The sequence below is a fragment of the Clostridium sp. MSTE9 genome (assembly GCF_000277625.1).
In the GTDB taxonomy this organism is placed as follows: Bacteria; Bacillota; Clostridia; order Oscillospirales; family Acutalibacteraceae; genus Faecalispora; species Faecalispora jeddahensis.
In genome coordinates, this window is record NZ_AKFU01000039.1 from 1 (window position 1) to 57671 (window position 57671).

General features: G+C 52.5%; 53 protein-coding genes and 1 pseudogene. 13 read left to right on the forward strand and 41 right to left on the reverse strand.

Features of this window, described 5'->3' with window-relative positions; genetic code table 11:
• Positions 1–84 precede the first annotated feature (84 nt).
• From HMPREF1141_RS11850 to HMPREF1141_RS16900, 22 genes and pseudogenes are all read right to left on the reverse strand, one after another.
• Positions 85–1458 carry an IS1182 family transposase gene (locus HMPREF1141_RS11850; RefSeq protein ID WP_009059751.1) on the reverse strand — a complete coding sequence of 458 codons (1374 nt, stop codon included), beginning with the start codon at positions 1456–1458 and terminating at the stop codon, positions 85–87.
• Between the two features lie 36 nt (positions 1459–1494).
• Positions 1495–1731 carry a hypothetical protein gene (locus tag HMPREF1141_RS17725; protein ID WP_009064684.1) on the reverse strand — a complete coding sequence of 79 codons (237 nt, stop codon included), beginning with the start codon at positions 1729–1731 and terminating at the stop codon, positions 1495–1497.
• Positions 1728–2405: a DUF4366 domain-containing protein gene (locus HMPREF1141_RS11860; protein ID WP_009064735.1), complete on the reverse strand. Its 678-nt coding sequence runs from the start codon at positions 2403–2405 to the stop codon at positions 1728–1730. Before HMPREF1141_RS11860 ends, HMPREF1141_RS17725 begins: the two co-directional genes overlap by 4 nt.
• Entirely contained in the window at positions 2402–2671 is a 270-nt protein-coding gene (locus HMPREF1141_RS11865) for a DUF4315 family protein (RefSeq protein ID WP_009064758.1), read from the reverse strand. Before HMPREF1141_RS11865 ends, HMPREF1141_RS11860 begins: the two co-directional genes overlap by 4 nt.
• A 24-nt stretch (positions 2672–2695) precedes the next feature.
• Positions 2696–4675, reverse strand: a complete 1980-nt coding sequence (locus tag HMPREF1141_RS11870; RefSeq protein WP_035317060.1) for a C40 family peptidase — start codon at positions 4673–4675, stop codon at positions 2696–2698.
• Positions 4668–6932 (reverse strand): VirB4-like conjugal transfer ATPase, CD1110 family, encoded by a 2265-nt coding sequence (locus HMPREF1141_RS11875; RefSeq protein ID WP_009064664.1) that lies wholly within the window; start codon positions 6930–6932, stop codon positions 4668–4670. The genes HMPREF1141_RS11870 and HMPREF1141_RS11875 overlap by 8 nt, the downstream gene beginning before the upstream one ends.
• Positions 6933–6978: 46 nt before the next feature.
• The gene (locus HMPREF1141_RS11880) at positions 6979–7374 is read right to left on the reverse strand and encodes a PrgI family protein (protein WP_009064709.1); all 396 of its coding nucleotides are present in this window, start codon (positions 7372–7374) and stop codon (positions 6979–6981) included.
• A 47-nt stretch (positions 7375–7421) separates the two neighbouring features.
• Positions 7422–7817 carry a hypothetical protein gene (locus tag HMPREF1141_RS11885; RefSeq protein WP_009064699.1) on the reverse strand — a complete coding sequence of 132 codons (396 nt, stop codon included), beginning with the start codon at positions 7815–7817 and terminating at the stop codon, positions 7422–7424.
• Positions 7818–7855: 38 nt separating this feature from the next.
• Positions 7856–8317: a SpoVG family protein gene (locus HMPREF1141_RS11890; RefSeq protein WP_009064773.1), complete on the reverse strand. Its 462-nt coding sequence runs from the start codon at positions 8315–8317 to the stop codon at positions 7856–7858.
• Positions 8318–8405: 88 nt separating this feature from the next.
• Positions 8406–9272: a VirB6/TrbL-like conjugal transfer protein, CD1112 family gene (locus tag HMPREF1141_RS11895; RefSeq protein WP_009064771.1), complete on the reverse strand. Its 867-nt coding sequence runs from the start codon at positions 9270–9272 to the stop codon at positions 8406–8408.
• Positions 9273–9283: 11 nt separating this feature from the next.
• Positions 9284–9496, reverse strand: coding sequence for a Maff2 family mobile element protein (locus HMPREF1141_RS11900; RefSeq protein ID WP_011988858.1), 213 nt, complete (start codon positions 9494–9496; stop codon positions 9284–9286).
• Positions 9497–9588: 92 nt separating this feature from the next.
• Entirely contained in the window at positions 9589–11421 is a 1833-nt protein-coding gene (locus tag HMPREF1141_RS11905; RefSeq protein ID WP_009064741.1) for a VirD4-like conjugal transfer protein, CD1115 family, read from the reverse strand.
• Positions 11411–11884: a PcfB family protein gene (locus HMPREF1141_RS11910; RefSeq protein WP_009064718.1), complete on the reverse strand. Its 474-nt coding sequence runs from the start codon at positions 11882–11884 to the stop codon at positions 11411–11413. The genes HMPREF1141_RS11905 and HMPREF1141_RS11910 overlap by 11 nt, the downstream gene beginning before the upstream one ends.
• A gap of 145 nt (positions 11885–12029) precedes the next feature.
• Positions 12030–12755, reverse strand: a complete 726-nt coding sequence (locus tag HMPREF1141_RS11915) for a DUF6674 family protein (RefSeq protein WP_009064691.1) — start codon at positions 12753–12755, stop codon at positions 12030–12032.
• 48 nt (positions 12756–12803) lie between these two features.
• Positions 12804–13508 carry an antirestriction protein ArdA gene (locus tag HMPREF1141_RS11920; RefSeq protein WP_009064680.1) on the reverse strand — a complete coding sequence of 235 codons (705 nt, stop codon included), beginning with the start codon at positions 13506–13508 and terminating at the stop codon, positions 12804–12806.
• Positions 13501–13854, reverse strand: coding sequence for a hypothetical protein (locus HMPREF1141_RS11925; protein ID WP_009064726.1), 354 nt, complete (start codon positions 13852–13854; stop codon positions 13501–13503). Before HMPREF1141_RS11925 ends, HMPREF1141_RS11920 begins: the two co-directional genes overlap by 8 nt.
• Positions 13855–14156: 302 nt before the next feature.
• Positions 14157–15674, reverse strand: a complete 1518-nt coding sequence (locus tag HMPREF1141_RS11930) for a ParB/RepB/Spo0J family partition protein (RefSeq protein ID WP_009064745.1) — start codon at positions 15672–15674, stop codon at positions 14157–14159.
• Between the two features lie 258 nt (positions 15675–15932).
• A pseudogene (tnpA, locus tag HMPREF1141_RS11935) lies at positions 15933–16208 on the reverse strand (IS200/IS605 family transposase); the annotation flags it as partial.
• A gap of 267 nt (positions 16209–16475) precedes the next feature.
• Positions 16476–17366 carry an acetamidase/formamidase family protein gene (locus HMPREF1141_RS11940; RefSeq protein ID WP_009064660.1) on the reverse strand — a complete coding sequence of 297 codons (891 nt, stop codon included), beginning with the start codon at positions 17364–17366 and terminating at the stop codon, positions 16476–16478.
• Positions 17367–17385: 19 nt separating this feature from the next.
• Positions 17386–18627: an aromatic amino acid transport family protein gene (locus HMPREF1141_RS11945; RefSeq protein WP_009064704.1), complete on the reverse strand. Its 1242-nt coding sequence runs from the start codon at positions 18625–18627 to the stop codon at positions 17386–17388.
• 207 nt (positions 18628–18834) lie between these two features.
• The gene (locus tag HMPREF1141_RS11950; RefSeq protein ID WP_009064677.1) at positions 18835–19644 is read right to left on the reverse strand and encodes a response regulator; all 810 of its coding nucleotides are present in this window, start codon (positions 19642–19644) and stop codon (positions 18835–18837) included.
• Positions 19620–21023, reverse strand: coding sequence for a histidine kinase (locus HMPREF1141_RS16900; protein ID WP_051044308.1), 1404 nt, complete (start codon positions 21021–21023; stop codon positions 19620–19622). Before HMPREF1141_RS16900 ends, HMPREF1141_RS11950 begins: the two co-directional genes overlap by 25 nt.
• A gap of 423 nt (positions 21024–21446) precedes the next feature.
• Between HMPREF1141_RS16900 and HMPREF1141_RS11960 the strand changes: the two genes are divergently transcribed.
• The 5 genes from HMPREF1141_RS11960 to HMPREF1141_RS11980 all read left to right on the forward strand — a co-directional run bounded on the left by HMPREF1141_RS11960 (position 21447) and on the right by HMPREF1141_RS11980 (position 29411).
• Positions 21447–21710 (forward strand): hypothetical protein, encoded by a 264-nt coding sequence (locus HMPREF1141_RS11960; protein WP_009064658.1) that lies wholly within the window; start codon positions 21447–21449, stop codon positions 21708–21710.
• A 370-nt stretch (positions 21711–22080) separates the two neighbouring features.
• Positions 22081–22851 (forward strand): 23S rRNA (guanosine(2251)-2'-O)-methyltransferase RlmB, encoded by a 771-nt coding sequence (gene rlmB / locus HMPREF1141_RS11965; RefSeq protein WP_009064687.1) that lies wholly within the window; start codon positions 22081–22083, stop codon positions 22849–22851.
• Positions 22852–22879: 28 nt separating this feature from the next.
• Complete coding sequence (locus HMPREF1141_RS11970; RefSeq protein ID WP_009064786.1) at positions 22880–26230, forward strand: hypothetical protein; 3351 nt, start codon at positions 22880–22882, stop codon at positions 26228–26230.
• Positions 26231–26565: 335 nt separating this feature from the next.
• Positions 26566–28641 carry an elongation factor G gene (locus HMPREF1141_RS11975; RefSeq protein WP_009064775.1) on the forward strand — a complete coding sequence of 692 codons (2076 nt, stop codon included), beginning with the start codon at positions 26566–26568 and terminating at the stop codon, positions 28639–28641.
• A gap of 299 nt (positions 28642–28940) precedes the next feature.
• Positions 28941–29411 carry a hypothetical protein gene (locus HMPREF1141_RS11980; protein ID WP_009064769.1) on the forward strand — a complete coding sequence of 157 codons (471 nt, stop codon included), beginning with the start codon at positions 28941–28943 and terminating at the stop codon, positions 29409–29411.
• A 214-nt stretch (positions 29412–29625) separates the two neighbouring features.
• Here HMPREF1141_RS11980 and leuD read toward each other — a convergent pair whose 3' ends face one another.
• Entirely contained in the window at positions 29626–30111 is a 486-nt protein-coding gene (gene leuD / locus HMPREF1141_RS11985; protein WP_009064762.1) for a 3-isopropylmalate dehydratase small subunit, read from the reverse strand.
• Positions 30108–31391 carry a 3-isopropylmalate dehydratase large subunit gene (gene leuC / locus HMPREF1141_RS11990; protein ID WP_009064779.1) on the reverse strand — a complete coding sequence of 428 codons (1284 nt, stop codon included), beginning with the start codon at positions 31389–31391 and terminating at the stop codon, positions 30108–30110. Before leuC ends, leuD begins: the two co-directional genes overlap by 4 nt.
• A 235-nt stretch (positions 31392–31626) precedes the next feature.
• Between leuC and HMPREF1141_RS11995 the strand changes: the two genes are divergently transcribed.
• The 3 genes from HMPREF1141_RS11995 (at position 31627) to HMPREF1141_RS12005 (ending at position 34453) form a co-directional block, all read left to right on the forward strand.
• On the forward strand, positions 31627–32262 hold the full coding sequence (locus HMPREF1141_RS11995; RefSeq protein ID WP_009064678.1) for a Crp/Fnr family transcriptional regulator: 636 nt from the start codon (positions 31627–31629) through the stop codon (positions 32260–32262).
• A gap of 315 nt (positions 32263–32577) precedes the next feature.
• Positions 32578–33012, forward strand: coding sequence for a PH domain-containing protein (locus tag HMPREF1141_RS12000; RefSeq protein WP_009064716.1), 435 nt, complete (start codon positions 32578–32580; stop codon positions 33010–33012).
• Positions 33005–34453, forward strand: coding sequence for a PH domain protein (locus HMPREF1141_RS12005; protein WP_009064682.1), 1449 nt, complete (start codon positions 33005–33007; stop codon positions 34451–34453). The genes HMPREF1141_RS12000 and HMPREF1141_RS12005 overlap by 8 nt, the downstream gene beginning before the upstream one ends.
• Before the next feature lie 586 nt (positions 34454–35039).
• Here HMPREF1141_RS12005 and HMPREF1141_RS12010 read toward each other — a convergent pair.
• From HMPREF1141_RS12010 to HMPREF1141_RS12020, 3 genes are all read right to left on the reverse strand, one after another.
• Positions 35040–36458, reverse strand: a complete 1419-nt coding sequence (locus HMPREF1141_RS12010; protein ID WP_009064788.1) for a sodium/glutamate symporter — start codon at positions 36456–36458, stop codon at positions 35040–35042.
• A gap of 27 nt (positions 36459–36485) precedes the next feature.
• A complete protein-coding gene (locus HMPREF1141_RS12015) occupies positions 36486–37559 on the reverse strand; it encodes an NAD(P)-dependent oxidoreductase (protein WP_155863620.1) in 1074 nt (357 codons plus the stop codon).
• Between the two features lie 427 nt (positions 37560–37986).
• Entirely contained in the window at positions 37987–38205 is a 219-nt protein-coding gene (locus HMPREF1141_RS12020; RefSeq protein ID WP_009064733.1) for a hypothetical protein, read from the reverse strand.
• Positions 38206–38429: 224 nt separating this feature from the next.
• Between HMPREF1141_RS12020 and HMPREF1141_RS12025 the strand changes: the two genes are divergently transcribed.
• The gene (locus tag HMPREF1141_RS12025; protein WP_009064710.1) at positions 38430–38876 is read left to right on the forward strand and encodes a helix-turn-helix domain-containing protein; all 447 of its coding nucleotides are present in this window, start codon (positions 38430–38432) and stop codon (positions 38874–38876) included.
• Between the two features lie 221 nt (positions 38877–39097).
• On the opposite strand, the gene secA is transcribed toward HMPREF1141_RS12025, so the two are convergent.
• Complete coding sequence (gene secA / locus HMPREF1141_RS12030; protein WP_009064747.1) at positions 39098–41842, reverse strand: preprotein translocase subunit SecA; 2745 nt, start codon at positions 41840–41842, stop codon at positions 39098–39100.
• A gap of 361 nt (positions 41843–42203) precedes the next feature.
• Here secA and HMPREF1141_RS17370 point away from each other — a divergent pair, with 361 nt between their 5' ends.
• Entirely contained in the window at positions 42204–42341 is a 138-nt protein-coding gene (locus HMPREF1141_RS17370; RefSeq protein ID WP_155863622.1) for a hypothetical protein, read from the forward strand.
• A 70-nt stretch (positions 42342–42411) separates the two neighbouring features.
• Here HMPREF1141_RS17370 and HMPREF1141_RS12035 read toward each other — a convergent pair whose 3' ends face one another.
• The 8 genes from HMPREF1141_RS12035 to HMPREF1141_RS17375 all read right to left on the reverse strand — a co-directional run bounded on the left by HMPREF1141_RS12035 (position 42412) and on the right by HMPREF1141_RS17375 (position 49352).
• A complete protein-coding gene (locus HMPREF1141_RS12035; protein ID WP_009064729.1) occupies positions 42412–42705 on the reverse strand; it encodes a hypothetical protein in 294 nt (97 codons plus the stop codon).
• Positions 42706–42788: 83 nt separating this feature from the next.
• Positions 42789–43028 carry a hypothetical protein gene (locus HMPREF1141_RS12040; RefSeq protein WP_009064756.1) on the reverse strand — a complete coding sequence of 80 codons (240 nt, stop codon included), beginning with the start codon at positions 43026–43028 and terminating at the stop codon, positions 42789–42791.
• 80 nt (positions 43029–43108) lie between these two features.
• On the reverse strand, positions 43109–43390 hold the full coding sequence (locus HMPREF1141_RS12045; protein ID WP_035317062.1) for a hypothetical protein: 282 nt from the start codon (positions 43388–43390) through the stop codon (positions 43109–43111).
• 474 nt (positions 43391–43864) lie between these two features.
• Positions 43865–45016 (reverse strand): molecular chaperone DnaJ, encoded by a 1152-nt coding sequence (dnaJ, locus tag HMPREF1141_RS12050; RefSeq protein ID WP_009064669.1) that lies wholly within the window; start codon positions 45014–45016, stop codon positions 43865–43867.
• Positions 45017–45248: 232 nt separating this feature from the next.
• Positions 45249–47105, reverse strand: coding sequence for a molecular chaperone DnaK (gene dnaK / locus HMPREF1141_RS12055; RefSeq protein ID WP_009064751.1), 1857 nt, complete (start codon positions 47103–47105; stop codon positions 45249–45251).
• Positions 47106–47206: 101 nt separating this feature from the next.
• Entirely contained in the window at positions 47207–47785 is a 579-nt protein-coding gene (gene grpE / locus HMPREF1141_RS12060; protein ID WP_009064784.1) for a nucleotide exchange factor GrpE, read from the reverse strand.
• A 71-nt stretch (positions 47786–47856) separates the two neighbouring features.
• A complete protein-coding gene (hrcA, locus tag HMPREF1141_RS12065; protein WP_009064721.1) occupies positions 47857–48882 on the reverse strand; it encodes a heat-inducible transcriptional repressor HrcA in 1026 nt (341 codons plus the stop codon).
• Positions 48883–48995: 113 nt separating this feature from the next.
• Positions 48996–49352: a hypothetical protein gene (locus tag HMPREF1141_RS17375; RefSeq protein WP_155863624.1), complete on the reverse strand. Its 357-nt coding sequence runs from the start codon at positions 49350–49352 to the stop codon at positions 48996–48998.
• Between the two features lie 37 nt (positions 49353–49389).
• Here HMPREF1141_RS17375 and HMPREF1141_RS12075 point away from each other — a divergent pair, with 37 nt between their 5' ends.
• The 3 genes from HMPREF1141_RS12075 to HMPREF1141_RS12085 all read left to right on the forward strand — a co-directional run bounded on the left by HMPREF1141_RS12075 (position 49390) and on the right by HMPREF1141_RS12085 (position 50400).
• Complete coding sequence (locus HMPREF1141_RS12075; protein ID WP_009064739.1) at positions 49390–49569, forward strand: CopG family transcriptional regulator; 180 nt, start codon at positions 49390–49392, stop codon at positions 49567–49569.
• A gap of 209 nt (positions 49570–49778) precedes the next feature.
• Complete coding sequence (locus tag HMPREF1141_RS12080) at positions 49779–49958, forward strand: hypothetical protein (protein ID WP_009064712.1); 180 nt, start codon at positions 49779–49781, stop codon at positions 49956–49958.
• A gap of 142 nt (positions 49959–50100) precedes the next feature.
• The gene (locus tag HMPREF1141_RS12085) at positions 50101–50400 is read left to right on the forward strand and encodes a DUF6809 family protein (RefSeq protein WP_035317065.1); all 300 of its coding nucleotides are present in this window, start codon (positions 50101–50103) and stop codon (positions 50398–50400) included.
• 120 nt (positions 50401–50520) lie between these two features.
• Here HMPREF1141_RS12085 and HMPREF1141_RS12090 read toward each other — a convergent pair whose 3' ends face one another.
• From HMPREF1141_RS12090 to HMPREF1141_RS12110, 5 genes are all read right to left on the reverse strand, one after another.
• Positions 50521–52125, reverse strand: a complete 1605-nt coding sequence (locus HMPREF1141_RS12090) for a response regulator (RefSeq protein ID WP_009064671.1) — start codon at positions 52123–52125, stop codon at positions 50521–50523.
• Positions 52118–53926 (reverse strand): sensor histidine kinase, encoded by a 1809-nt coding sequence (locus HMPREF1141_RS12095; RefSeq protein ID WP_196795041.1) that lies wholly within the window; start codon positions 53924–53926, stop codon positions 52118–52120. The genes HMPREF1141_RS12090 and HMPREF1141_RS12095 overlap by 8 nt, the downstream gene beginning before the upstream one ends.
• A gap of 55 nt (positions 53927–53981) precedes the next feature.
• A complete protein-coding gene (locus tag HMPREF1141_RS12100) occupies positions 53982–54824 on the reverse strand; it encodes a carbohydrate ABC transporter permease (protein WP_009064790.1) in 843 nt (280 codons plus the stop codon).
• Positions 54825–55031: 207 nt separating this feature from the next.
• Positions 55032–55958: a sugar ABC transporter permease gene (locus HMPREF1141_RS12105; protein ID WP_035317066.1), complete on the reverse strand. Its 927-nt coding sequence runs from the start codon at positions 55956–55958 to the stop codon at positions 55032–55034.
• 159 nt (positions 55959–56117) lie between these two features.
• Positions 56118–57527 carry an extracellular solute-binding protein gene (locus HMPREF1141_RS12110; protein WP_009064652.1) on the reverse strand — a complete coding sequence of 470 codons (1410 nt, stop codon included), beginning with the start codon at positions 57525–57527 and terminating at the stop codon, positions 56118–56120.
• Positions 57528–57671 lie beyond the last annotated feature (144 nt).

A 57671-nucleotide genomic window follows, 5' to 3' on the forward strand; every position in this document is an offset into this window, starting at 1 on the left:
ACTTCGAGGTGTTGACAAACCCCGTCATCTGGGATGAAAACACAAAAAAGTAATGGGACAGGCAAAAAAATAGCGCCTTGGAGGTTATCCTAAGCACTTAATCATTCGTTTGAGGTTCAAGGCGGTTGCCGAAAGGAGGCAGTGGTCTTCCGCTGCCTCTATTCCTCGCCTGAACAGGCACCTTAAGTTGTGCATCCATTTCTGGGCCGCAAAGCTGCCCTCACACCAAATCTGCCGCAGGCCGAGAATACGCTTGTGGGTAGAAGCGTCGTCCGTTTTCCGCTGCCTTTTTACGGCTTCCTCAAAGATGTTCTTCCGGATGGTTCGGCTTCGGTGGCTGTTGCTCACACATTTGCTCAGCATCGGGCAGGCCCGGCAGTCCTTCCTGTCGGCTCTGTATATCCGGCAGATATTGTAGCTCTCCCTCTCAAGGCTCCGCAGTGTCAGTTCCTTTCCCCATGGACAAAGGAAGCAGTCCTTTTCCGCATCGTACCGAAAATCCTCGCGCTTGAGCTCCACCTTGTAGGTCGCCCCGCCCGTTTCCCCGGGCGTGTGCAGCCGGATGCCCATATCCTCCATCGCCCGGTAAATCATGCTGGTGCCGTAGGCGCTGTCCGCGCCGGCTTCCTGAATTTCCAATCCCATGTGTTCCCGCATGTATTCGATGCGCCCCAGGTATGGCTCCGAATCGTTCGCGTTTCCTGGCGTCACCGCCACGTCTACCACGATTCCATGAGCGGCGTCTACGCTTTGGTGATCCAGATAGTGCATCCCCTCCGGTTTCCCCGACCGCCGCAGCATCCCGGCATCCGGATCGGTGGTGCTGACCGTCTTTTCCACTTTTGTGCTTTCCTTTTTCTCACGTCCGGCACGCTGCGGCTTGACGGCGCCGGATGACTCCAACCTCACACGTTCCTCTGCTTCATACCGGTCCAGCCGTTCCATGTAGTCCGTTGTCTTGCGCTCCGCCAGCACTTTTGTATTCGCCTTAAAGGAAGCATTCGCTTTTACATGCGTGGAATCTGTCAGAATGATCTTTCCATCCACCAGTCCCTTTTCCATGCATAGATGCAGAATATGCTCGAACAAGTGGCGGAACACATTTTTTCCATGAAATCGCCTGCGCCGATTTTGGGAGATCGTAGAGTGATCAGGCACCCGGTCATCCAGATCCAACCCCAGAAACCACCGGTAGGCCATATTTACTTGAATCTCCTGCTCGATGCGCCGTTCCGATTCGATTCCGTACAAATACCCGACCAGCAGATATTTTACCAGCACTACCGGATCGACCCCAGGCCTTCCGTTATCTGGGCAGTACAAATCCCGAACCTCGTCGTAGATGAAGCTGAAATCCACAGCCTTTTCCAATTTTCGCAAAAAGTGCTCCTGCGGCACCAGATCCTCAAGGGTGATACAGTGCATTTTTATTTGTACCCCGGCTCGCTCTGTCAGCATCCCTAAACACATCCTACTGCTTTTTCTTTGCCTATATTATACCATTTTTGCCCTTCCTTTTGCTACTTTGTCAACACCTCGAAGTTGGCCCGAAGTTCCCTCCCTTTGCGGCAAAATCAAATTCCGGTAGCAAACGCCCACACAAACAGAGCCGTTCCAATAACTGCAATCCCGGCAGGGGGAGCCTTTCGGCGGCTTGCGCGCCGGAGCCGGGCGGCAGGGGCGGGGCCTTTCTTTCATCATTTTTTCATAGGGGCTGTTTGTGAAATTCATGCGTCCTCGTCCTCCCCGGTATCAGACTCCTCCCCGTCTACTTCCCACGGCGGGGTATCGTCCTCCTGTTCGTCATAGGGGTCGGCTTCGTATTCGTCAAATTCGTCCTCTGCCAAAGCGGCCTGTTCCTGCTTCGGGCGATAAATCTTGAAGTAATATCCGGCCCCGCCGCCAATAACTACAACCACCAGCACCAGTAAGAGCATTTGGGTATCGCTTTTTTGCTCCGGCTCCGTAGAGGTTTCGGAAGAAGTTTCAGAGCTTATATCCGTTTCAGAATTGCTTTCCGGTTCGGGAGTGGACACAACGGCGGTTTCATTTTCCTCTGTATCCTCGGACTTCTCCGCAAGAGCCAGCAGGTCTTTTTCCGTCACGGCGTTCAGGAAATATACGTTATCCTGTTCGCGCTGAAGGTCAATCACAAGATAAAATACATTTTCGTCCGGGGTGGTAATGGTATAAAATTGCTTGCCGTCCTCGTCCGTGGCGGTATTGACTACGGTTCCCGTTCCGGCAGGGGTAAAGGGATTGGGGGCACTGGTTGTTTCAGAAGTAGCAGGGGCTTCCGTTACTTCCGGGGTTTCCTCACCGCCGCTGGCGTAGGCCATGGTGCTAAAGGAAAAGGTCATTAAAAAAACGGCGCACAGCGCCGCCATCATGCGAAATTTTCTCATTCTTCGATTTCCTCCTTTTTCGATTCGTCATGTACTGTGGACTTCGGGCCAAGTTGGCCCGAAGTGGCGCCGCCTGCCTTTGCCGCTTTCAGCAGGTCGGCAAGGTCGGTCAGGGAAATATCCATACCACGCACCGCGTCCACGATTTCCAGATTTTCAAGCTCGGTTTTCTGCTTTTCCAGCTCCCGCAGCTTCGTTTGAAACTCATTGATTTTTTCCTTTGTTTTCTGTATGTCCTTGCTTACACGCTCAATTTTCGCGTTCAAAAAACCACTCCTTTCAAAACGGGCCTATAACCGGCCCATTGCATAAAAATGTTCCGTCCAGTAATTGGTGTCCATACGGGCGTACTGAACGCCGCCGCTGGCACAATGTAGCATCATATTCCCGCCTACATAGATTCCAACGTGCGACACAGGCCCGGAACTGTCGTAGGTTCCCGTAAAAAAGATAATGTCGCCGGGTTTTGCTTCGGAGCGCGGGATCTTCGCACACTGGTTAAAAATGCCCTGCGCGGTTGTCCGGCTCATGGGATATACGCCGGACTGATCCAGCACATAGCACACAAAGCCCGAACAGTCAAAGGAAGTGGAGGGAGAAGCACCGCCCCAAACATAGGGATAGCCTAAATATTTTTCCGCTTCGGCAATCAGGGCGGCAAATTCCGGGTCGGCCAGAGCTTCCGGCGGTATGTCGTAATCGGTGTATTCGCCAGGGTGAACGTAGATATTGCCCTCAAAGAGATAAGGGCGGTTGCCTTTGGTCTTTTGGTAGATAAGGTAGCGTTCCGTCTGCTCCGGGTCGAGATTGGCAAGGGCCACGGCTCCCAATGACTTATTTTTCAAAGACACATTGAGGATATAGTAATCGTAGGGAACCTCGTAGGTGTCGGTATGGGTTTCGCCGTTTTCGTCCGTCCATGTGTCGGTTTCCGTGCGGTAGCGTACCTCCACCGTTTCCGTGATGGTCAGAATATACTGTTGCCCGAACAGGGCTTTCAGTTCTACCTGTACCTGTGCCGGGGTGTAGCCGCCGTATTTGGCGGTAAGATAGGAAGCCAGTTCAAAGGGGTCGTGCCCGATTTCGTCAACGGAATAACGGTACTCGTCATAGTTCGGATAATCCCGTTCTATTCGGGAGAGCCGTTCCCGCAAATCCTTTTCCAGCTCGGTATAATTTTCTTCCACGGCTTCAATATCGTTGTCCGACGAACCGTAGGAAGTGCCGCCCACAATGCTAATCAGTCCGTTTCCAATGGTGGTGATTCCCGCTATGCAGGATTGCAGAATCACAATCAGCAGGAACAGCACCAGACCAAGCAATATAACTTTGGGATTGCTTTTTACAAAGGCCGCAACCGTCCGGGCTACTTTTTCCGTGAATCTCACCGCTTTTTTGCCCTGCTTTGCCGCTTCCTTTGCCTGCTTTCGATACTGCTTTTTCAGCCTTTGCTTCTGCCAGAACCGGGAAACCGGATTGCTTTGCAGGCCCGGATTCTCTTTAACAAGCTGGCGGTAGGTGTAATCGGCCCTTGCACTGATATGTTTGTTTTCCCACTTGCGAACCTGCCGGGCGGGTCGGGTGCGGATACGGTGCTTGATGAAGCGTGTACCGCCCCGAACAAGGTGTTCCCCGGCAAGCTCGGTTTTGTGGACGGCTTCCGTGCCCGCATTTTCATGCTCCACCTGATGAATTTTCCCATGCACATACCACCACGATTGGTAACGGGCGGCGCGGCTAATGGTTTTTACCGGGCCGGGCTTTTTCGGGGGCTTCTGTGCCGCCAATTTCTCACGGGCGGTATTCAGCTTTTCACCGCTCTTTTCCATACGGAGCTTTGATTTCTCCATACGCTTACCGTCTTGCGCCGCCTTTTTGTTGGTAGAGCCATCACGGGAAGCGGATTCGTCGCCGGGCGGCGGCTCACCGTCACACCGCAGGCGTTCAGAGGGTCGGGGCTTCTTGCTGTCCTGCCGGAGCTTTCCCGACTTCGGGCCAAGTTGGCCCGAAGTGGCAGAAGTGCTTTCCACAGATGAAAAAGTGTCGGGGGAGGCTTCATCTTCAAACCGTAGCTTCTTATTTGCCGTGTCAGGCGGAACCGGGCCAGTGCTGTTTTTAACAGTCGAAGGTGCGTCCGGCGGTGTCATATTGTGGGAGCCGCCCTTTTTCGGTGCAGTCCGCTTTTTGGACTTCGGGCCAAGTTGGCCCGAAGTTGCCGCCTGTCCCTCAGGCTCAAACCGCAAACGGCCCGACCTGCCCGTATCACGCATTTTGGGCCTCCCTGATGTCCTCCGGGCGGGTGGTAAGCAGATTGTAGATTTCACCACGGGGGAAACGGTCTACAAAGGGAATGGTGGTATTGCCGAAGAACAAAAGCCCCTCCCCGGAATTGCTGTGGGCGATATAGGATAGCTGATGTTCTGATATGCCAAGCTGTTTGGCGAGGATTGCCCGGTCGCCCTGCGCCTGTGACAGCAGTATCATAAAGTCGCTGTTTTCCAAGATGTTTTCGATTTCCCGGCTGGCTAAAAGGTCTTTCACATTCTGTGTAAGCGCGCTCGGCACACAGCCCTTTTTACGAAGCATTTTCCACTCACGCACAAAATAGCTGGCGCTCAATGCGTCCTGCAACAAAATATGAAATTCGTCATAGTAGCACCAGGTCGCAAGACTTCTGGAAAAATTCTCGTCTACCGCCTGTGTCACCAGCTCGTTTGTGATGTGCATGGCGATTTTGCGTAAGTTTTCGCCCATGCTTTTCAGCACGATACAGGTAATGCGGTTGTCGGTCTGCACATTGGTAGGGTGGTTGAACATATTGAGGGAGCCGGTGCAGTAAAGCTCCAATGCGGTTGCAATCCGTCTGGCTTCCGGTTCAGGTTGCTGGCACAAGCTTTCATACAGGTCTTGCAGAAGCGGCATTTTCCCGTCCCCGATTCCAAGGGCAAGCTCCCGGTACACCAGCCGCACACAACGGTCAATCACCGTTTTTTCAATAGGCTGTAAGCCCTCCTTGCCGCCGATAATCAGTTCGCATAAGGACAATAAAAAATCCGCTTTCATAGAAAGCGGGCTGTCCTCTCCGGCTAAGTTCAGTTTTAAGTCCATTGGGTTGATGTTATGGGGGCTGTCCGGCGATATTTCTATGACCTCCCCGCCAAGCCGCCTGACCAGCGGGGCGTATTCGCCCATTGGGTCTACCACGATAATGCGGTCTTTGGTGGCAAGAAACACGTTGATTAGCTCACGTTTTGCGGCAAAGCTCTTGCCGGAGCCTGTACTGCCAAGATACAGGCCGTTGGCAGATTTCAGCTTTTTGCGGTCTGCCATAATGACGTTATGGGAAAGGGCGTTCATGCCGTAATACAATGCCTGCCCGTCCATGCGAAGCTCCTGCGTCATAAAGGGAACGAAAATAGCGGTGCTTGAGGTTGTCATGCCCCGCTGTATCTCGATTCCGTTGTACCCAAGAGGGAGCGAGGACATAAAGCCCTGTTCCTGCTGAAAATCCAGCCGTTTGAGAAAGCAGTTATATTTCTGCGTAATGCCCGATACCGTGAAAATGTCATTTTCCAACTGCTGGCGGGTGGGGGCTGTATTCACCACAAGGAACGTAAGCAGAAACATTCGCTCGTTCCGGCTCTGTAAATCTGCCAAGAGTGCCGCCGCGTCCTTGCTGTATGTCAGTAAATCCGGGGGAAGTATGTCAATATCATATCCGGCCCGTGCGGCTTTTTTCTGCTCGTCCATTTTCATACGGTCTATGTCGGTCAGCTTTGCCTTGACCGTTTTCACCGCTTTGGTCTGGTCTACTGTCTGGATATGCAGGGTGATGGTCATTTCCGCGTCCACTTCCAAAAGCTCCGCTAACAGCTTATCGGAAAGCTCAGAAGCCATAATCTGCATATACAGAGCCGCGCCCCATGTGGTTCCCACACGAAAGGCGCGGCTTTGGCGAAAGTCAAAGGAAGTGGGAGCAATAAAGTCCTTTGTCCCCATGCCTGTTTTGGGTATCATATCCCATGAAAAGCGGAACGGCTCCCGCCCTCCGGGGTGAAGCTGGCTGTGCAGCACTTCCAAGCGTTCCCGCCCGGAAAGGGTTGCCGACTGTACGCCAAGTTTCTTGAAGTTCCCCACAATATCCGCTTCGATACGCTCCAAGCGGGGTCGTGCCGCCGCGATCCCGTTCGCATTGATACCGAACGTAATGTATTTGGAACGGACAATGCCGTTGTTGCTTTTGGCAATCTGGTTTTCCAGCATGGCGGTAAATTCGCCTCGAATACTGTTGAAATCGTCGTCCTGCGGGGATATATTCACGCTGTAACGATTCTCCGGGCGGGAACGGTGATTGATAAAGGATAGCTGAAAGGGCAAGGCACTGTCAAAGTAATTGAGAAAGCCGCAATAGCCGTCAAAAATAGTGCTTTGGTCATCACTGGAAGCCACGGCGTAGTTAATATCCTCATAGGAAAGGGTCTTTGTATAGTAGCCCTCCCGCACCTTGCAGATACCGTCTTTCAGCATTTCCTTGTAGGGAATGGTCTGCTGTGCCGACTGCGGCCCGCGCTTTTTAGGCTTTCCACTTTTTACGGGAACGGGTGGGCGTTTTGTTTTTTGTGCCATTGGGTGAAACCTCCTTTCCGGGGTTACTTAGATAGGAATAGAAATTCTGTGTCTGATAGGGGCGTGTGCGGGGCCATAGGAATTTGGAGCGGACAATATTACGCACCACCTTTTCCAGCGGCTGTCCGTCACGCTCATACATGGCAATGAGAAAACAAGGGAGCATAAAGGTAATCATTAAGAGCATGGCCCCGGTATTGCCAATGGCGGTACGGGTAAAAAGATAAGGCGGAATCCCGACTACCGCCGCCGCTCCGAAGCATAGTAGCTGGCGTTTGGTGAGATTGAACGCCACTTTGGTTTTTATTTTTGATAAATCATTTGGTACGCTTACATAGGCCAATGAAAAATCCTCCTTTCTGACTTCGGGCCAAGTTGACCCGAAGTTGATTATCGTTCTGCATTGTGGATAGGAACCGTCTGCCGTGCCGGGGTCTTTTCCAGTCCAGCCTGCCGTACCCGCCAATAGTCCGGGTTATGTTCCCGGAGCGACTTATTGATGTTTTCCTCAAAAGCGGCCTTGTCTTTTATACGGTCTGGAACCGCCCACAGCTTTTTATCCAAAAGCTCCCGCAGGGCAACATCTTCCTGCGTATCTTCCTCAAAACAGAGAAAACCACTGTGACGAAAGCCGCACTTGATAGCGGCAGGAGAAAGCACCGCCGCCATATCCTTTGCAACCATTGTGCCGCCATGACTGGCGGTACTCACAAGAAACACGCCGGGGCAAAGAATATCACAGGTCTGCACCTTGCCCCACGGCGATTGTTCCGGTTGTTGATACATAAAAACTCCTTTCCACTTCGGGCCAAGTTGGCCCGAAGTTACCTTTCTGCATTTTTGGCTTTACCTGTCTTTACCGGAGCAGGCCGGGCGGCGTTCTCCTGTGCCGCCTGTTTGGATCCCTCCGCAAGCTGTTTCGGGATAGACTGCTTTTCGGGGGAAGCAATGGCAGCGGCGCGGGTCTGCAACTTTTCAAGCTCTGCATGGTAGGCCGCTGTCACGGCTTCGGTCAGCTCGGCGCGAAATTCCTTTGTGATGGGGCGGGATGTATCCCGGTAGCCGGTCTTGCTGGTCTTATCCGGCTTGCTCGGCATACCTACAAAAATGCCCTTGTCGTTCTGCAAAATCTTGAAATCGTCAATCACAAAGCAGTCGTTCAGTTTCAGACTGGCAAAGCCTACAAGGTTGCCCTTTGGCTCAATGAGCCGGGCGGTAACGTCCAGTTTCAGCGGCAAAGCCGCCTGTTCTGTTTCCTGCGGAGCTGTTGTTTTTTCGTTGCTCATAGTAAAAATTTCTCCTTTCTCACTTCGGGACAAGCTCTCACCCCAACAAATCTACGATTTGCCGGGGACCCCGAATGGCCCGAAGTCGTCAGTGCGCTCCAAAGATGGATTTTGCAAGGCTTCCCGTCTTGAACATGGTGAAGCACAAGAGAACCGTATAGCCGATTACCGTCCATATGGCTCCAATGGGGTCGCCGCCTACAGCGATACTCTGCACCAGCTTTGCGTAAATCCCCACGCATACCAAAATCAACAAGCCTTGAAAACCCACAGCACACAAAGATTTTAAATAGTTCTGGCCCATGCCGCCGATTTCCCTGTTGACCAAGGTTGCCATTGGCACCGGGGCTAAACTGGTGAGTAGGTAAATTTCAATCATTCTGCCGTACACAATGACAAACACAACAATATTGATTGCTACGACAATAATCTTTATCAGAAAGGATTGCATCCACAGGCCAAGCAGAGGGCCGATTTCCATTGTCATGAGCTGGGTTTCCAAGCTGTCCATCATATCGGGGCTTACCGCCGTGTTTCCTGCAATCACGCCCCCTGCACTGTTTATGACGCTTTGGGAAACATCAAATACCGCCATCACGATATTGAATGTGTTGGAAAGAAGCAGTACTGCGATAAAGGTTTTGAATATCCACTTGAAAAAAATCCATGTGTCAATATCGTGCAGGTTATTCCGGTCAATGAGCATTTGAATCAGCTCATAGCACATGACAAAGGTAAGCACCAGTCCGGCAATCGGCAAGACAACCGTTTCGGAAAGCTGCCGTATGAGAGAGAACACACCGGGGTTCCAATTCCCCGGCGTGGTTCCCACCTGTGTTGCAATCTCTCCGATCTGGTCGTTCACGTTCTCGAAAAGGCCGCTTAAATTGCCCATGATACCGTCCACCAGCAGGCCCTTTATCCATTCGTTAATCCAGTCGGTGAGAAAATCCATACCGGCCTACCTTAAAACAGGCTGGAAAGCATAGGCACAAGCGTTGTTCCCAGCAGGATAACGCCGCCCCCGGCCATGAGCTGTTTAATGCCTTGCGATTTCGCGCCCGGATTGTCCGACCCGTAACCTTCCAAAAGGTTGATAACGCCCCACACGGCAAGACCCGCGCCAAGAGCTACAACAAGGGTTTGCAAGGTACTAACTGCACTCGTAAAAAATCCCATAATCTGATTACCTCCATATTTTCATATTGTTTTCGGGTACAAAAAAACCGCCATTTTCGGCGGCTGTCACTTCGGGACAAGTTGGCCCGAAGTTATGCAAATGCTTCCGGGTCGTCCACATCATCATAGTTGAGAATGTCCTCGTTCTCGTCTATGGCGGCGGTTTCCTCGTCGGCACTTACTTCATAAACGGTATACTGCTCATTGGGATTGAGCTTTTTCATGCGGCGGTTTACCAGCTTTGAAGCGTCAAAAGCGTTGCGCTTATCAGCTTCGGCGGTATACCTGTAATTGGGGTGCTGTTTTAAATCGTATTTGGGGGAAAGGAATGGACGCAGGCCGCGAAGCTGTAAAATACACTTGTTGCCCGGCATAGTGGTCAATTCGTCCATTGTCATAAGCTCCTTGCCGAGCCGTTGCAAGTTCTGTCCATAGCTTTCCGACTGGCCCCGCGTCCGGCTTTCCGTCTGCATGGAAATGGTTTCTTTCCCCAAAACCTCCGAAAGTTCCTTGATGGTGGAATGTTCCCGGCCACCAAGAAAAATCACGCTGTCCATATTTCCCATAATGGTTTCAGCGTGGTCTTTATATAAGGCTTTGAGCTGGCTTTGCGCCTGTAAAAACAGGCATAAGGATATTTCGCGGGAGCGGATAACGGCAACCAATTTTTCCAATTGCGGAACCTGTCCCGTGTTGGCGGCTTCGTCCCATAATACCCTTACATGATGGGGGAGCCTGCCGCCGTATTTGCTGTCAGCCCGTTCACACAAAAGATTGAACATCTGCGAAAAAGCAAGGGCAACAATAAAGTTGTAGGTCGTATTGGTGTCGCTGATGATGAAGAAGGTGGCGGTTTTCTTATCGCCCATGCGGTCAAGTTCCATTTCATCATAGCTCATAATCTCCCGGAGCTGTCCAATATCAAATGGGGCAAGTCTGGCTCCGCAGGAAATCAGGATACTTTTCGAGGTTTTCCCGCTGGCGAGCTTGAATTTCTTATACTGGCGCACCGCAAAATGGTTGGGATTGCGCTTTTCCAAGCCAAGGAACATATAGTCCACGGCGTTCTTGAAATTTTCATCATCTTCCCTTGTTTCCATGCTGTTCAGCATATCCACTAGGGTATTGATATGGCGTTCTTCCTCCGGCCCCTCAAGGACGATATAGCCGATTAAAGCACAATAAAGCAAGGTTTCTGCTTTCGTCCAGAATGGATCACCCTCTTTACCGTCGCCCTTTGTGTTCTCAATCAGAGCGTTTACAAACTTCAAAATATCGCTTTCCGTCTTTAAGTAGGCCAGCGGGTTATAGTGCATTGACCGGGCAAAATCAATGGAATTGAATACCTTGATTTTGTAGCCCTGCTTTTTCAGAAAAGAGCCGACCTGCTCTAAAATGCCGCCCTTTGGGTCAACCACCACATAGGACGAATGAGCCTGTAAAAGCTGTGGGGTCAGCCAAAAGCGAGTTTTCCCGCTTCCGCTGGAGCCTATGATACAGCAGTTAAGGTTTCGGGCGTTGGCGGGATTGGCGGGTCGGGTATTCATGGTAAGAAGCTCTGTCCCGGTTAGTATCACGTTGTTGCTGAATTTTGGGTCGATAAAGGGCTTGATGTCCTTTGCCGTTCCCCACCGGGCCGAGCCATATTCCACATCCCTCCGAAACTTTTTTGCGTTTTTTACCTTATACCATACCACCAGCCGGAGTATGACCGCCCCGGCAAGGCCAATGAGCCAATCGGACAGCACAAAGCCCGGCGCAAATGAAGCAAACGCCGGGCTTATAGTCTTTATCATGCCAACCAGTTTATTTCCGAAGTCTGCACCTGCCGCAAGGCGGTAGGCTGTGCCGAGCTTCAGACAGAACCACAGCACCAACAGATAGGGAACATTGGGAATCACATATCTACGGATTTTATCGTTCATTCCGCACCACCTCCCGTTTTCGTTCCTTTTGTCGCGGTTTGGTGCGCTCCCTGTCGGCAAAGGCTTTTAACTGTTTCAGAATAGAGGGGTGGCGGCTCTTGCCCCGGTTCAGCACCAGCTTTGTATATTCGCCAAAACAGGCGGTAATAGCGTCAGCCTGCCCGGCCTTGAAGAATAACAAATATTTATCCGGCCCGGTTTTGTGAAAAGCATAATCTACATTGTACTTTCGGGCCACACGGTCAAAGAGCTTCGTATCCCCGGACAGGTCAAGACTGTTTGTAGAAACGCCGTGGTTCATCAACTTTTTTACGCTCTGTCTGCCCTGCGGGGTCTGCCGCTTCTGATGGCTCTTTTGTATCTGCCGGAGTGCTGCCGTCAGCACCTTTGCCAGCGTCCGGCCCGTCAGCTTTGTGGCATTGACGGATAGGGCGACCGTCCGGCGTTCAATATCTTCCTGCATGAATTTCCTCCTTTCCTGCCAGATAGGACAATCGCACAGACGGGAGGACTTCGGGCCAACTTGACCCGAAGTTGCCTACCTTTCCACATTGGCAGGGTGGGGCCGCTCTGTGGGGGGAGCGTCCTTTTGTACCTGTGCGATTTTTTTATTGTGAGTGGCAAGGGCTTCCCGAATAGAGGGCTTTTTCTCTGCCGCCCGTTCCTCCAACCGTGCCAACGTATTCAAAGATTTTTACATGGCCTTTTATACTGGAAAAATGGGAACGCTCCGCGCGGAATGGAGCGGATATGACCGCCGCCAGCTTACCGGGCTGTTTGGCTTCCTGTAGGGCTTCTCTGCCAAGCATGGCTCTGCCCATGTTTTTCAAATGTCGCCCGGCCTGATGATATTCGGTGCTGATGGCTTCAATTTTGGCAATGGCCTTATCATCATACTGAATATTCTCTGTGAGCATATCCCGCATGGCTTCTAAGATTGGGCGCACCTTGAAGAATCGAGCTACGTTATCCAGAGCAGAAATGCCGGTTTCCTTAAAAGCGGCAACGGCGTTCCTGCAACCGTCTATGACGTTTTGCTTTAGCTCCGCTAATTTATCCCGCAAGTCCAATACCTGCCCCTGCATCACAATGACCGTCTTTTGCAAAGCGGCCTTAACCGGGTGGTTCTGTTCCTGCGCCGTTTTTAATTCCTGCCGCATAGCGGCAAGCTCTTTTACAGCGGCGTCAAGCTGTTTTTCCATTGCGCCAACCTGATTGAGAACCGCAAGAAAATCCTTTGTAGACGGGGAATTGTTTTCCCGCAGAACCGCTAAAAGCTCTTTAACGTGTTTATTTTCCAGAATTGGTTCGGCGGTGGTTTTCGTTTTTGCCATAGAATTTAACCTCCTTTCGCACTTCGGGTCAAGTTGGCCCGAAGTTGGTTATCGTTCCGCATTGGCGGGGTGGGAGCGCCCATGGGCGGCGGTGGCGGTTTCGCTTATCATCTTCCCGTAGCTTTCCAGCGTTTTCTTGATGGATTTTTCCGGTTCGGGATAAGCAAAAATTCTGTATTCGTCTGGTAAATCATCCCTACCGTTGTAATGCTCGGGGAAGCTGTCACCTGTCCGCACCACATAGCCGCCCTCGGTAAAGCGCCCGTCCTCGTCCAAGTTCATGTCCCGCCCGTAGGCTTCATAATCAATATAGTTTTCCAAATGCTCCGGGATTTCCAACGTACACATTTCTTCAATATAGAAGCGGCCCAAATCTTCCTCATTCTCAATTCCGGCGTAAAACTCAAAACAATCCAGATTTTGCGTAAGGTTAATTAGGGCGGGTACGCTGTTATACTCTCCGAAGTCCACGGCGGCAGAAAACTTTTCTAACTCCCATTCTTCCATATCGTCCAGCAGGGAAGCCAAGTAGTTCAACTCGTCAATGCTTTCATATTCTCCCAAGCAGTCACGCAGGCCGGGAATGTCGGTTTCATAATTGGTAATGAAAATTTCCTCATACTGTACACCGTCCACATGGATATGCTTAAAAGGAGCTTGCACTTCCTCGGTGGTGGCGGGGAGCTTTAAAGGCTCCCCGTCCAAGTACCCTTCGTTATACCGCCCAAGGTTGGTGACAAAGGCTTCAAGCATGGTCTTTTTCCTGCCCCTGTGTTTTCACGGTCAGAATCCCGTCCAGTGTGGTTGCCGTGATGTTCAGCCGCCCGGCAACAGCAATGTCGTTTTTCACGTCCTCGTCAATATCGCTTCCGCATACGACAAGCACGTGAGAGCGGCGCAGGAGATCCCGGCTCATATCAATGCCGCTTTTATGTTCCTCCGGGATAGCGGTATTTAGGAATAAGGGCAGATAGAGCAGGGGACAAATCGGGGAAAAACCCGCTTCATAGACTGCCCGGCAATACTGCGCCGCCTGTTTGGTGTCCGTATCGTGATTGCCGCACCACGCGGCAGTAATGTATGCTAAAGGTCGTTTCATGATTTAAGCACCTCCGTTCTTGTTGCGCTGAATGTGTCAACCTATCCCCCCGCCCTTTCCACTCATGGAAAGGGCGGGGCTCAAAGGAATATATATCCCCGTCGCTTGACTGCCTTAAAGCATAACTGGGAGAAATCCGTCAAGAGTGCGAAGCACCGCCTACGGCGGCAGGCTCTTGACCGATTTTCCCGGTTATGCTACCCAACAAGCGGCGATGGGGAATATATTCATATCCTTAGAGCTTTGGGGCGCGGGGCAAAGCCCCGCATACAACGACTTCGGGCCAACCTGCCCCGAAGTGCTTATTTTTCCTGTTCGGCTTTCTTTTGGGGAGCCGAAACCTCTTTCAGCTTCGCCTTGTTTTCCTCCAGCAGTTTCATAATGGTATCCTTCATTTCGCGAGGTGTTTTCTCCTTGCCGAAATACTGGGAAAGTTCCTGACTTGAAATAATCACTTTGTCTGCCTCCTTTTTTTCTTCTAACATGATTCCGTCAATCACATCGGGGTTTAACAACTTCTTTTGGTCAAGGTCACGCATACGCTGTGCCTGTGAGAGTGAGGGAGCCGACTGCTGGCCCTCAATGGCGATAGCGATATACCGCTGATTTTTGGGCTTGATGAACGCAAGCTCCACGGCGGGAGTGAACGCGATTTTCTTTTCGTCCACCATTTTTATAAGGTCGGGAACCAACTCATTGAGCTTAATATACCGCTGAACCTGCTTGACCGTCATTTTGTTGCGCTCTGCTACAACCTCATTGGAGCGTTGCCCGTTGCCGGTTCGCGCGCCCTGCCGCTTGATGGCTTCCAACTGCATTTGCAGGGCTTTGGCCCGTTCACTGGGCAGGATATTTTCACGCTGGTTGGTGTTGTCCTCTACCATCTGCGTGATGGCCTGTTCGTCCGTCATGTTGCGGATAATACAAGGCATATCCGCAAATCCGGCTAATTCGCTGGCCTTCTGGCGGCGGTGGCCTGATACGATTTCATAGCCGCCATCTTCACGGGGGCGCACAATGGCAGGCTGGGTAACGCCCTTGTCCTTAACGCTTTCCACCATAGCCGCCATTTCTTCATCATTACGAACCTGAAACGGGTGATCTTTGAAAGCGAAAAGCTCGGAAAGATTGAGATAAACAATCTGTTCCTGTTCGCCGGGGCGGGGTGCTTCCCTCGGTTCGGACGGCAGTTCCGGGGCAGGGGACGGCGTTTCCTGCTGTGCCTGTTCCGTAGCTTGCGGGGAATCAGAAGCCCCGCCGCCAATTTCTGCGGCTTGTTTCGGTTTATCCGGCTTTTCCGGTTTTACAGCCTTTGGGGCTTTTTCCTGTTTGGCAGGGCGAGTAGGCTTTTTGTCCGCTTTTTCAGTGGTTTTTTGTGAGCGAGATTTGGGCTTGCTGTTAGCCGTTTTCGGCTCGTTTTCCTTTCCCTTATCCATACCGGGTTTCTCTGGCTCTGCCTTTTTTTCGGTGTGTGCTGATTTTTCCATGTCCTTTTTTTCGGGGGCGGTCTGCTCCGCTTCCTTTACCGCCGCCTGTTTCCCGGAAACAATCTCATTGATTTTGTCAAAGGAAACCACCACATCACCGGGGGCGGGAATGTCAATGGGGGTAGGTACTTTCGGCCTGTCCTTATCAGATTCATGCAGGGCGGCTCCGTCCTCATGGGGAAGTGCCGCTGTTTCTTCGGCAGTCTTTTCCGGGGCAGGAGCTTTGCCGCCAATCTCCGGCATGGGTTTGGGAGTGCTTTTTTCTTCTGCTGCGGCTTCCTGTGCCGGGGCGGTTTTTACTTCGTCCGGTTTGTTTGGCTCATTTTTTGCCATGCGTTTTTCCTCCTTGTCTGTTTTATGGCATGAAAAAGGGGCTTGATTTTTTAGGTCAAGCCCCACAGGGATTTGTAATCCCCCCTTTCCACTTCGGGCCAAGTTGACCCGAAGTTCCGCTATCCAGATACAAAAATACCGCCTATCTTGTCCAATTAGGCGGTATCCTGTGTAATGTGATAGCTCATATTTTATTTTGGTATTCCCTTATCCCGCATAGAATAAGGGTTTTTGCAGTTTTCCTAATACGTTTGGCTCATAGTACCCACGGCACCAAAAACTTCTATTGCCATGTTTGTATTTTAAATTTGCTACACTCATCTTCGGTGGTATCTCTACTAATATATGTACATGGTCTGGGCACACCTCTCCTTCTAAAAGGGTTACTCCTTTCCAACCACACAATTCTCTCAGTACTTTTCCTATCTCCGCTCGTTTTTCCTCGTAAAATATTTTTCTACGGTACTTTGGCGCAAATACTATATGGTATTTGCAGTTCCATTTCGTATGTGCTAAACTCTTATTATCATTCATTTTTGAATGTCCTCCTTTTGATGTCTCTTGCAGTTGCCAGACCGCAAGCTTATTTTACATCAAAAGGAGTTTTTTTGTCCCTCTCAACGCTAAAGCTTTTTCCGCTCCACCGGCACAGCCGGTGGTTATTCTACAAAGGAAGAAGGCCGGATTGCCCACGGGCAACCCGGCCTTCTGTATTTGAGGAGACTAGTCTATGGATCAATGAAATAAAATTACACTGGTCTGATATTCCGGCGCTGCCAAATTTCTCGCCGGCAGGGCGTTTTACAGGGTTTGAATTCCTGTGTGGAATTTCGGGCAATGAATCCGAACCGTCACGTTATCGTCCACAACCTCGCAAATCTGCGCGTCGCAGGTCGCGCTCAGCAGACGGTACGCATCGGGAAAATTCAGTCGGAGCTTTTTCATCAGAAACTGCACCGTATCGTTTGCGGCAATCCGGATGCTTTCCTCCAGCGTCGGCCTGGATGCCAAAAAGTACAGGCCGTCCGTCGTTTCAATCACCGGGCGCTCAATCGGGCGGTCGCGGTAAATCGTTGTTTTCAGGCACATCCTGCCCGCAATCTCAATTCCAGTGCCCGAAAGCTCTCCGTCGCCCATGCACGCGTGCATATCGCCTACCGCGAGCCCCGCTCCCTGCACACCCACGGGGAAGTAAACCCGGGAACCGACCGCGACCAGCTTCGTATCCATATTCGCCCCGTGGTCTTCTGGAACAGCGCAGTGGATCTCCTTCTCTTTGGGCGCAACACCCATCACGCCGATCATTGGGGTCAGCGGCAGCTTGATGTCCTCGGAAAAATGGGCAAAGCCGTCATGAACCGGGATGATTTTCGTATCCGGCTCCGTGATCTGATCGCCCAGAACCCCAAGGCCCACAGACGTGACCATCACGCCCTGCGACGCAAGATCGATGACCAACACCTCCACGCACAGGGTATCCCCGGGGCGTGCTCCCTTCACGTTGATCGGGCCGACGGCACAGTCCATAATGGAAATATCGATATCCGGGCGTTTGACGGAAGCGTCCGTAATCTGTCCGCTGTAGCAGTCGTCCACCTCCACCCAGAAGACCTCTCCGTCCTCCACTTCATAGTTTGCTTTGTTTTCGGGGTTGAACCGAAAAATCACTTTATCCTTTGGAATGACACGCATACCTGCACTTCCTTTCCGATCACCAGCCGGCGGGCAGAATCCCGAACATGGAGCAGATGTAATAGACGGCCCCAAACAGGAAGATGGTGATCATCGTATATTGAATCGGTTTTTTTGCATACCAGCCGCACTGCCACTCCGGCTCAATGTCGCCGTTCTTGCGGGCGCTTTGCAGCATTTTGACCGGTACGATAGACATGATCACTCCGCCGAAGGTTCCCGCCCAGCCAATGGCGTCCACAAAGCTGACAAGCCCGGAATACGCCAGAATAAACGGGGGAAGCGCCGTGCAGGCAATCGCGATGAGGCGGGTTTTCGTCTCCCGCTCGTCTTTTAATTTGAACATATCTACAATATTGGTGAGCATCGCTCCGCCGACCGCCCAATACGAGGTCATCATCGCGCACAACGCGAAAATGTTGGCGGTAAACAGGGCCCATGTGCCGAGTGCCTGGCCCCAGGCAATGGTAGCAACCTGTGTCACCTCATCGGCGCCGGTCAGCGAAAGCACTGCCAGCGGAACAAGCGCCAGCAGAATGCCGGTGATAAACATTCCGATCATGATCGCACCGGGCAGCTTCTTCGGGGTATGACGCATGCCGCGCGCCAACTCCGGAACAGTGTACTGCGCTATGTAGCAGAAAATAGCGGTACTGAGAATGGGAACCGCATACGTCCAGTTGGTATAGATCGCCCGGCTGGCGTCAGCCTTTCCCGATACAAACGACGCACCGACGATAAGCACCAGCAGCAGCACCATGCCGGTAGAGATAAACTTCTCCCAGATTCCGGTGGCCTTCAGCCCGAACCAGACAACCAGAACGCAGGGGACGGTGAACAGCAAGCTGCCGGCCCAATTGGGAAGCCCCAGAAGGGTGCAGATGATATTGCCGGAACCGGTGGTATAGGCAATCATACAGCCGATGGAATTCGCACACACCGAAATGAACATCAAAAGGGAGCCACTTTTCCCCACATACTTTTCTGCCAGGCCGGGAAGCTGCAGCGGCTTGCGGGTACGCAGCGCGGTTTCTGCAACATAGAGCATGGAAAACGTGGTAAACAGGCCCGCCACGACAAGCCAAAGCAGCAGAACCGGCCATCCCGCAAGGCGGGTGGAATAAGCAAGCCCCAAAATTCCGGAACCGATGTTGGCCCCCACGATGATAGAGATCGCCTCATAAAACGTCAGTTTTGTGGTTTTGAGAGCACCCTCCTCCAACTGGGTGTCTTGAACTTTTTGAGTTTCTTCTACTACCATTGTTGTTCCCCCAATCATAATAATCGTTTTGCCGCGCCTTCGAAAGCTTTACCATAAAGTATAAGAGGGTAGGGATAACAAAAGGACAACAAAAAACTTCAAAAAAAATTATTTTTAATCATTGATCCTCTTTGAGAAAGAACCCAAATATCACAGCGATTCTCTCCCCGTTTTCTGCGGGGAGAGAATCCAAAAGCTTTTCAATGTTTATCTTATTTTTTCACTCAGGGCGGCACAGGTCATCTCGGCCCAGCTGTACTGCGTCATGTATTCGCCCGCATAAGAATTGACCGCGGCGGTCTCGCCGGAAAGGAAACGGTAATAGTCGCAGTCGATTTTCTGGGGATCGACGGCAACGCTGTTGTGGCTGTTCACAATGACGTCCGCACAGTCCGCCGAACGGAGCGCTTTCAGCAAATCGGATTTAAAGATTTCAATCTGGTTTTTCAGACATCGGTCATAGGGGCGGTCTTCAAACAGGATCGCCGAGATTTCCTTCACACTGCAGGAGGCACCGTTGCGGTGCACCAGATAGGCGAATAACTCCTTGCATTTTGACCGGGGAAACCGCAGCGGTTTTTCCCCGTGGAACACCTCGAAATTGCCGAAGCACTGGACGCGTAAACTCTTCCCGGCCTGTGCATCCAGCGTCAGCTCGCCGATGTGCTCGAGTTCGTTCTGAATCGCCATCACAGTGACAGGCTTGAGCAAATATCCCCTGGCATGCACGGAATACGCCTTAAGAGCATATTGGGAATAGGCGGTGACGAAAATGATCTCGAGCGAGGGGATCGCCTTTTTCAGCTCGGACGCAAGCTCCAGCCCGTTGCGGCCGCGCATTTCAATATCCAGAAATGCCGCCTCGGGGCAAAACGCATTTTCCCGAATCTCTTCCAGAGCCTTTATCGGGTCGCTGAATGCCCGGATTTCACACCCCGGCCTGGCCTTTTTCAGGGAATTCACCAGATCCTCCAGGGCCAATTTTTCATCGTCTACTGCAAGAAACCGTCTGTGCATTTCATCTCCTCCTGTCGCTTTTTCGGTAAAACGATTGTCACCGTTGTGCCCTTGTCTTCCGCGCTGTCTATTTTCAGGGTGCCGCCGCAGGAAATGCGCAGCCGCTCCCTTACATTTGCAAGACCCACGTGGTCGTTCTTCAGCCGCACCAGGCCGCCGGGGTCAAAGCCCACACCGTTGTCTGAAACAGTGATCAGATATTCCCGCTCTGTACCGGAGGTGAGGATGGTAACCGTTCCGCCCCTCTCCCGCTGCATCACCCCGTGGTGTACTGCGTTTTCCACAATCGGCTGCAACGTCAGCGGAGGCAGAAAGAATTCCGTGACTGGTGTACAGATCGTCACCGACAAGTCATCCCCATAGCGCATTTTTTCCAGATGGAGATAATGTCTGGTGTGCTCTAATTCCCGCTCAAACGGAACATTCTCGCTGTTCGTCAGGGTATTCAGATTCACCCGGAGAAATGCGGTGAAATTTACCAGAGCCATCTCCGCCTTTTCGGGGTCGATACGGCAAAGGGATTTCATGCTGACGAGAACATTAAACAGAAAATGGGGCTGAATCTGGCTGAGCATCATCGAGATTCTCTGCTGCATCAGCTCCTGTTCTTTTTCTTTTTCATGTTCCATCTGTATGTCTATGTAAATCAAAATCAAAAGAAAGGCCGACGTAATGTAATACAGCCGAAGACCGCCGATCAGGATTTCCGCCACAACAGACGCCGCGCAGATCACCTCATAAAAAAGAAAGATCAGCGCCTTCCGGTTGCTCAGCTTTTTGCGGAAATGCAGAATCGTCGCACTGATCATGACCGTGGGAACCATCATGAAAAAGAATGCGACCCATGGGTGGTCGGAAATATCCCACGGGTACTGTGGATCGGACGCCGTAAACTGCGACATGACCACGAGCAGAAACCCATCCGCACACAGCCCGATAAACAGAACCAAAAACCGTTTGAGCTCCAAAGGGTCTTCATTGATATAACTGAGTAAATAGATGCCGAACAGCACCATCAGCACATATCCTGAGGAATGCGAGATAAAGCTGCCGATGCGGACCGCCGGTTCCGCTGCGAAAATGCCGGTAAACCCGGTCCTCCAGGACACGGCGTCCCCCAGCAGGGCGAGGGTATTCCAGGCCAGCATCCAGAGGAAAAGCTTTTCAAACAGCCGCTGCTGATGTCCGTTTCTGGCGATGCTGATAAATACGGAGCAGGTGAGGAGTGCGCAGAGCAACTCCATGGCCACACTGATGAGCGAAATCAGCCGCACCTCGCTGTTTCCCCGGCAAGCGAAAGCTAACATTTCAAAAAACATTTGCAGGATCAGCAGTAAAACGGGAATGGTAATCAAATACACCGTTGCTTTTCTATTCATCATCCGCGGCTCCTTCCGGACTGATTTCACCGACTTGAGCATTGCTTAATTTCATTTTAATGGAAAAAGCATTGTTGTCAATCAATCAAAAACAAGAATAAGTTTCCAGAATTAGGTGTCCGCGTAAAGGGGAAAATACTGCCTGTTGTTTCGTAAAATGTGTTTCTGCGTCGGATTCGGTTGACATAACAGACATTTTCACAAAATCTTAAAAAAAGTTAACACACCGGTATACCGTCACTTATCAACACTTTCAACAGACTTTTCCACAGGATGTTCCGGGGTTATCCACTGGATTTATGTAAACCGAAAAAATTTACATACGGTATAACCGATCAACAGGTTATCCTTTTCCTGATTCATTCCGTATAAACGTTTGCCTTTCGCCTAAAATAAAGGTATCAAATCAGCAGGAGGCTCACTATGATTCGCGGAATCAGCAGACAGATCATTGAGGTGAAGGAAACGGGGAATATGTACTACGAAAGTGCCTATCTGGTGGTAAAGCCGGAATACGCCAGCGCCGAACGCGAGCTGCTCGAGCGCGAGGCCCGCAAAATACTGCGCAGCATGGACGCTCCCTCCGGCATGAAGCGGGCGCGGGGAATGTCTTTTTGGGTGACTCGGGTAGCCCCTCCCGCGGCCGTGGCGGCTGCGGCGGCGATCTTATATTTTGCTACGATTTAAGCCCAGGCATAATCCGCCTTTTTTTAACAATTTATTTTCCTTTCCGCGCCCTTTTGTGTTATAATAACCTCACGATACAGCCCAAAGCATAAGCTTTGAAACAAATTTTTAGCAGGGTATCCTCCGCATGGGTATTCTGCTGGTACAGCCTTGCCCCTCATATCGGGGCAAAGGCTGCGTCTGCACGTATGCTGCGGGAAACTTTCACAGAAGAAACAGGCCGTTTTCTCACAAAAGAATAAAATCTTTCTGAAATGGATTTTTCCGAAAAATATGAAAAATATAGAGCCATAGAATCAGAAATAGTACTTAACATTTTAGCGGTTTGCCTGCGCGGCAAAGCCAAAGACCGTAAAGAGGAGCAGAACATATGGAAGAAAATAAAACCGCCGCGCGCGGCGAAGACATTATTGCGGGCAGAAACGCCATAACAGAGGCACTGAAAGCCGGGCGCACCATCGACAGCATCTATGTGGCCCGGGGCAACCGCACGGGCTCCATCGGCGGCATTATTGCAAAGGCCAAGCAGTCGGGCATCCCCGTAAAGGACGCCGACCCCAAAAAGCTGGATTATCTGTGCGGGCACGCCAACCATCAGGGTGTGGTGGCGGTGGCCGCCGTAAAAGAATATGCCTCGCTGGAGGATCTGTTCCGCGTAGCGGAGGAGCGGGGCGAGCCGCCGTTTTTCCTGATCGCGGACGAGCTGGAGGATCCCCACAATCTGGGGGCGATCCTGCGCACGGCGGAATGCTCCGGAGCGCACGGTGTGATTGTACCGCGCCGCCGCGCCGCGGGCCTTACGTTCGCCGTAGGCAAGGCGTCGGCCGGAGCAGTGGAATATGTGCCGGTGGCACGGGTGACCAATCTGCCGAGCACGCTGGAGGAACTGAAAAAACGCGGCGTTTGGATTTACGCCGCCGATATGGACGGTCAGGACTGGTGCGGTGTTGATTACCGCGGTCCCGCCGCGATCGTCATCGGCTCGGAGGGATTCGGAGTCAGCCGGCTGATCAGAGAAAAATCGGATTTTATCATATCTTTGCCGATGCTGGGAAAGATAAACTCGTTGAATGCTTCTGTGGCATGCGGCGTGATTTGCTATGAGGTCGTACGGCAGCGCAGGGGGATTCAGGCCAAATAAGCAAAAGGACGGGAGCGTGTAGCCTACCATGGAAAACAACAGGGGAAAAAACCCGCCGGAATACTCGGTGGATGACATCCTGGCGGAGGCCAAAGGCCGTTTGAGCAATAAGGCGTATGAAACGCTGACCGGCAAGGACGAGCAGAACGCGCCGCGGATTCAGCCGCCCGAGACCCAGCCAAAGCCGGAGCAGCCGGCCCCGCCTCAGCCCGGGCCAGAGATTCCGGCCCCGATTTCTCAGCCCCCGCAGGAGATGCCGGCCCAACCGCTCACTCCCGGGCAGAACGGAGAAATCCGCTTTCGCGCGGCGGACGAAACAGAATACCCCGAAGAACTGAAACCCGAAGAAGAACAGCCCGCTCCCCGCGGGCTGAAGGGTTTTTTTGCGCGCCGGCGCAGCCGCAAAGCGGCAGAGGCCTGCGAGTTTGACGAAGAAGAGGATATTTACTACGGGCTTCAGCTTAAGCCGGTAGAGGAATATAAAAAGGGATACGACGACACCGTTTCCACAGATAAGGGCCCTACCCCCGCATTTCGCTATCTGTTTGACGAAACGCCGGAGGACGAGGTAGAGGAAGAGATATCTGCCCGGTTCCAGCCGTGGGAGCCTGCCGCGCCCGTACAGCTGATCCGGGAAACGCAGCAGCGGCCCCTTGGCCCCACCGCGCCCAAAGCAGCCGAACCACTGGCTCCAGAACAGCCGGCCCGGCCGAAGCAGAGCACACGCACACAACAGGAATCCGCTCCCCTGCCACAAAAAGAATCCACACAAGAATTCCGCCTGCCCGGTCTCCCCGCCAGCCATCACCTGCACCTGGAGCCGCTTCCGTTCCCAAAGGAAACGGAAGGCGGATATATGGATCTGGAGGAAGCCGCCCGTCTGGTGCGGCAGTCCCGGAAAGAAACAGATGCACCGGAGAAGAAACCGCGCCCCAAAGCCGAACGCCCCGCGCGGGAAGTGATCACCGCACAGCCGCCGGTGTCTAAAAATGAAATCACGAAAGAAATAGAAGTTGTTCCCCACGAAGCGGAGTCCCAGCCGTCCGCCGCCGATCTGCCGGATCAGTCCCATACACAAACCCCGCCGCAGGAGCAGGTCAGTCCCGCACCTGCGGCGGCCGAGCCGAAATCCGCCCCCGAATCCACACAGCCGGAAGCCCTGAAGCAAAAGGCAATCGAACAGAACCTTCCGCAGCCGAAGCCCGCAGTACTGCACGCCTCCACTGAGCAGGAGCCGGAACAGATAGTCCCGCAAGTGGGAACTGAAGATCTGCCGCAGTCCGAAGAGGAAAAGAGGGCACGCGCCGCGCTCGAACAACTGCAGGCAGAGACCGCTCAGCGACATGCGGAGCAGCAAAAGAAGGAACAGATTCGCGCACTGGTCCGCGCATCGCGCAAATACCTGCCGAACACTCTGCCCGTTCATGTACTGGAGTTCGACCGGCTGGAAGCGGCGCTGACCCGCGTGGAGGAAAGCTACCGAACCATACCGGAGGAACCGCCTGAAGAACCGGTACAGGAACCGCGCAGCCGGAAAAAACGGCAGCCTGCCTCTTCCGGAGTACATACATTCCGCTTCCTCGGGGAAGTGGAAGAAGACAACGATCCCAACGATGAGCCCGGCACCGAGCCGGAGCCTGAGAATCTGGACGACTACACCGCACCCGAGGACGCACCCTCGATTCTGCACGAGCTGGGCGCGGAACACCGTGCGCTGGCCCTGCGTGTTTCCGTCACGGGGATTTTGATGCTCGTGATGCTGTTCTGGGGCTTTGTCAGTGAACGCTCCGGCATGCTACCCGCATTTCTGCGGGCAGAGGTTCTGCCGCTGGCCTACCTGATTACAAACTTGTGCCTGCTGACCATGGCGATCGTATTCTGCCGCAAAACAGTGCTCGGGGGAATCCGGGCGCTGGTAAGTCTTCAGGCCAATGCGGACAGCGGGGTCGCCGTGGCCGCCGCGGCCGCGTGGATACAGGGCGCCGCCCTGCTGTTCCAGACGCAGGAGGTCGAGAGGGGGCAGCTGCACCTGTACGCCGTTTTGGCGGCGCTCGGCCTGTTCCTCAACTCTGCGGGCAAGCTCTCTATGGTGCGGCGCATCCGCGCGAACTTCCGCTTTTTAATCTCGCCTGAACCCAAAATGGGCGTTGAGTTGTTCGATGATTACAACACCGCCCTGCAGCTGGCAAAAGGCTGCGTGGTAGGCGAGCCGCTGATCGCATACCAGAGAAAAACCGGCTTTTTCCGCAATTTTTTGCGCAACTCCTACGAGCCGGACCCCAGCGAACAGGCGTCGCAGTCGATGGCTCCTCTGCTGTTCCTCGGCACATTGGTGCTGTGCGCCATCAGTCTGGTGCTGACCCGCAGCGCCTCCGCCGCGATAACGGCTCTGGCCGCCGCAGCCTGTGTGAGCGCACCGATCACCAGCATGCTGTGCGTCAACATGCCGATCAGCCGCCTGTCCGCCCTGGCACGTCGATGCGGCACAATGCTGGTAGGCAACCCTGCCGTGGAGTATTTCTGCAACACCAATGCGCTGATGACCGACGCCAAAGAGCTGTTCCCCAAAGGGACGGTCATCCTGAATGGAATCAAAACGTTCGGCGGCCAGCGCATCGACGAAGCCATTATGGACGCCAGCGCAGTGATGTGCACCCTGGGCGGCCCCTTAAGCGACCTGTTTGAGCAGATCATTCAGAACCGGCGCGATATTCTGCCGAAGGCCGAAAACATCACCTATGAGGATGAACGCGGCATCACCGGCTGGGTGAGCGGCCGCCGCACCCTGGTAGGCACCCGGCAGCTGCTGGAGCAGCACGGGCTGACTCCGCCCTCCCGCGATTACGAAAACAAATACCTGCTGGGCGGAAAAAAGGTGGTCTACCTGGCTTCGCAGGGCGAGCTGGTCGCAATGTTCGTCATTTCGTATAACTCCGACAAGCGACGCGCGCTGGAGCTGCGCCGCATGGAGCAGAACGGCATCAGCCTGATCCTGCGCACGACGGACCCGAACATGACCCCCGAATTCGTGGCCGAATGCTTTGGCCTTGACCCGCATTCCGTACGGATTCTACCGGAAACGCTCGGTACCATGTACCAAAATAAGATCACCAAAGAGCTCGAGCGCGCCGACGCCCTGTTTGTCAGCAAGGGCCGCCCCGCCTCTATGATGCGGATGCTGACCGCCTGCGTGCGCGAAAAGAGCAATGTGACCATGGCGACTCTGCTGCAAACCGTCGGAGTCATTCTCGGGTTCATGCTTGTGGCGTTCCTGGTCTTTTATTCCGGGCTTGAGCAGCTTTCTACCATGGCGCTGCTGTTGTACCAGCTGTTCTGGGCAGCGGCCGTACTGATTATCCCCCGGCTGCGCAAGCCATAACACAAAAATCGGCCGGGCCGCCCGGCCCGGCCAGATTCGACGGACAATCCCCATAAAACAGGGATTGTCCGTTTTTTTGTGCCGTCAAGAGAATCCTGGAGAAAGCACAAAAGAAAACTGAATTCGTTAAATTGTATAGTTTCCATAAAATCGTCTTATTGAATGCGTCTAATTTATTGGAAAGCATTGCTTCCTATGTGAAAATAAGATATAATTGTAAAAAATAACTGGGATTGGATTGTAGGTAATATCCAAACAACTGCCGTTTGCACAGAACGGTCTCCCGGCATTACCCTACTGCCCCGGCTGGGGCATCTTGAAAGGAGTTTTACCAAGTGAAGCAGTATCATGCAAAAAATATTCTGAACATTGCGATTGCGGGCCACAGCGGCTCGGGAAAGACTACGCTGGCAGAGGCATTGCTGTTTTTGTCCGGCTCATCTGACCGGCTGGGAAAGGTAGGGGAAGGAAATACGGTTTGCGATTTTGATCCCGAGGAAATCCGCCGCAAGGCCTCCGTGGGCGCAGCCGTTGCTCCGTTAGAGTGGAAGAACCATAAGATTAATCTGATCGATACTCCCGGCCTGTTCGATTTTGAGGGCGGGCTTTACGAAGCCGTTCGCGCCGCGGATTCCGTTCTGATCACCGTATCCGGCAAATCCGGCGTGCTGGTCGGAACCGAGAAGGCCAATCAGGCGGCAGCGGCCCGCGGACTTTCGAAAATCTTTTTTGTCAACGGCCTGTGCGACGAAAGCGCGCGCTTCTACCGTGTGTTTGAAGATTTGAAGGCCAGCTTCGGCCCCTCCGTGTGCCCGGTGGTCGTCCCCTATATTGTAGACGGCAATGCTGACTGCTACGTGAACATACTGGAATATAAAGCATACCGCTACCAGAACGGTACGCCGGTCGAGGTGCCAATGCCAGACATGGGCGACCGTTTGGACGGTCTGCGCACCGCGATTTACGAGGCGGTGGCCGAAACCAGCGAGGAAATGTTCGAGAAATATTTCTCCGGCGAGCAGTTCACGCCGGAAGAAGTGATCGTCGGCGTGAGCAAGGGCGTAAAGAACGGCACCATCAGCCCGGTGTTCTGCGGCGATGCCCAGCTGACCTACGGCATTGAGCAGCTGCTCAACGGCCTGATCTGGCTGGCCCCCTCCGCCGAGGAAAAAAGCGGCGAGCTGGGGCTGGATGTGGATGGAAACCCGGTCGAGCTCTCTGCAAATGAGGACGGAGCCGCTGCCGCAATTGTATTCAAAACGATTGCCGACCCGTTTATCGGCAAGCTGTCGTACCTGAAAGTCATTTCCGGCAAAGTCACGACGGAGACGCCGCTGGTCAATATGAGAACCGGCAACCCCGAGCGCATCGGCAAGGTTGTCACCATCCGCGGTAAAAAGCAGGAAGAAGCGCAGGCGCTTGTAGCCGGCGACATCGGCGCGGTTCCGAAGCTGCAGGGCACCGGCACCGGCGACACACTCTGCTCACCCGCTCGCAAGATCGTGCTCGAAGGCGTGGATTACCCTGCCCCCACCCTCTCGATGGCAATTGTGCCGAAAAACAAGGGAGATGAGGACAAGATCGCACAGGGCATCCTTCGTCTGCTGGAGGAAGACCCCACCCTGCGCTTTGTCAATGACCCCGAAACCCGCCAGATGATCATCACCGGCCTCGGCGAGCAGCATCTGGACGTTGTAGTGTCGAAGCTCAAGAGCAAGTTCGGCGTAGAGATTACGCTTGCCGACCCGCGCGTACCATACCGCGAGACCATTCGCAAAAAGGTGCAGGTGCAGGGCCGACATAAAAAGCAGACCGGCGGCCACGGCCAGTTCGGCGATGTTTGGATTGAATTCGAGCCCTGCGACAGCGACGGCCTGGAATTCGGCGAGCGCGTCGTTGGCGGCTCGGTGCCGAAGGGCTTCTTCCCCGCCGTGGAAAAGGGCCTGCGCGAGAGCATTCAGAAGGGCCCGCTGGCCGGGTATCCTGTGGTCGGCCTGAGAGCCACCCTGTACGACGGCTCGTACCACCCCGTGGATTCCTCTGAAATGGCATTCAAGCTGGCGGCCAATATCGCGTATAAGACCGGCATGCCGCAGGCGGGCCCGGTTCTGCTGGAGCCCATCGGCACGCTCTCTGCCACGGTGCCGGATTCCAATACCGGCGACGTGATGGGAGAGGTCAACAAGCGCCGCGGGCGCATTATGGGCATGAACCCCGGAGCCTCCGGAATGCAGGTGGTCGAGGCTGAGGTCCCGATGGCCGAAATGCACGACTTTACCACCTTTATCCGCCAGGTGACCCAGGGACGCGGCAGCTTTACGTTTACCTTTACCCGCTATGAGGAAGCCCCCGCGCAGGTGGCCCAAAAGGTAGTGGAAGCTGCAAAGGCCGCATCGGAAAAAGCCGAATAATTCTGACTCACACAAATTCAGCCGGAGCATTTGCCCATAACGGGCCGATGCTCCGGCTTGTTTTTGAAATAAATAAAAATTTTTTGGTAAATGTTGTAACAAAATGGGGTACTCAATCGGTATATTAACAAAGGATAAAAAATAAAGATTCCTGCTGCCATATTGCTGAAATGGGTAAACAGATGATGTAAGAAAGCCAATCTCAACCGAATTCGGTTATTCCGTAATGACACTTTTTTATTCTCGTTTCACCATCCGCAGGAACTGTGAATGGCAAACTGAATTTCAGGTGATGCACTGTGAAAACAGCCAACAAAAAGCAAAATGCTGTTATAGCCCTCATTACTGTTACCTTATTCATTTTATCCTGGGGTGTTGTTCAATATCAGCAAATGTCAAATTTAATGTATCGAATTTCTTATCCAGATGAAAAATGGAACTCCTACACTTTCAAAGACAGCTTTTTTAACCGAAGCGCTACCGAATTCTCCGAGTATTTAAACCGGTTGAGATTTCTCCCCGCTGACGATGAATTGATGAACTCTGATTATAACAATCATATTCGTATTACAGTCGAAGACGGTTCAGAATATTTGATCAACAACTATGTTGTTCTCGAACAATCGAACCAATATATTATGATTGATATACAAGATACCTACCCTGACACATATGCCGTTGTGGAAGGCACTCAATACGATTATCTGCACCAAAAGCTGTTAGAGGGACGGGAACGGCTAGGAATCATAGGTCCAACGGATCAAAGGTGACTGCGCTTTTTGAAAGTCCCCCTCCTTTCAGCATCCGGAATACAAATGCCTTATTCCCATAGAGTAAGAGATTTTTTACAAATCATTCGCTTCCAAACAATCGCTTTCTCCTGTCGCATCAACTTCGATGATGCACTCCTAATCATACGCAGCAAAGGCGGGAATTCTTTTGAATCCCCGCCTTTGCTGCGTAATATTCATGAAATTGGCTTATTTACGGATTGGCGATGCTGTTCAGCAAGCCGCCCTTTGAAATAATGTTCTGGATAAACGGCGGGAACGGCTGAGCCTGATATGTTTTGCCCGTGGTGAGGTCGCGAATCACACCGGTGTCGAAATCCACACTGACCTCGTCACCCGCCTGAATCTCACGGGCTGCCTCCTCGCACTCCAGAATTGGCAGGCCGATGTTGATAGAGTTGCGGTAGAAAATCCGCGCGAAGGTTGAAGCGATCACGCAGGAGATTCCGCTCGCCTTGATCGCGATGGGGGCGTGCTCACGGGAGGAGCCGCACCCGAAATTTTTATTTGCCACGATAATATCCCCCGGTTTTACCCGATTGACAAAATCCGCGTCGATGTCTACCATGCAGTGCTGCGCCAGCTCCTGATGCGATGAGGTATTCAGGTAGCGCGCCGGAATAATGACGTCGGTATCCACGTTATCGCCGTACTTGTGTACTGTTCCTTGTGCGTTCATTCTGCATCCTCCTTTTCTGTTTCCAGAGCCGCGGGGTCGGTCAGTACGCCGGTAATCGCGCTGGCCGCCGCGACCGCGGGGCTGGACAGATACACCTCGGACTCAATATGGCCCATTCTGCCCACAAAGTTGCGGTTTGTAGTGGAAACCGCCCGCTCCCCTTTGCCGAGGATGCCCATATGCCCGCCGAGGCACGGCCCACAGGTGGGGGTGGAGAACACCGCTCCGGCCTCGACAAAAATCTCGGCCAATCCCTCGCGGATCGCCTGCAGATAAATGCTTTGGGTGCCGGGAATGATAATGCAGCGCACACGTTTGTTTACTTTGCGCCCCTTTAAAATCTCTGCCGCGGCGCGCAGGTCTTCCATCCGTCCGTTTGTGCAGGAACCGATCACAGCCTGATCAATCTTTACCGTACCCGCTTCGTCGATGGTGCGAGTATTCTCCGGCAGATGCGGAAACGCGATTGTGGGCCGCAGGGTGGAGAGATCAATCACGATCTCGCTGTCGTACTGCGCATCCTCGTCAGCGGTATAGATCACCGGCTCGCGTTGGAAACGATCCTTGCAGTAAGCGAGTGTGATCTCATCCACCGGGAAAATGCCATTCTTTGCGCCGGCCTCGATCGCCATATTCGCGATGCACAGGCGGTCATCCATTGAAAGGGATTTGACTCCCTCACCCGTGAATTCCAGCGACTGATACAAAGCGCCGTCCACGCCGATTTTGCCGATCAGGTGCAGAATCACGTCCTTGCCGGACACCCATTTCGGACACTTACCGTTCAGCACCACGCGGATGGCCCCAGGTACCTTAAACCAGGCCTTGCCGGTGATCATGCCCGCCGCCATATCCGTGGAGCCGACGCCCGTGGAAAACGCGCCCAGCGCGCCGTAGGTGCAGGTGTGCGAATCCGCGCCGATCACGCAGTCGCCGGGGCCAACCAGACCTTGTTCCGGCAAAAGCGCATGCTCAATGCCCATCTGGCCCACATCAAAGAAATTCGTAATGTCGTATTTGTCCGCAAAATTGCGGGTCTGCCGGCATTGCTCCGCCGCCTTGATATCTTTGTTCGGTGTAAAATGGTCGAGCACCAGAGCGATTTTATCTTTATGAAAAATCCCCGTGGCCCCGCTCTTTTCAAACTCGTTGATGGCCACCGGGCTGGTAATATCGTTGCCCAGAACCAAATCCAGCGACGCCTCTACCAGCTGCCCTGCCGTTACCTGCGGCAGTCCGGCTTTTGCCGCCAGAATTTTTTGCGTCATCGTCATGCCCATCGGTTCAAAACCTCCCCTGATTTGATGAAAAACTCTTTGCCTGTTTTCATTTTCTTTATTATCGCATTCCTGTTGCGCAAAGAATGTAAAGCATGATACAATTGAGAAAATATTTTTCGGATTTCAAATCGTATGGTTGGAGCACTTAAAAATAGGACTGTTTCTTTTCCGCTACCAATGGAAAAAATCACCTTTTTTGAAACAGTATGAGCGATAACCGCAGGAGGAACGGCAGATGGAACAATTAAAATGGGCCGCGGAAAGTCTGTGGGAGGTATTAGGCCGCAAAGAAACGCCCCGGCTGTACCCGGGGAACCAAATGATTTACCGGCAGGGTGAGCTAGCCGAGCGTTTTTATTATCTGAAAAGCGGCATGGTGCGGATTTTTATGAGCTCTGAAAACGGGCAGGAAAAAACCCTCACCCTGCTCGAGCAGGGAAACATCTTCGGCGAGGCTGCGTTCTTCGACGGCCTTCCCCGCGTTTCTTCCGCACGCACGCTGGAAAAATCGCAGATCATCCCCATCAACCGCGAGGTTCTGCTCAACTGCTTCCGCGAGGAGCCAATGCTCGCCTTTCAGCTGTTACACCTGTTTTCGAAAACAGTACGCATGCTGTCCAACCAGGTGGATCACATGACCTTCCTGCAGGCTGACCGGCGCATCGCAAAAATCCTTACCGAGCTTTCGGGCGGGCGCGGCGGTGAACCCATCGCCTGCTCACACGAGGATTTGGCCAGCATGGCTGGAGTCTCGCGCGTGACCGTCAGCCGAGTTTTAGGTGAGTTTGCCCGGCGCGGCTGGGTTTTTACCCAATACCGGAGCATCCGAATCCTGAATCTGGAGGCTCTTCTGCATTTTGCGCTTTCGTAATGGGATTTAGATACGGTATGAGGTCCTTATAACGAGAATCAGATGTCTCTGTCTCAATAAGCGGCAGAAGTCGAATCATTTCACTAAGCCCAAGTTTCAAGGTTCTCTCAGCCGTCGGCAACTTGTTGCCGCTAACGGCGTGAGGTCCTTATAACGAGAATTAGATGTCTCTGCCTCAATAAGCGGCAGAAGTCGAATCATTTCACTAAGCCCGAGTTTCAAGGTTCTCTCAGCCGGCGGCAACTTGTTGCCGCTAACGGCGTGAGGTCCTTATAATCCACAGATTTTGGGGAAAATAATCTGGGGTGATCTGCTTTGGAATTCGAGCTGGGGAAAAACAGCATCCGCCTGTGGCGCATTCGGGGAACACTGGTCGCGCTGCCGGCATGCTTTGTGTGCGGCATTGTTGCGGCTCTTTTCCCGATCGTAGGCATCATTTTATGTATTATTTTCATTGTAATATACTTATTGTATTATTTTTGGTATGTTCCTTGCCTGTTCCGCTTCAGTTCGGCCAGCCTTGAGAACGGCCGGCTGACCTGGCGGACGGGCGTGCTGTTTTCCATACGCATTTCTCTGCGGCTCGAAACGATCCTTACCGCATCCATCTCGCGCACGCCTCTGCAAAGTTTGCTGGGACTCTGCACGCTTTCGGTACGTCCGGTCGGCGCGCCCATCTCCCTGCGGCAGCTGGCAGAACCAGACGCCCGCGAGCTGCTGCGCCGCATTGAGGAGGCCGCCGATGACTAAACGCCCGCATGTTGTTACGCTGTGGAACTATCTTTCCCGCTTTTTCTTCCTGCTGATTGTCCCGCTGGTGCAGGCGGTATTCCGCGCGCCATTTTCAGAAGTGGCATGGAGCAGCCTGCCCGGTGTGGTAGCCGTCGTTGGAATCGCATGCTTTCAGTACCTCAGCTGCGGGTACGGAGTCACCGCCGTGGAAGACAACGGACGCAGCCTTTCCATTTTATACTGGAACAGTGGGCTGTTCTTTTACAAGTACCGCATTCTTCCGGCGGACTGCGTTGCATCGGTCTTTCTGCGGCTGAATCCGATTCTCGACCTTTTCGGTGCGGTACAGGTAATGCTCGACAGCCCCGCGGCAAACGCGAAACGCCCCAGCCTCACACTGCTGCTGCACAAAAAAGAGCCGATGAGCTGGTGGAATCAGCTGCGGGAAGAAATCACACACCGCTATGCCGCCAGCCCCGTGCGCGTGGTGCTGATGGCCATCTCGTGGTCGAACCCAGCTTCGGGTCTGCTGGTGATCGGCCTTTTGCTCAATCGCGCCGGAAAGCTGCTCGGGGAAGAGCTGACCCGGCAGCTATACGGGATTTATGAGAGCGTGAACCAGACCCAGCGGCTGATCGCCTGGGGGCTGCCTCCTACGGTCGCAATTGTCGGCTGGCTGATGGCATTGGGATGGTTCTGCGCTTTTCTGGTGCAGTTTTTTCGCTACGCCTTTTTCACCGCGGGCACATGCCCTACCGGCACCATGATCTCGCGCGGGATGTTTTTCCGCAGCCGGCAGCTGCTTACCGATCAGGCCATCCGCGCAGTGGCAATTCGCCAGACGCTGATGATGCGTCTACTGCATCTGTCATCAGTCTACCTGCATACGATCGGCTCGGGCAAAGAGAAAGGCGACCGCAGCCTTTTGATGGCGGCTGCAAACACCCAAGAGCTGCGCTATCACCTGACCCGCTTTTACCCGAAGGAATCGCCGTATTTCTTTTCGCGCGAGGGGATGACAAGCATCCGTCCACCCAAAAACTCTCTGCTGAGCTTTCTTTTGGTGCCGCTGCTGCACGCTGCGGCGATCTTCCTGCTTTACGCGTTGTTTGTACGGTATCTCGCCCTATTCTCTCCATTGGTGCTGTTTCTGTTGGTTTTCCCGATGTACCATCTGCTGCTCCGCACAGCCGCGTACCGCAATTCCTTTCTGGCTGAAGATGACACCCATATTGCGGCCTGCGGCTATGTGAGCGATCAGCTGTTCACAGCAGTGCTCCCCAAAAGCGCGGTGCAAGCTGTGGTGATCCGCCAAAATCCGCTGCAGCGGCGCAGCGGGCGCTGCCAAGTACGATTGTGCATCGGAACTGAAAAAGGTGCCTGCTTTGATCTTCGTCATTTCCGTCTAAAGGATATTCAGCAGCTCTCCTTTCTTCGGGAAGAAACAGAGCAACCGTGACCGGCCTGCCGAGTGGATACGGACCATACGAAATCTCACCGTTTCAGCCAAAGCGCGAAAAGCGGCATAAAAATATCAGGGCGCCGCAGTAATGCGGCGCCCTGATATTAAAAAAGAGAGAGTAATCAAACGAAAACCGGTGGGTATTCCAACTAGAGGGGGCTGGAACAGAAAGCATCCCTTGTCCGGTATCTAATTATAAATTATACTGACATAAAAGAAATTTTGCAATAGTTTTTGTGCTTAATATGAAAAAATTTCAAAAAAATTCAAAAAGTTTGATAAGTAAGGGAACATAGGTATTGAGTAATTTATACTTCTTTTCAAGAAAAACCGGTAAGATGCAGAAAACTGCAAAAGCCAGAGCGGCAAACTCTTTAAAGGAAGGAGCATCCCTGTTGTATATGATGATCTTTCCAAATGCAGCCAATGCGTAAGTCTATTTATAAAACAATTTTGCTGACGCACAGTTTCAGACAGCTTGACAGGCGCCCCCAAATAAGGACGCCTGTCAGACCAACCATTACAATTCTATTATATAAGAGAGCTTATACTCAAAGAAAACAACATTCGATTGGCAGGCAGTTTAATGAACCAGTTCCCCCTGCTTCTCTTCTTTCGCCAACCTCTCGAGTGCTCTGCCCTTGGGGAGCGGCCCGCCGGGCGTATACCATTTCATCTTCCAGCCTACCAGAAGAATCACGATGGTTGCCGCAATACAGGCCCAGCCAAGAATATGGCTGCTGATGAGCGGGAAAAGCCCGATAAAAATGGGCGGCGCCACCGTCAGGAAGGTGATAATCGGGCGGGAAATCAAGTTTGCGAAGCCGGTATCCTCTACCGCATAGGCCTTCTGCTCGGGGTCAACGATGCGCTCCAGCAGAATTCCGGTAGCCAGCACGCCGCAGGCCTGACCCCAAACCATCAGATTGCGTTCAAACCAGTCTTTGGGAGAGGTATGCCCGCCAATGAAGATGAACCATGCCCAGTTCAGAACGAAAGCCGCTATGATGGTAACAAGAAGCGGAACCGCATAAGTGATGACGACCTGCACATCGATAGAACCGAGTGCCGAAACAATCAGAAAATCGGTAGAGGTACCGCTGATGCGGCTGACAGTGGACTTATCCACATAGCGCGCAGCCTTGGTTTTTTTCATCACAAACTGAACCAGATAACCCGCAATCAGCGCAGTGCAGAACACGGGGATTTCAAAGCCGGTAAGTCCCTTGAAATATTGAGTCATCAGATAACCCAAATAGCCCGCCAGCAGAACAATGCCCAAATGGAACGCCATGGAATCCAGGCTGATGCCGGAAACCGTGATCTTCCCGGATTTCTTCTGATTTTCCGGCGGGATCAGGCCGGTCAGCATCTCCCTCGGCAGGTCATGCGGATCGGTTACATAATTGGTATACCCTTTGCGGGCGCCCCAATTGATGATGACGATTCCCAGAAGAATACCGCCGATGATTCCCACCGAGCAGAGGGTATAGCCGACTACCGCGCCGTCGTTCCAGCCTACCAGCTCCAGCGCGCCGCCGACCGCCGCCGCTGTGCCGGGGCCGCCAAAGAACGCGGTGGCCATCATCAGACCGAAGCCTTCATGCAGCTCCGGATAGAAAATGCGAAGCACATACATCGTCAGCAGGATACCGACGCCGTACTGCAATACGGCAATCCCCATGGTGTTGACGGTCATGCCCCACATCATTCTGGAGCGTTCGGAGTTTTTATCGGCTTTCTTTGGCTCTCCGTCGTCCTCATCAATGGGCGCGGCGGCAAAGATGACCGCTACCAGAACCGCGGCATATGTGCCCAGCCACTTGGAAAACGGAATCCAACCCAATCCATTCGGCCCCAGAACAAATGCCAGAATACCGGCGAGCAGTGAGGCCGGAATAAAGAATTTTTGAAAAATCGGAATCTTTGCGCGCATGAATTGCCCGGCCAGCAGCAAAATCCCAATCCAGCTGAGATCTACAAACACATCCCATAACGTCATAATGAAACCCCTCTCCAATCGTTTCGATCACTCGTGATAATAGGGCAGCTGCTCATCAAAGTGTGTTTTTCCGTTCCGATACCATGCAATCATGTGGCTGATCGTATTGGCCGCCTTGCTTTTTGCCGCAACGTCGGAATTGAACGCCTGATGAGGCTGCACATACACATTCCCCGTACGGTTGATCGCGTGATCCATCAGAACCTTCGCGGCGATTCGGTCTTCTTCGTTCCATTTTTCGTGTCCGTTCAGCGCTTTTTCAAAGCCCTCCTCGTCACTGAACACGTCCAGACCGATTCCCAGAATCTTTCCGCTGTTGTACAAATCCAGCAGCGTGGATTCCGGCGCGATGTCGCCGCGAGTCACATTGACAAACACAAAATTTTTTTGAAAAGAAGAAAGGTACTCTTCGGAAAAGTAATTGACGTTATACAGCCTGCTGCCCGGCGAACGGGTCAGGTTCATCGCACAGACAACGATGTCGCTGGTACGGGCCGCTTCCTCTTTGGTGACGAAATGCACACTTTCCCCATATTCCTGTTTCAGTTCTTCCTGACGAATATCCACAGCCTGTACGTTCAGGCCGTTCCCCACCAAAAGATCGTAGATTCTGTGCCCGATTTTTCCCACGCCAAACACAGTGGCCGTGCGCTCCGGAACAAACTCCATAAAGGATTTTGCCTTATTCCGCTCAAAGGTCATGGTGTTTTCCGTGTAATGATTCAAGTAGCCGGCCGCAGCGTGCACCAGCTTTACCGCGGTTTGCGCCACAGAATTGACGCAGTACTCCCGCAAAGAGGTGATGTTCAGAACCTCTGCGTACTGTTCAAAGTGGTCGTACCCGGCACTTCTGGTAATCACGCTTTTTCCGCCGCTTTTTATGTACTCTTCCGGCAAAACCGAATGGGTTTTTGTCGTAATCAGTTCCGGCAGAATCAAGCCCGGGTGCGCCGCCACATAATCCTGCACATTGCTTGGGGTAATCAGATCCTTTAAGTCTGCCGGAAGCTTTCCCTGATGAATCGCGGCATCCGTCTGTTCCCTTAAATGCTCCGCCTCTGCGCCAAGCGCCTCAAAATGAATGACATCGTACTCTCCCAAAATGAAACCTCCCATCTTATCCGCGCCGGGGGTGTTTCCCAAACATTCCCCCGGCGCCAACAGCATGATTCAACTTTTTTGTGCAACCCTGTTTTTAGATCTTTCCCAATCACCCCTTTTGCTTGTTTTCAAACCATTCGAATAGCAGAAGATCACCTTCTTTTCCCCGGCGAGCCATTCGAAAAGATTGCCTGAATCTGTTCTTGCCGAAGGTCTTTGTGCGAAGAAGCCGCGGCGGTTCCGCAGTGTACAAAGCCTTATCAAGATCACTTGCTATAAAGCTTAAATGAAAATAAATTTGTAAACTACTCCTATATATCCGGTTTTTAAAGCCAAACTATCTTTCATAAACTCTATATTTTTTAATAAATATAAAACTTATGTTTTTATTTAGGTAAAGCTTTCCTCCTAAAATACAGCCACCAGTTTAATGGAATTTAGAGGAGTACTTTTCACCAAACATCGTTTCTATCTGGAGAATTTCGCTGTCATGAAAATGACGGATGCCCCGCATTTTATCCGTCAAATTTTGCGGCCACACTCCCAATTGTCTGGCTACGTCGCGCAGCTCCACATTTTTAATAATGGACTGCGTTTTGATCCACACCCCAAACGGGGTCAGCGGGCGTGAGTTTCGTTTTCTCATCACTCTCATCTCCTGTTTTATGATGTTTCTATAGCACTTTCCATGGACAGGATTTTTTTTGTATGATATGATGAAAGGTAATCAAAATTCTTATCTCGCTTTTTTATGCGATTGGATAAGAGGTATCAAAATCCTACAACGCCTTTAGTATAATACGATATATCTTACAAGTCAAGACTAAAATACGATATTTCTTAAAATAGTGTGAAAAGAGAGATTGATGTATGAAAACAGAACCTTTGGAATATAACAGTAGTAAAATGTTGAAGAAGATCCTAAACGCGATCGAGCAAAGACGGATCTCGGAGAAAGAATGCCTCATCAAAAGCCAGGTCAACACCAGTTTTTTATCCGACTGGAAAAACGGGAAAATCAAGTCGCCGCCATTCGATAAGATATATCGTATAGCACGCTTTCTCAATTTGTCGCTCGATCTTCTTGCGGATAACAGCCCGCCTCCCAGTCAGCTGCCAGAACCGGAAAAATTCCTTCTGAACGGCTTTCGTAAGCTCGACCAGTTGGAGCAACAGATCATTTTGGGGAAAATTTCGGAGATGCTATATCAGAAAAAAAATTTCGAGGAGCAAAGTCCGGTCACGGAGCAAGTGGCTGGGGATCTATTTTCTGGTCCGGGTTGTACGGATGCGGTAACCACTGCTAAAAAGGATTAATTTTTTTGGAAAAGAATGGTTATTGATAACCGATCGCCCAATTATGGTCTATGCGTTCTTGAGCGGGCTGTTTTCCCCACCTTACACAAAAGAGCAGACGAAAATCAAACACAGCGGGAATCCTTTTCGCCAAAAAGGATTCCCGCTTATCCGTATCAAAAAAGGCTTGCCCGTTTGGGCAAGCCTTTTTTCTGTTTTATTCCATTTAAATGTGTTGTGGATTATTCCTCACGGCCGCAGCATTTTTTATACTTTTTGCCGCTCCCGCAGGGGCAAGGATCGTTGCGGCCAACCTTTTTCCCGTTTACCACGGGGCGTTTTTCCTCGCTGCCGTCACCAGCGCCGGTCGCCATAGTGGGCTTCGCCACCTCTTCGCGCTTGGGCTCTTCTTTGGTCTGCAGGCGCACCGTCAGCATCATGCGGGCTGTGTTCTCTCGAATCTGCGCAATCATCGCATCGAACATATCGTAGCCTTCCATGCGGTACTCTACGACCGGGTCACGCTGAGCATAGGCGCGCAGGCGAATACCGCGCTGCAGCTCTTCCATCGCATCAATGTGATCCATCCACAGGGTATCGACATTTTTGAGCAGGATCACACGCTCCAGCTCACGCACGATTTCGGGGCCAAACTCCTGCTCGCGCTGCTCGTACATGCGGTTTGTAATCTTCAGCAGCTCACTCTTGACATATTCGGGATCAAGGTCCTCAAGCTCCTCCGGAGAGAAGTCGAGGTCGTTCGGCTGCAGCAGCCAGCCCATATAGTGGTCGCGCAATCCCTTGAAGTCCCAGTCGTCGTGCAGCTGGTCCTCCGGCAGGTAACGTTTTACGTTGGTATCGATCGCCTGCTCGATCATCGTGATGATCTGGCCGCGGATGTTTTCGCCGTTGAGCACCTGATCGCGCTGCTTGTAGATAACCTCGCGCTGACGGTTCATCACATCGTCGTACTGCAGAACGTTTTTGCGGATACCGAAGTTGCGGCCCTCCACCTTGCGCTGGGCGCTCTCGATGGTCTTCGAAAGCATACCGGCCTCGATCGGCATATCCTCTTCTACCTTGAGGGAATCCATCAGGTTGGAGATGCGCTCGCCGCCGAACAGACGCATCAGATCGTCCTCCAGCGAGATATAGAACCGGCTCTTACCGGGGTCGCCCTGACGGCCGGCACGGCCGCGCAGCTGGTTGTCGATACGCCGGGACTCATGGCGCTCGGTACCGATGATATAAAGACCGCCCACAGAGCGAACCTCTTCCGCAATAGGACGAACCTGCTCTTTATATTTTTCGTTCAGCTCCACAAAGGTTTTGCGGGCTTCGAGGATTTCGGGGTCCTGCGTATCGGAATACGCGGTGGATTCGCTGATGAGCTCTTCAGAAAAGCCCATGCGGCGCATCTCAGATTTTGCCATATATTCGGCGTTACCGCCCAGCATAATGTCGGTACCACGTCCGGCCATGTTGGTGGCGATGGTTACGGCGCCCTTTTTACCGGCCTGCGCAACGATTTCGGCTTCCTTTTCATGGTACTTCGCGTTGAGCACTTCGTGCTTCACGCCGCGGCGCCCCAGCATAGCGCTGAGAATCTCGGACTTTTCGATCGAGATGGTACCGACCAGCACAGGCTGTCCCTTTTTATAGTGCTCCTCCACATCCTCGATCACGGCTTCAAACTTGGCCTTCTCCGTCTTGTAGACGACATCGGGCAAATCTTCACGCGCCAGCGGACGGTTGGTAGGGATTTCTATAACGTCAAGCTTGTAGATCTCGCGGAATTCCTCCTCTTCGGTCATGGCCGTACCGGTCATACCGGAGAGCTTTGAGTACAGGCGGAAATAATTCTGGAACGTGATGGTGGCCAGCGTTTTGCTCTCTCTGGCAACCTCCACACCTTCTTTTGCCTCAATGGCCTGGTGCAGGCCCTCGTTGTAGCGGCGGCCATACATCAAGCGGCCGGTGAACTCGTCCACGATGATGACCTCGCCGTCCTTCACGACGTAGTCGATATCGTTACGCATCACACCGTTCGCTTTAATGGCCTGATTGACGTGGTGCTGGATCGTCAGGTTTTCAGGATCGGTCAGATTTTCAATCTGGAAATATTTCTCCGCTTTCTTTACGCCGTTCGGGGTCAGAGAAGCGGTTTTCAGCTTTTCATTGACGACATAGTCATATTCCTTGTACAGCTCGTCGTTGTCTTCCTTTTCGTCCACTTCCGCCACACGAACCATCTTCAGCTGCTTGGCCAGCCGGTCGGCCAACCCGTACAGCTCGGTAGATTTATCCCCCTGGCCGGAAATGATCAAAGGCGTACGGGCCTCATCGATCAGGATGGAGTCCACCTCATCGACGATCGCATAATTGTGGCCGCGCTGTACCTTATTCTCTTTGTAGATCACCATGTTGTCGCGCAGGTAGTCAAAGCCCATCTCGTTGTTGGTGCCGTACGTGATGTCTGCCTCATAGGCGGCCTTGCGCTGATCGTTGTCCATATCGTGGACGATCAGTCCGACGGTAAGGCCAAGGAATCGGTACACCTTACCCATCCATTCCGAGTCGCGGCGGGCCAGGTAATCGTTGACCGTGACTACATGCACACCCTTGCCGGAGAGTGCATTCAGGTAAGCCGGCAGAGTTGCCACCAGAGTTTTACCTTCACCGGTCTTCATTTCACTGATGCGCCCCTGGTGCAGCACGATGCCGCCAATGATCTGTACCGGAAAATGCCGCATCTCTAAAATACGGGCAGAACCCTCCCGGCAAACGGCAAACGCATCAGGCAGGATGTCGTCCAGCGTTTCGCCATTTGCGAGCCTTTCTTTCAGCGCGGGAGTCTGCGCTTTCAGTTCGGCGTCCGACATGGCTTTGTATTTTTCCTCCAACGCCAGAACAGCATCGCAAAGGGGCTGAATCCGCTTCAACTCGCGTTTGCTGTAATTACCAAAGAACTTGGCCAAAACATTCATCGTCTTCACCTCAACACAATTTAAAAACGAAACAAATCGGTTTCGTCTGATGATCTTCACACGTATACGGTTAACATTATAACATAGCGCCAGCTAAAAAAAAAGAAGATTGTGTAAACAAACAGTTTATACCATTTTACCACCTGCACGTTTTGTCTTCGTGCAAGGCGCTTCCCCTGCTGCGGCACACTACACACCGTATTGTATTTCCAGTTGTACCCATGCTATACTCAGGGTAAAGACAAAAGTTTCGCGAAAGAGCGGTTATTTTTTCCTGCGCGGTTCCCCGCGGCGGACGTGCGGGCTCAGCCTGCGCCCCTCAGATACTCAATCGATTGTATTTTGACTGGAGGTAACAATCATGAACTCTTTTCTGTGGCTGCCCTCTATCACGGGAGCGGAGTCTATCCTCAGATCCGTCGCCTACCTGGCCGTGATTTCGGTATGCGTTCAGGGCGTGAGAGCTTTGGGCATTTACATCCGTAACAATTCCAGATAGTCAAACGCATCAAACCCGGCCTGTATCCGTGTTTTCTACGGATACAGGCCGGGTTTCGTTTCAGCAGCATTTATCGGAATATACGGTAGAGAGAACCGGCAATCATCACAAGGAAAAGAATCATGTACCACAACAGCTCACGGCTTTCTTCTTTTGATCTTTCCCCTTTGCAGACGTGCCAGATGATCCCCAGAAACACAAGCGTAATCACACCCAGAAGAAACTGTGGGGAATACGCCAGAACCGGAATTTCCGGGAAAAAAATCACAGTACCGAAAAACAGGAACAGAAAAACCCACAGCTTATAAATACCTTTTCTTTCCAGTATCTCCTGCTGGATGCCCAACCAGTATTGTTTGTTCATAACTGTTCCTCTTTCATATGCTTGAATCAGCACATTGCTGTGTTAGAAATAACTTTCACTGGGCGTAACAAAGCTTTTTCACATTACAGATACATTCCTGCCAAGAACCATAGTGTAAGCAATATGACCGCAATGTTCAATATGACAGCTGCTTTTTCTTTTTTACGGTAGGCGCGAACGGCGTTGACCGCTACGATTGCAATAATATAAGCATAAAGAAGAGTTTGAGCGGTTGTTAAGCTTATGTGCAATACTGGGTAAGAAATGCCGATCAGAACACCAATTACAAGCACGCAAAATAAATAGATCGTTTTCTTTGTCAAGAAACAGCTCACCTGCGTTCTATATATACTCTTAATTACAGGGCCTTGACTTTTCTCGATAACTTATTCGACTCTCTTTCTCACATCTTTTCTTTTTCCTTTCCCATACGATAGGCGGTTATGCCAACAACAACCGGAGCAGCTAACATAATTATCACACCTAGCGGAACGGCAAAGTCAAAACGGAGCAAATCCTGAAAAAACGGAACTCCATTAGCAATTAGAACCGAGGTAGGAGCGTCCGAAAAGCTATGGAAGAGATCTTGGAAGAAATCATACGAATAAATTAGAAAAACAGCAGAAAACGCAGAAAGCACCATAATTGAAGATACTAAAACCTTAGATGCTAAATTCTTTTTCATATTCTTATACCGCAGCTTCCCACATTTTGATTATAAGTCTTTTCAGTTCATATGAGCTATAAAATGTCATGTTAAAATCACTAATTCTATATACCACCATAGAGTTTGATATTGTAAATAAGTCAATATCTCAAATATATATTTATTAACAAATATATTTTAATTTATTATATATGCGATGAAATTTATGCGATGAAATTATTTTTCAATCACATAAAGCAATTTAAACAAATTTTATGTATTTAAATCTGTAATATCGCCATACAACACTCCTACACCTGATATTCGAGGAAATACTTTTCACTGCATTCCTGTTTTCAGATAGCAAAAAATCAACATTTCGCTTTCGGCAGAAACAGCCAGACATTGCAAATAAAATGAAAATGATCGTTCCTAGCCCTCAACTTTTCCCCCAGTACAACAAAAGAGACTCCGCTTTTGCGGAGTCTCTTTTCATATCGGGTACAACACCCGTTATTCTTTTTTCTCTGTGTCGAACAGATCCTTGATCTTATCGAAAAAGCTCTTGCGTTTCTGATAGTTACGCTGTTCATCACCTGCGCCGTCAAATTCTTTGAGAATTTCCTTCTGGCGATCCGTCAGATTCTTCGGCACCTCGATCGTTACGCGCACATACTGGTCGCCGCGCCCGCGGCCGTGGATATTCGGAATCCCCTTGCCGCGCAGCTTAAAGACATCACCCGGCTGGGTGCCGTCGTGCACCTGATAGCTCACCTTGCCGTCGAGCGTGGGAACGACAACCTCCGCGCCCAGAGCAGCCTGCGCGAACGTAATGGGCATTTCGCACCACACATCGTTGCCGCGGCGCTCGAAAATCGGGTGCGGACGCACCGTTACAAACACGTGCAGATCGCCCGCGGGTCCGCCGTTCGTTCCGGCATCGCCGTGGCCGCCCACGTTGAGGGTCTGGCCGTCGTCAATACCGGCCGGAATGGTGATTTCGAGCGTCTTGGTCTTTCTGACGCGCCCAGTACCGCCGCAGGTGTGGCAGGGATGATCGATGATCTTGCCCTTACCGCCGCAGCGGTCGCACCCGCGGCTGGTCTGCACCACGCCAAACGGCGTGCGCTGGCTGACCCGTACCTGACCGGTACCGCCGCACTGCGGGCAGGTTTTCGTTTCTGTCCCGCTTTCCGCGCCGGAGCCGCCGCAGGACTGGCACGACTCGATCCGCTGGTAAGAAACCTGCTTTTTGGTGCCCTTCGCAGCCTCTTCAAACGAGATCGTGACCGACGCCTGCGCGTCGCGCCCGCGCCGGGGCGCGTTGGGGTTTGCGTTGCGCCCCACGCCGAAGCCGCCGAAAAAGCTGTTGAAAATATCGCCCAGATCAATGTCGCCGTCGAAGGGGCTGGCACCGGGGCCGCCGCCAAAGTTCGGGTCTACTCCCGCATGGCCGAACTGATCGTACCGCGCCTTTTTCTCTTGATCGGACAAAACCTCGTAAGCCTCGTTGACCTCTTTGAACTTTGCTTCCGCCGTTTTATCCCCCGGGTTCAAATCGGGGTGGTACTGCTTTGCCAGTTTGCGGTAAGCCTTTTTGATTTCATCGTCAGAGGCATTCTTGGGTACGCCCATTACCTCATAATAATCCCTTTTTTCCGCCAAGCCAAGTCACTCCCACATGGTGCGGCAAGCGGAGAAGCCAATTCCCGCCCGCCCTGGATTTCTATGCCGGGCGGCCGCGTCTGCGCGGCATACCCGACGAAGGGCGGCCGAGGCCACCCTTCGTAATCAGCTGTGTTGCTCTATGATACCGCAGGCTCTATGCGCCGCTGTATCGTTTTCATCACATATCAAATATCATACCACAAAACACCCCGGGTTGAAAATACCGAAATTATTTCTGGCTGTCGTCCACATCTTTAAAGTCCGCATCGTACACCGTCTGGCTGTCGCCCGCCGCCGGGCCCTCCTGGGGCTGGCCGCCCATATCGGGAGCTGCTGCCGCGCCGCCCTGCGGGGCGTTGGCCTTATACAGCTTCTCAGAAACCGCGTACAGGCTCTTCTGCAAGTCTTCGGTCTTAAGCTTGAGTTCCTCGACGGAAGCGGACGTCAGCATCCCCTTGAGCTCAGAAACCTTCTGGTTCAGCTCAGTCTTATCGGCTTCTTCAATCTTGTCGCCACTGTCAGAGATCAGCTTCTCAACAGAATAGCACAGGTTTTCCGCCTCGTTTTTGGTGTCGACTTCTTCGCGGCGCTTCTTGTCCTCGGCGGCAAACTGCTCCGCTTCCTTCACGGCCTTGTCGATGTCGTCCTTGCTCATGTTGGTGCTGGAGGTAATCGTGATGTGCTGCTCCTTGCCGGTGCCAAGATCCTTTGCGGATACGTTCACGATGCCGTTGGCATCCAGATCAAAGGTAACCTCGATCTGGGGGATTCCGCGGGGGGCGGGAGCGATGCCGTCGAGCTTAAACAGGCCCAGCTGCTTGTTGTCGCGGGCAAATTCACGCTCGCCCTGCAGCACGTTGACCTCTACCTGGGTCTGGCCGTCCGCAGCGGTGGAGAACACCTGGCTCTTCTTGGTCGGAATCGTGGTGTTGCGCTCAATGATTTTGGTCATGATGCCGCCCATGGTCTCAACGCCCAAAGAAAGGGGAGTAACGTCCAGCAGCAGCAGGCCCTGAACCTCGCCGCCCAGAACGCCGGCCTGCAGCGCGGCGCCGATCGCAACGCACTCATCGGGGTTGATGCCCTTGAACGGGTCTTTGCCGGTCAGGCTCTTGACCGCATCCTGTACCGCGGGGATTCTGGAAGAACCGCCGACCATCAGCACCTTGCTGATGTCGGAAATCTGCAGGCCGGAATCCTGCAGCGCCTGGCGCACGGGGCCCATGGTCTTTTCTACCAGATCAGCGGTCAGCTCGTTGAACTTCGCGCGGGAAAGGGTCAAATCCAGGTGCTTCGGGCCGGTTGCGTCCGCCGTGATGAACGGCAGGTTGATGGAAGCGGAGGTCATGCCGGAAAGCTCGATCTTCGCCTTTTCAGCAGCTTCCTTCAGGCGCTGCATCGCCATTTTGTCGCCGCTCAGATCAATGCCGGCTTCCCTCTTGAAGCTGTCGACCATCCAGTCCATGACGCGCTTGTCGAAATCGTCGCCGCCAAGGCGATTGTTGCCGGCAGTGGCGAGAACCTCCTGTACACCGTCGCCCATCTCGATGATGGACACATCGAACGTACCACCGCCCAGATCGTATACCATGACCTTCTGGTCGTTGCCCTTGTCAATTCCATAGGAAAGAGCCGCGGCCGTCGGTTCGTTGATGATTCTCTTGACATCCAGACCGGCAATCTTGCCGGCGTCCTTTGTCGCCTGACGCTGTGCGTCGGTAAAGTAAGCGGGAACAGTGATGACCGCGGAGGTAACCGGTTCGCCCAGGTACGCTTCTGCGTCCGCCTTCAGCTTTTGCAGGATCATCGCAGAGATTTCCTGCGGGGTGTAGCTCTTGCCGTCGATATTCACCTTGTAAGAGGAGCCCATTTCTCTTTTAATGGAAGAAATGGTGCGCTCGGGGTTGGTGATGGCCTGGCGCTTTGCCACCTGACCCACCATGCGCTCGCCGGTTTTGGAAAACGCCACAACAGACGGAGTGGTGCGCGCGCCTTCCGCGTTTGGAATAACGACAGGCTCGCCGCCTTCGATAACAGCTACGCAGGAGTTGGTTGTTCCTAAGTCGATACCAATTGTTTTTGCCATACTTATTACCTCCAAAAAGTTAGGTTATTATTTTTATAAAATCAAGCCGAACCGATTCGGCAACCGCCGTTAAATCGCGGCGGATTCTTCTGATCAGACCGTCAGTTGGCCACTTGAACCATCGCGTGGCGGATAATGCGATCGCCAATGCGGTAACCCTTTTGCAGCACCTCGGCAACGACATTCTCGCCCAGATTTTCATCCTCAATATGAGAGACGGCATTGTGTACCTCGGGATCAAACGGTTCGCCCTGCTGACCGATCGCCGTAACGCCCATTTTCTCGAGCGTGCCGTTCAGCTGGGTGAGAACCATTTCAACGCCCTTGCGAAAATCCTCCACGGTGCCGCCCTGCTGAGCCAGCGCGCGCTCCAGATTGTCGCAGACCGGCAGAACCTTTTCAATGGTATCCGCCGCGGCGTCTGTATAAACCATTGTTTTCTCGCGCTCGGTGCGCTTGCGGTAGTTATCGTATTCCGCCGCGGTGCGCAAAAGCAGGTCCTTCTGCTTTGCAAGATCGGCTGCGGACTGCTCAAGCTGCTCCTGCAGCTTTTTCAGCTGTGCGTCTCCCGGCGTTTCCGCCTGCGGCTGCTCCGCCGCGTTACAATCCTTTTCTTTCTCTGTCTCTGCGGCCTGTTCGGCCTGCTGCTCCGCCTTTTTCGCGGCATCCTGTTTGCTCAAGGAGATTGCCCCTTTCCGCTGCCGTCCCGCGGCAGCCCGTCATTCTATTAGTTCAATTTTGAATTGATTGATTATTCCTCCTGACGAAGCTCCGTCAGAAGTCGCCCCACTGTGTGAGACAGGTAATCCAGCTTGCCGATCAGCCCCGCGTAATCCATGCGGGTGGGGCCGATGATGCCGATTGCACCGGCGCGCTGGCCGTCAATTGCATACTGCGCCACAATAATGCTCGATTCCCGCAGCTCGGGATGCCGGGTTTCATCTCCGATCATCACGCGAACCTCTTTCTGCGGCTGCAGAAGAAGCTCCGCCAAATCCTGCGGACGCTCCAGAAAATCCATCACTCTGCGGGCGTTGCCGCGTTCAAACTCGGGGTGGAACAGCAGGTTCATCTGCCCGTTGAGGCGAACCTCCGGTTCAACGGATTCCTGCGCGGCCTCCAGCAGCGCCATCAGCGCCGAGGACATCATCACCGTCAGATCGCCGAGAGAAGCGGCCAGGGTCTGAATATACGCCGGGGTGACGGCGGCCACGGGCACGCCGGCCAGGCGTTCGTTGAGCACGCGGAAAAATACCCGCAGAATCTCGGGGGATAAATCGAATTCGCAGCGAAAAATCTGGTGCTTCATCGTGCCCGCCGAGGTCAGCAGAATCAGCATGGCGGTTCTGCGGCTCGTCTGCACAAACTGCAGCGCGCGAATGTCCGCTTTTTTGCCCGACGGAGCGGTGGAAACCGCCGCAAAGCGGGTCAGCCCCGCCAGCATATGCGATACGCCCTCCAGCAGCTTCTGCTGGTCGTATGCGCTCGAAAACAGCATTCCCTCCAAATACCGCTGCTCTTCCTGTGTGACGGGTTTGAGACTCATCACACAGTCGATATATACGCGGTAGCCCTTCTGGGAAGGAATCCGCCCGGCGGAGGTATGCGGCTGCTCTAAAAGCCCGATCTCTGCGAGATCGGCCATTTCATTTCTTACCGTGGCGGAGGAAACGCCCAAATCGGCGGCCAGCGCTTTCGACCCGACCGGCTCGCCGGTTTTTACATAAGCATCTACAATTGCCGCCAGCACCTTCAGTTTTCTATCGCTCAGCTCCATTCCTCCCACCTCATTTTCAGATTTTAGCACTCTATGCTTTTGAGTGCTAACTCCTATTTAATAATTTATCATTCCGGGCCGGTATTGTCAAGATTTCAAATGTAAATTAATTATTAATGTGTACCGGAAAAGCCGCAACATTCCCGGATTTCCGCCAAATTGGCAAATTTTCGTTGCAGGCTGAGCCCGGCAGGTGAAACCTGCACATAAGTCGCGGGATAGCCTGCGGGAAAATAGCTTTTCTCATCGCGCAGGCGAAATTTTTTTAAAATAAAATTTTTTGCAGATTTCTCACGGCGCGGAAAATTCTGCTGGCGCAGGGCCTGCCCCGGCCCGAGGGACAAGCCTGCATCGCAGAATTTCCTGTGCGGGAAACCGCAGAAAAAACCTATTTCACCGCAAAGCCATAAAATAATAAAAAATTTAAATGTAAACTCACCTGAGTCTATTGACTTATTGTGCGCACACAAGTTATAATTATTGTGCGCACTATAAAGAGGTGAGAAAATGGCGCAAAAAAAACTTGGCCGTCCGCCGTCGGACGATTCCAAGAAAGACAGAATCTTTGTAAGGGTGGATAAAGAAACAAAAGAGAAGCTGGCAGAATGTACACAAAAGCTCGATCTCACCCTTTCAGAAGTTGTCCGCAAAGGAATCGATCTGGTGCATGACAGCCTGAAAAAATGAAAGGAAGCGGCGACAACTCAACAAAGTAATCCGCCACTTCCTCCAAACCAACAGATGCCCGAAAGCACATGCGGCGTAAATAGTATAACATGCGCTGTCAGCCCTTTCAAGGCATCGTTGGGAACCACAAAAAGGGAGCACAAATTCATCTTGACTTTTCGAGGTGGGTAAGTTAAGGTATTAGTGACCCCGAAAAGTGAGGTGATTCCTTGGGGAAGAAAAAAATGGGGCGTCCAACCGATAACCCTAAGAATGTATCTGTTAAGTTTTTAGCCGACGATGAAACGTTTGAAAAACTAAAGGAAAGCAGCGAGAAGCTGCAAATTTCCAGAGCAGAAGTAATTCGCAGGGGCATTCATAAGGTACATGACGACCTCGATAAAAAATGAAAGGAAGCGGCGCTTCCCTACGAAAACAAACGCCACTTCCCCCAAACCAACAGATGCCCGAAAGCACATGCGGCGTAAATATTATAGCATGCGCTGTCGATCCTTTCAAGGCATCGTTGGAAATGAAGAAAGGATGATTTTAATGACAAGCATTTTAGAAGAATTCGCTTACGGCAACCTATCGCCGGAGGTATGCGCTTTCCGGCACGATTCCGAATACGAGGAGGTCCTGCGGGTACTGTCCCTAAATGAGGAGCGCCTTCTTGCAAGGCTGAACGAGGAGGACAAAAACGTATTTGAAAACTACGTGGGCGCCCAAGGGGAGCTGAACAGGCTCACGGCGGTCGGCAACCTGATTTACGGCTACCGGCTCGGCCTTACCATGACGGCGGAAGCTTTTGTCGGCATGGACGATTTGATTTTCGGCAAAACGGACAACTAGGATAAAACAGATACAAAAATCCCTCGGGCCACAAATAACATAAAAAGGCCGCCGGTATCACCGGCGACCTTTCCCCTTTCACACACATTTCTCAAACAAATCGGAACAGAAAACGCAGGGTTAATTCCCGCGAACTTCCGTGGGCGTTTTGCCATAGTATTTTTTAAAGCAGACTGAAAAATAGCGCTGGTTGTTGAAGCCCGTCTGCTCCGCAATCTCCTGAATTTTCAGCTTGGCGGCGGGGTCCTGCAAAAGCTTCAGGGCTTTTTCCATGCGGATACGCGTCAGATACTCCACAAAGGATTCCCCGGACTGCTGCCGGAAAATCTGGCGCAGATAATTGGAGCTGATATACAGCACCGAGGCAACGTCGTCAATGTTGAAGCTGCTGTCGGCAATATGGTCGCTGATGATGTGCTTGGCTCGGTTGACGAGAGAATGCCCCTTCTCCTGGTTGAGCTTCTGGTAGCGCGAAACAACGTTGCAGATGAACAGCTTGAACCAGCTCAGGCAGCTTTCCAGATCCTCCGTGGCGAACAGGCCGTCGAAATGGACGGGCAAATCCGCTTTTTCCGCATAGGTGACCTGAAGCTCCCGCAAAATCAGTACCGTCAACTTTAGAAAATACGTTTTGATATACTCGAATTTCACATTGTCAAAGCTGGCCGCCTGCTCCGCCATGCGGTCGATCAGCTCAAGACAATGGCTGTAAGACTGATATTTCACGCTTTGCAGCAGGTTCCTTTCCAGCTCGCTGTCCATCCGGAACTCCTGGTCCAGATTGGGAGAAATATCCTCATAATTGCGGATGGAATCCGCGGGCTGCCCCACGTCGGACAAAAGCGTGTTGACCGCCTCCCGGTAGGAAGAGCGAATTCCCTCGGCGCTGTTGTACTGGCGCCCGAGCGCGCCGCTCACCAGCAGGCCGGTATATTTTTTCGCGCTGGCCAAAAATTTGTTCAGGGAGGCGTTGGCCGCGCGGAACAGCCGGTTGGTGTCGGGGTCGTCGGAAACGAGGATCAAAACCTCGTCCGAGCTGCCGAGCATTCTGTGATACACGCGTATTTCGGGCGGAAAGACAGTGTCGATCACAGCCGGAAAGAAGTTGGCGAACTGCTCCGCCTCACTCTGGTATTCCTGCGCGTGGGCTCTTACCTTCAAAACCGCCACGGTATAGCTTTTGCCCGTCAGGTCCAGATCGACCAGCCGGGCCTTTTCCAGAATCCGCTCCCCGCTCAGCTCCTCGTGCAGAATGGAATGAAAAAACCGCTCCCGCAGAATGGGAAGATTCTTCTGGTACTTGTTCATCATCTCGTTGATGTTATTCAAAAACGTGTCGTGCTGAATGATTTCATCCAGCAGCTTCTGGGTGATCTGTTTGATCTGCGCCGGCAGAATCGGCTTGATCAGATAATCCCCCACGCCCAGACGCACGGCGTTCTGCGCGTAGGAAAAGTTCTCGTGCGCGCTGATGATGACCACCTTCGGCGAATACCCGTTCTGGTGCAGCGTCTGAATCAGCTCCAGCCCATCGCAGCGGGGCATGGCAATATCGGTAAAAACGATCTCGGGATGCTTCTGCTCGAACAGCTCATAAGCCTCCAGGCCGTCCCTGGCTGTCCAGACAGACTCGATGCACGGGAACTGCCGCAGCAGGTATTTGCGGATTCCCTCCCGGGTGATCTCGTCATCGTCGGCAATCAGCAGACTGTATTTGTTATCCATCAAAATTCTCCTCGTTGTTCGGCGGCTCCAAAAGCTCCCACTGCGGAATCCGCAGAATCGCCCGCGTCCACTTTCCGGCCTCGCTCTCATACACAAGCCCGTATTCGTCGCCAAAATAGAGCTTGATGCGCTCGTTCACGTTATAAATGCCATACCCGTCCTTCGGAACAAAGCTGCACACAGAAAGCTGCTCGTTGATCTTTTTCAGCTGCTCCGGCTCAATTCCCGCGCCGTTGTCGCGCACCTCCAGCACGATGTTGGTCTGCTCATCCTCCCAGACGCGGATGGAAATATCCTTCTGCGGCCGGTCGCTGCTCTGCACCCCGTGGAAGATGGCGTTTTCCACCAGCGGCTGCAGCACCAGCTTGAGGATCAGGCGATCCATCAGGCTTTCGTCCAGCTCAAAATGGTAGCTGATGGAATTCCCGTAGCGAATCCTCTGAATCGCCAGGTAGCTCTTGACCTGCTCGATCTCGTCGTTGATGCAGATCACGGATTTGGTGCCGCGGATGCGGTATTCATAGAACCGGGCCAGCTCCGCCGAAAGCGTGCTGATTTCTTCGGATTTGCCCTCCTCCGCCAGCCAGATGATGGAATTGAGCGTGTTGTGCAGAAAATGCGGGTCGATCTGCGCCTGCAGGGCGTTCAGCTCCGCCTTGCGCTTTAGTGTCTGCTCTCGCTTGACGTTCTCTTTCTCCACCTTCAATTGTTCGATGGTCAGGTTCAGCTCGCGGACAAAGTTCCCCAGCTTCTCCACCATGTCGTTAAAGCAGCGGGCCAGCCGGCCTACCTCGTTGTTGTAGCCGTACTCGTACCGCATGGTAAAATCGCCCTTTGTCACCGCCAGCATCGACTGCTGGAGCTGTTCGAGCGGGCGGATGATCCGAATGGAAAAGAACAGCGAGAAGGCTCCCGCGATCACTGCCGAAAGAACGATCAGGAACGCGACCAGATACCGGCTGCTGTTCAGCGCCGCCTTATTCTGGGATTTATCGGAAAACACGACCACCACCCAGTTGCTGGAATCCAGGCAGTCGGCCGAAACGATGTAGTCGCGGTTATTCTCGTCCCAATGAGAAAGCTTCGGGCGTATCGTGATTTTGTCACGGTACGCCTGTGTATCGATGGCCCCGTTCGAGGCAATCAGCCTTTTATTCGTATCCACAACAACAACATCCTCGCCGCCGATGATGCTTTTGGAGAGATATTTGTCCATTTCGTTGCTGTCGATGTTGATGATCAGGTAAACCTCGCCGAAATAGCCCGAAAGATTCACTCGCACCACAAGCGGGATGACATATTTATCGCCCTTGAAAATCTCGTCCTTCATCTTCGCGCTTTTGTAAAGAACGGGGCCCCCGTTCTCCTGATACTCGCGGTACAGGTCGGATTTTAGAAAATCAAACCCGGTCTTGGGGTAAGATGCAAGATCGTAAAAGGTTCCCTTTGGGGTGTATACATACACCGAGCTGATAAAGGGGTCGCTCATCTTGATCTCTGAAATAAAGCCGTTGATGCGGGTCATGGTGAGCGCATACTGATATTCGTTGTTCCCCAGCAGGAACTCCCGCAGGGTGGTGGTATACGACGGGCCGCTGACCAGCGTATACACCCTGCTGATGATCGAACGCAGGCGCTCATCCATATATTTGCTGATCTGGAACGACAGGGACATCGCATGGTCGGAAAGGCTCTGTTCCAAGTCCCGCGAAATATTGCGGTAATAAGAAACCGAGAAGATTCCCGATACAGCCACTGAAAGAGCGACGCTTAAAAGAATGATTCGATTCCTTAAAGACATGCTCCTGAAATGATTGATCATAAGAATCTCCCCGGCATTTCATTGATCGCAGAGCTCAGCCCTTTACGGCTCCGGCCGTCAGCCCCGCAATGAATTGTTTATTCGTGAAGAAATAGAGGGTCAGCACAGGAATAATCGCGAGCGACGCACCCGCCAGCATGATATGCCATTCCGCGGCGGCAAACACGCTGTATTTGAGCTGAACAACCGCCACCGTGAGGGTGGTAAGGCGCTTGTTCGACATGGTCAGAACCAGTGTCGTGATGTAATCGTTCCACGTGTTGCGGAAGGTAAAGAGCGCCACCACGCCCAGAATCGGCCGCACCAGCGGCACAATGATCTGCCACCAGGTTCTGAAAATGCTGCAGCCGTCAATGCGCGCGGCCTCGTCGAGCTCTTTCGGCACACCCTTGACAAAGCCCATCACCAAAAAGACATTGGCGATCTGCCCGCCGGTCAGCACCAGCACCAGCGACAGCATCGATTTGCTCATACCGACCTTGTCAAGCAGCTGCATGATCGGGAACAGCGCGACCGAACCGATGGAAACGAACATCATGGCGCCGTAAGAGACCATCATCAGGCGCTTGCCTACAAAATCGAACCGGGCCAATATGTAACCGGAAAGCGAGGTCGTAATCACGGCCAGCGCCATGGTGGCCAGGCTGACGATCAGGCTGTTTTTGCCATACTGCAGAAAATTGGATTTGACAAAAGCGGTATAGTAGTTTTCCCACTGGGGTACTGCGGGCAGAACGGAGCTGCCCAGGTTCAGCTCGGCGTTCGTTTTCAACGAGCCGAGCAGTGCATATAGTACAGGATACACCGTAAAGACAATTAGTACAAGTATAATGGCCCAGGAAATAAGCCTTCCCAGTAAAATTCCGATTTTTTGCATCTGTTTCCACCTGCTTTCCGGGATTGCCCCTAGGCTGATTTGTAAATTCAAAAATGCCGGATATTTTGAGCAAAAACAGAGCGAGGCAAGGCGAAAACCGCAGGAATACCCAAGGGGCACACGTACTCGTTGTATTCCGAGGATTTTCAACGCAGCCGCAGCCTGTTTTTACCAAAATAGACAATTGCGTTGAGTTTACAAACAGCCCTAATACAGATCATCCAGCTTTCTGGCGAGCACCAGATAAATGACCGTCACAATGCCGACGATCCCCGCGGCGACAACGCTGACCGCGGCGCCGTAGCCAAACTGGGTAACGATCATGGAGCCGGGAGCGATGGGGAAGAAGAACTGGTACGCGTACAGGAACATGATCATGGTCGCGTTGACGGGGCCGCCCTCCGTCAGAACCATCACGGTGCTCATATCCTGGAACGCGATCACGATCGAGAGCATCAGGATCATTTTCAGGATGGGGCCGAGCATCGGCAAAGTGATGTACCAGATGCGCTGCCACCAGTTCACGCCGTCCAGATTGGCGCTTTCGTAGGTTTCTTCCGAAATCCCCTGCAGACCGGCCAGAAAGTAGATCATATAGTTGCCAAGCCCGCCCCAGATGCCGATGATGATCACCGTCAGCATGGCGTAATCCTGCCCCAGCCAGTTGATGGGAAGCTCTGACAGGCCGAGCTTCATGATGTATTTATTGACCTCGCCATTATAAACGTTGAACATCAGGTAAAAGACCAGCGCCATCACGGCGGAGCTCATAATGGTGGGCAAGAATAAGGTCGCGCGTAAAAAGCCCGCGCCCTTGAGTGTTTTCTGATTCAGCATCAGCGCCGAGAAAAAAGCGAGCGGAATCACCAGCCCGATTTTACCCGCCGCATAGATGAAGGTGTTGGTGACGGACCTCCAGAAAACGGGATCGTTGGTAAACAGCCGTTTGAAGTTTTCAAACCCGATAAAAACCGGCGCTCCGGTACCAAGGCCCCCGTAAGAATAAAACATGAACCGGAAGGTCCAGATAATGGGGTATACGGACAGCAACAGGAAGAGAAACAGATTCGGCGCCAGCATCCCGTAAATTTGCAGGCTCTCTTTTAAGTCCCTTTTTGCCCTGATCTTTTTCATCGATTCCGGCCCTCCTTTCAAAGTATCACGCAGAGATTTTAGATTTTTTATGCGGAGCGCCACCAGACGCTCCGCATAAATCCGGGGAAAACGCAGGCCGTTGCAAGTCACACCATACAAAGCGGCCTGCGCCGTAACAGAAGGAGCTTATAGAATTGATCAGCCGTTGGGATTGGTGGGATCCCAGTTTGCAATTTTCAGCTCTTTGCCCTTGCCTTCCTGAATTCCCTTTTTCAGGGCGGCGTTGTAGCGGTCGGTCAAAGCCGCGAGGCCGGCCTTGATATCGCCTGTGCCAAGAATCATCCCGGCAAGATCGGTATACTGATCGTTGCCCTCTACAATAACGGCCTGGCTGTTCAGCTCCTGCGGGGTGGCAGGCCAGAACTTATCGGTCGCGCCAAGCAGTCCGTTTTCTTTGCCCTTCAGAATTTCGGGGGCTTTTACCTGGCTCTTCAGGTCGTCTACCATGACGCTGCCGAGGCCGGCTTCATGGTACGCCTTGACGAAATCATCAGAATAGAACAGGTCGTTGCAGGCTTTCCATGCTTTTTCGGGGGCCTTGCAGGTCTTGGTGATCATGTAGCCCTTATAAGGCTGAATCGACTGGGAGTACACTTTTCCGTCGATGGTGGGCAGCTGCGCCACATTCCACTTTTCATTGGTTGGGAACTGGCTGGCATACACACCGGGGTCCGCGTGCGACCAGGAGATATACATGCCGATCTTGCCTGCCGCAAACTGGGTGCGCAGCGGATCGATGTCCAAAGATTCACAGCCGGGGAACGCGATGCCGGTTGTGAAGATGGTGCGGAATTCTTTCACCGCTTCTTCATACATCGAGAAGTCGTAGGCTCCCTTGCCAAAATCATAGCCCTGCTTGCTCCCGCCGGAACGCTGCACGATAAAATCGATGGAGCGCTGCAGTGCGGACGAGGGGCTCTTCAGGTTCATCGCAAAGCCGTAAACGCCCTCTCCCTTGAGCTTGTCGGTAATGATCTTTGCGGTCTGGGTCAGCTCCGCCATGGTTTTCGGGGGCTCTTTGATTCCGCATTTTTCAAAAATGCCCTCGTTGTAGAACAGGCGGCCGGTGCTGCCGAATACAGGTATGTAATACAGCTTGCCGTCAATGGCGTCAATTCCATTGGAAACAAGGCTCTTATACCGTGCGCGCTGTTCGTCGGTAAGATACTGGTCGATCTCAACATACTGTCCCTGATTGACATACTTGGTGAAAATGTCCGTCATGCCGGAAACGCCCACCAGGTCGGGGCCGCTGTTGGTGGAGTAGGCCATATCCAGAGCCTGCTCAAAGTTGTCGGTGTACATTTGGTAATCGATGAAAATGCCGTCTTTGTTGGTTTCGTTGTACTTGTCGATCCACGGCTGAATAAAGCTGGCATCTGCGCGGTCTCTCGTCCAGAGAACGAGTGTGGTCTTTTCGGCGTTGTCTCCTCCTGTGCTCTGCGCCGATCCGCCGGAGCTTGGCGTACTGCTCTGGGTACTTCCGCAGCCCGCAAGGGTGCTCATGGCCAAGGCACCGGCCAACAGTACCGATAATACCTTTTTCACTATGAATCCCTCCCAAAAAATTAGAATCTAAAAATAGCCTCGTTTTTATTATAGTTTGTTTTATACAATTTACAATTTAAAATACAAAGATATTATGTTCAATTTATGATGGTGCTGCTGCAAAATGGGCAAAAAAATAACACC

Excerpts from the sequence above, each read along its gene's own strand:
- HMPREF1141_RS11850 (WP_009059751.1), bottom strand. The coding sequence starts at position 1,458 with ATGCTGACAGAGCGAGCCGGGGTACAAATAAAAATGCACTGTATCACC.
- HMPREF1141_RS17725 (WP_009064684.1), bottom strand. The coding sequence starts at position 1,731 with ATGAATTTCACAAACAGCCCCTATGAAAAAATGATGAAAGAAAGGCCC.
- HMPREF1141_RS11860 (WP_009064735.1), bottom strand. The coding sequence starts at position 2,405 with ATGAGAAAATTTCGCATGATGGCGGCGCTGTGCGCCGTTTTTTTAATG.
- HMPREF1141_RS11870 (WP_035317060.1), bottom strand. The coding sequence starts at position 4,675 with ATGCGTGATACGGGCAGGTCGGGCCGTTTGCGGTTTGAGCCTGAGGGA.
- HMPREF1141_RS11875 (WP_009064664.1), bottom strand. The coding sequence starts at position 6,932 with ATGCTGAAAGACGGTATCTGCAAGGTGCGGGAGGGCTACTATACAAAG.
- HMPREF1141_RS11885 (WP_009064699.1), bottom strand. The coding sequence starts at position 7,817 with ATGTATCAACAACCGGAACAATCGCCGTGGGGCAAGGTGCAGACCTGT.
- HMPREF1141_RS11890 (WP_009064773.1), bottom strand. The coding sequence starts at position 8,317 with ATGAGCAACGAAAAAACAACAGCTCCGCAGGAAACAGAACAGGCGGCT.
- HMPREF1141_RS11895 (WP_009064771.1), bottom strand. The coding sequence starts at position 9,272 with ATGGATTTTCTCACCGACTGGATTAACGAATGGATAAAGGGCCTGCTG.
- HMPREF1141_RS11900 (WP_011988858.1), bottom strand. The coding sequence starts at position 9,496 with ATGGGATTTTTTACGAGTGCAGTTAGTACCTTGCAAACCCTTGTTGTA.
- HMPREF1141_RS11905 (WP_009064741.1), bottom strand. The coding sequence starts at position 11,421 with ATGAACGATAAAATCCGTAGATATGTGATTCCCAATGTTCCCTATCTG.
- HMPREF1141_RS11910 (WP_009064718.1), bottom strand. The coding sequence starts at position 11,884 with ATGCAGGAAGATATTGAACGCCGGACGGTCGCCCTATCCGTCAATGCC.
- HMPREF1141_RS11915 (WP_009064691.1), bottom strand. The coding sequence starts at position 12,755 with ATGGCAAAAACGAAAACCACCGCCGAACCAATTCTGGAAAATAAACAC.
- HMPREF1141_RS11920 (WP_009064680.1), bottom strand. The coding sequence starts at position 13,508 with ATGCTTGAAGCCTTTGTCACCAACCTTGGGCGGTATAACGAAGGGTAC.
- HMPREF1141_RS11925 (WP_009064726.1), bottom strand. The coding sequence starts at position 13,854 with ATGAAACGACCTTTAGCATACATTACTGCCGCGTGGTGCGGCAATCAC.
- HMPREF1141_RS11930 (WP_009064745.1), bottom strand. The coding sequence starts at position 15,674 with ATGGCAAAAAATGAGCCAAACAAACCGGACGAAGTAAAAACCGCCCCG.
- HMPREF1141_RS11940 (WP_009064660.1), bottom strand. The coding sequence starts at position 17,366 with ATGCGTGTCATTCCAAAGGATAAAGTGATTTTTCGGTTCAACCCCGAA.
- HMPREF1141_RS11945 (WP_009064704.1), bottom strand. The coding sequence starts at position 18,627 with ATGGTAGTAGAAGAAACTCAAAAAGTTCAAGACACCCAGTTGGAGGAG.
- HMPREF1141_RS11950 (WP_009064677.1), bottom strand. The coding sequence starts at position 19,644 with ATGCACAGACGGTTTCTTGCAGTAGACGATGAAAAATTGGCCCTGGAG.
- HMPREF1141_RS16900 (WP_051044308.1), bottom strand. The coding sequence starts at position 21,023 with ATGAATAGAAAAGCAACGGTGTATTTGATTACCATTCCCGTTTTACTG.
- HMPREF1141_RS11960 (WP_009064658.1), top strand. The coding sequence starts at position 21,447 with ATGATTCGCGGAATCAGCAGACAGATCATTGAGGTGAAGGAAACGGGG.
- rlmB (WP_009064687.1), top strand. The coding sequence starts at position 22,081 with ATGGAAGAAAATAAAACCGCCGCGCGCGGCGAAGACATTATTGCGGGC.
- HMPREF1141_RS11970 (WP_009064786.1), top strand. The coding sequence starts at position 22,880 with ATGGAAAACAACAGGGGAAAAAACCCGCCGGAATACTCGGTGGATGAC.
- leuD (WP_009064762.1), bottom strand. The coding sequence starts at position 30,111 with ATGAACGCACAAGGAACAGTACACAAGTACGGCGATAACGTGGATACC.
- leuC (WP_009064779.1), bottom strand. The coding sequence starts at position 31,391 with ATGGGCATGACGATGACGCAAAAAATTCTGGCGGCAAAAGCCGGACTG.
- HMPREF1141_RS11995 (WP_009064678.1), top strand. The coding sequence starts at position 31,627 with ATGGAACAATTAAAATGGGCCGCGGAAAGTCTGTGGGAGGTATTAGGC.
- HMPREF1141_RS12005 (WP_009064682.1), top strand. The coding sequence starts at position 33,005 with ATGACTAAACGCCCGCATGTTGTTACGCTGTGGAACTATCTTTCCCGC.
- HMPREF1141_RS12010 (WP_009064788.1), bottom strand. The coding sequence starts at position 36,458 with ATGACGTTATGGGATGTGTTTGTAGATCTCAGCTGGATTGGGATTTTG.
- HMPREF1141_RS12020 (WP_009064733.1), bottom strand. The coding sequence starts at position 38,205 with ATGAGAAAACGAAACTCACGCCCGCTGACCCCGTTTGGGGTGTGGATC.
- HMPREF1141_RS12025 (WP_009064710.1), top strand. The coding sequence starts at position 38,430 with ATGAAAACAGAACCTTTGGAATATAACAGTAGTAAAATGTTGAAGAAG.
- secA (WP_009064747.1), bottom strand. The coding sequence starts at position 41,842 with ATGAATGTTTTGGCCAAGTTCTTTGGTAATTACAGCAAACGCGAGTTG.
- HMPREF1141_RS17370 (WP_155863622.1), top strand. The coding sequence starts at position 42,204 with ATGAACTCTTTTCTGTGGCTGCCCTCTATCACGGGAGCGGAGTCTATC.
- HMPREF1141_RS12035 (WP_009064729.1), bottom strand. The coding sequence starts at position 42,705 with ATGAACAAACAATACTGGTTGGGCATCCAGCAGGAGATACTGGAAAGA.
- HMPREF1141_RS12045 (WP_035317062.1), bottom strand. The coding sequence starts at position 43,390 with ATGAAAAAGAATTTAGCATCTAAGGTTTTAGTATCTTCAATTATGGTG.
- dnaK (WP_009064751.1), bottom strand. The coding sequence starts at position 47,105 with ATGGCAAAAACAATTGGTATCGACTTAGGAACAACCAACTCCTGCGTA.
- hrcA (WP_009064721.1), bottom strand. The coding sequence starts at position 48,882 with ATGGAGCTGAGCGATAGAAAACTGAAGGTGCTGGCGGCAATTGTAGAT.
- HMPREF1141_RS12075 (WP_009064739.1), top strand. The coding sequence starts at position 49,390 with ATGGCGCAAAAAAAACTTGGCCGTCCGCCGTCGGACGATTCCAAGAAA.
- HMPREF1141_RS12085 (WP_035317065.1), top strand. The coding sequence starts at position 50,101 with ATGACAAGCATTTTAGAAGAATTCGCTTACGGCAACCTATCGCCGGAG.
- HMPREF1141_RS12090 (WP_009064671.1), bottom strand. The coding sequence starts at position 52,125 with ATGGATAACAAATACAGTCTGCTGATTGCCGACGATGACGAGATCACC.
- HMPREF1141_RS12095 (WP_196795041.1), bottom strand. The coding sequence starts at position 53,926 with ATGTCTTTAAGGAATCGAATCATTCTTTTAAGCGTCGCTCTTTCAGTG.
- HMPREF1141_RS12100 (WP_009064790.1), bottom strand. The coding sequence starts at position 54,824 with ATGCAAAAAATCGGAATTTTACTGGGAAGGCTTATTTCCTGGGCCATT.
- HMPREF1141_RS12105 (WP_035317066.1), bottom strand. The coding sequence starts at position 55,958 with ATGAAAAAGATCAGGGCAAAAAGGGACTTAAAAGAGAGCCTGCAAATT.